Genomic DNA, 57,671 nt, shown 5'->3' with positions numbered 1-57,671 from the left:
GTGGAGATTGCCAAGGCGCTCTCCTATCGCTCGCAGGTGCTGATCATGGATGAGCCGACAGCCGCGCTGAACGACAAGGAAATCGCGGAGCTGTTCACCATCATCCGCCGTCTGAAGGCGGAAGGCGTGGGCATCATCTACATCAGCCACAAGATGGATGAGCTGAAACAGATCTCCGATCGCGTCACCGTCATGCGCGATGGCGAGTATGTGGGCACCGTTCCTGCCGCTGACACTCCGGTCAATGAGATCATCTCCATGATGGTTGGTCGTGAGGTGAAAGAGGAAGCCGTCGACGTGCCTGACCTTTCAGAGGCAGAGGTTGCGCTGGAAGTGAAAGGCCTGAACCGGGGCACTGAGATCCGCGATGTCAGCTTTGCGCTCAAGAAAGGCGAAATCCTCGGCTTTGCAGGGCTCATGGGGGCAGGGCGCACAGAAGTCGCCCGCGCGATCTTTGGCGCTGATCCGATGGACTCAGGCGAAGTCTGGGTGGATGGCAGCAAGTGCAAAATCAACAGCCCCTCGGATGCCGTGCAGGTTGGCATTGGCTATCTGTCAGAGGACCGCAAGCACTTCGGCTTGGCAACGGGTATGGATGTGCGTGCCAACGTGGCTATGGCCAGTATGGATCAGTTCTGCAATCGCCTTGGCGTGCTGAATGAAGCTGGCATGGCAGAGGCTGCCGCCAAGTACATCAAGCAACTGGAAATCAGAACGCCCTCTGATAAGCAGGAGCTTCAGTTCCTGTCTGGCGGCAACCAGCAAAAAGTGGTCATCGCAAAGTGGCTGTTGCGCGATTGCGACATCCTCATTTTTGATGAGCCCACACGCGGCATCGACGTCGGCGCGAAGTCTGAAATCTATAAGCTGTTGAACTCGCTGGCAGAGCAGGGTTGCGCGATCATCGTCATCTCCTCAGAGCTGCCAGAGGTTATGCGCCTCAGCCATCGCATCGCGGTGATGTGTGAAGGCCGCCTGACAGGCATTTTGCCGGGTGGCAGTTCAACATCGCAAGAAGACATTATGCGCCTCGCAACACAACGCGACCCAGCAGCGCAAATTGTGAGTGAAGTACAATGACAGACACCACCTTAACCCCGCAAAAGAACCTTATCGGTCGTTTCGTGAGTTCCGGGGCGCACCAGAAGCTGCTCGCCTTTGCCAGCTTGATTGTGTTGCTCATTGGCTTTGGTCTGGCCTCGCCAAACTTCATGCAAATGTCCAATATGATCGCCATTTTGCAGGCAACATCGGTCAACGGCGTTCTGGCCATTGCAGCAACGCTCATCATCATCACTGGCGGTATTGATCTGTCCATCGGCACCATGATGACCTTTTGCGCCGTGATTGCCGGTGTGGTGCTCACATATTGGGGCCTGCCCCTGCCGCTTGGTGTTGTCGCGGCCATTGGTGCTGGTGCACTCTGTGGTCTGTGTTCCGGCACATTCGTTGCCAAAATGAAGGTGCCACCCTTCATCGCAACGCTTGGCATGATGCTGATTTTGAAGGGCCTGTCCCTCGTCATCTCCGGCACACGTCCAATCTACTTCAACGACACGCCGGGGTTTGATCTCATTTCCCGCGGCTCCGTGATCGGTGCTGTCTTTCCGGGCTTTCAGATCCCCAATGGTGTGTTGATCCTGTTCCTTGTTGCGATTGCAGCTTCCTACGTTCTGGGAAGAACCGTTTTGGGCCGCTACACCTTCGCACTTGGCTCCAACGAGGAATCCGTGCGCCTGTCCGGCGTCAACACGGATGCCTGGAAAATGGGAATTTACGCGCTTGCAGGTGGGATCTGCGGCATCGCGGGAATTCTCATCGCGTCCCGCCTCAATTCCGCTCAGCCAGCGCTTGGTCTTGGGTATGAGCTGGAAGCAATCGCTGCTGTGGTGATTGGCGGAACGTCTCTGGCCGGCGGTCGCGGCACTATCATGGGAACGCTGATCGGGGCACTGATCATGGCCGTTCTGACCAACGGTCTGCGTGTGCTTTCCGTTGCTCAGGAATGGCAGACCGTGGTGACTGGCGCGATCATCATTCTGGCCGTCTATGCGGACATGGCCCGCAAGAAAAAAGCTCATGCATAAGTTTGGTTGGGGCGTCTTTGCCCCAGCATCTTTAGTGGAGCGAATTCTTATCGTTTGATTGAATCCAATCCAACGGAACACGCTCTAAATTATTTCATTGGGAGGAAATAGTTATGTTTACAAGACGTACTCTGATTGGCGCATTGGCCTCTGCAACATTGCTTGCAACCAGCTCGCTTTCATTCGCAGCGGATAAGGTTTACATCCCGCTGATCTCCAAGGGCTTCCAGCACCAGTTCTGGCAAGCCGTGAAGGCAGGTGCCGACAATGCAGCCGCTGAGCTGAACGTGGAAATCACCTTCGAAGGTCCGGACAGCGAAGCCATGGTAGATCGCCAGATCGACATGCTGGCCGCAGCACTGGCCAAGAACCCGGCAGCTATCGGCTTTGCTGCGCTGGACAGTCAGGCCGCTATTCCGCTGCTGCGTCAGGCCCAGTCTGCGGGCATTCCGATCATCGCCTTCGACAGCGGTGTAGAAAGCGAAATTCCGGTGGCTTTGGCCGCAACCGACAACGTGGCAGCAGCCAATCTCGCAGCTGACAAAATGGCAGAGCTGATCGGCAAGAGCGGTAAAGTGGCTGTGGTTGCACACGACCAGACCAGTCGCACCGGCATCGACCGCCGCGATGGCTTCCTCAACCAGATGAAGAACTATCCGGAGATTGAAGTTGTCACCGTTCAGTACGGTGGTGGTGACCAGCTCAAATCCACCGAGCTGACCAAAGCGATCCTGACCGCTAACCCAGACATCAAAGGCATCTTCGGCACCAACGAAGGTTCCGCCATCGGTGTAGCCAACGGTGTTCGTGAAATGGGCAGCAAAGATGTCGTGATCATCGGTTACGATTCTGGCCGCGCCCAGAAAGACGCTGTCCGCAGCGGCCTGATGGCAGGTGCGATCACCCAGAACCCGGTCGGCATCGGTTATGAAACCGTCAAGGCAGCCGTCATGGCCTCACAGGGCAAAGACGTCCCATCCAACATCGACACCGGCTTCTACTACTACGACGCCTCCAACATGGACTCCCCAGAAATCGCAGCAGTCCTCTACGACTAATCCCCGCTGCGTTTCCTTGGTAAACAGAGAAAGGCCTCTCATAACGAGAGGCCTTTTTTCGTGCGTGTAGAACGTGGAGGCGTCTTAAAACCAGCATGTTGCTCTCTTAGTTTCCAGCTTTGACAGGTTGAAAAACTCGGCTTTAGTATGCGTGGTGAGAGTTGATGGAGGGGTGTTGGAATGGTGGTGGATGATGTTGAAGGGCTTTGGGAGAGGCTTGAGGGGGAGGAACTTCGCGGGGTTTTTATTGGGCTGAACCGGGAACTGGTGGAGGAACTGGTTGTGGCCGCGCAAGTGCGTCGGGCTTCTGGTGAGAAGCTGAGCGCGATTGACGGGGAACTGGTTGCGATCAAAGGGAATATTGCGCTGAAGGGGCGGGGGACGACTGCCGGATCGGTGGCGTATTCCACTGAGGTTGAGGATGAGCATGCACTGGTGGTGCAGCGGGTGATTGAGGCGGGCGGCATTCCCATTGGCCCTGCTAACTTGGCTGAGTTTGCCTATACCGGCATCGGCCTCAATCCGCATTACGGCAATGCGCCCAATGGGTTGGATCGCGCACGTGTGCCGGGTGGATCGTCTTCCGGCAGTGCGGCGGCGATTTCTAACGGTGTTTGTGACTTAGCGATTGGCAGTGATACCTCCGGTTCAACGCGTGTGCCTGCTGCTTTTCAGGGCATTTGCGGGTATCGGGCGACCATGGGGCGCTATCCCATGGAGGGCGTTGTGCCGCTTGGGGCGAGCCTTGATGTGCTCGGCCCCATGGCGCGAACTGTTGAGGGCATCTGTGCGCTGGATGCGGTGATGTGCGGCAAGCATTCCTCTCATGATACGACGGCAGAAGAACGCGCGTTTCGCCTTGTTGTGCCGGATCTAGACGGGTTGGGCATCTCCGCTGAGATCATGGAGATGTTTGAGCACAGCATCGATACGCTCTCTGCTGCGGGCATCCAGATTGTGCGAAGAGATCTGCGGCCAATCCTCAAAGCACATTTGCTGTTTGCGGAGCATGGAACGCTGGTGAGCGTGGAAGCGCGGGAGCAGATTGCTCAGTTTGTGGATGTCAGCAAGGATAAGATTGATCCGCAGATCAAAGCCCGTCTGGAGCAAGCCTTGCCCATGACGCCGAAGAAGCTGGCGTATTTGCGGCGGCAGCGGGCGGTGCTTCAGTCTGAGATCGAGGTGCAGTTGAAAGGTGACTTGCTGTTGATGCCGACAGTGCCTGATGTACCGCCTCTTATCTCCGAAGTGGAGGAGAGCGTCGAGGCGTTTCAGGAAGCAAATGCACTGGCCTTGCGGCTGACCATGATCACCGCATTCCTCAACATGCCATCGCTGGCCCTGCCGGTTGATCTGAGCAAACCGTCCCACAGCATTTCCATCTGCGGGGCTGCGGCACAAGATGAGCAGGTGCTGGCGGCAGGACGTGCAGTAGAACGTGTGCTGAGGTAGCGACCAATCCATGCGCCTCCATGATCGAGCACTCTGCTTTCACATGGAGGCGGCGGTTTGGCTACACCGTTGCTGTCTGATCCGCGGAGGTCCAAACCTCAACCGGATGTTCTGACCCATCGGAGACTTCATAGAAGGTTTCCGTGATCTGCCCATCAAGGGTCAGCTTGATGAGGGCGAACCCGTTGCGAACCCGAGGTTCCTTATTTTTCAATGGTGTATGCGAGTAGTAATCTATGTTTGGTTTGCCATCCAGACCGGAGGGAGCTCCATTCGGGATCGCTGCATTTCCAGAGCATCTTACTTTCGCAAACCGTCCATCTGGGCCTTTCGCAGCTGGCAGTTGGTCGCCGTAGACAACACCCAGATGAACATGGCCCCAGTACCAATAGTCTGGCGTGCCGCCCAGGTCTGCAAGAGTTTCATCCCACAGTGGTTCTCTTGTAAGGCCATCAAAGCTGATCGGATTATGATGGGTCAGGAGAATGACATCCTTGCCTTTTCTATCTCCAACGACTTGCCGTAACCAGTCTTTCTGGACGCTCGATTTACTGCCGCCCAAGGTGCCGTCCATGAAGAGTGTTGAGGGGGACGAGTAGTAGGCGCTATCAAGGCCCAACATCATCCAGTCGCCAAACTTTAGCGCAAAGAAACTGGCTTTCTGTTGCTCGTTGAAAGGCGTGTTTGCAGGTGTCAAAGCGATCTTAAAGTAACCGTTCGCTCCATCATACATTTCGTGGTTGGAATTGAGTGTGAAGGATGTTCCGGCCATTTTGCCACCAGCAAAGCGGTCTGCGGGCCACATCTGGAGGAGGTTATCGTTCTCTTCACTGGATTCCGTGCCAGCGTAATAAACATCCCCGAGATGGATAATGTAGTCAGGATTATCAATCGTAGCGCTCTTGCTGATCGCGTCCATCACAGCTTTTGCGGGGCCGCCGTCGCTGGTGTAATCACCAGTCCCCCAATCTCCAAGGATCGCGATACTCACCTCGTTTTGAGAGGTCCCCGCCGCCAGATCTATGATGCCCGCTGGTGCGGTGTTGAAGGGCGCCTTTTTATTTGGGAAGAGACTGTAGTAAATCACATAGACGAGGCAGACGGCCCACCCAACATCGGCCATCTCATATTTACCGAAGCCCAAAATTGAGCCGTCTGACATGACAATACCGCCAAGGTCGATTTGCTGTTTGATGGTGCTGTAATCATCCAGCAGAGGTGCCTTTAGCTGTCCGCCTGTTTCCCACTCCAGAAACTCTTTTACGACTGCAAACACATCCTCGTAATCTTCGGGTGGATTGAAGGTCCAGAAGAGGGACAGGCCGAACTCAATGTTTCCGCCTTCCAGATCGATTTGTGGAGGCGAAGACTTCAAAACACCCTGCTTGCTGAGCTCGCCAAACAACATTCGCTCGCTGGCTTGCAAGGCTTGGTTCAGGCTAGGTCCCGCGACAGCTTTTGGCTTTGTATCAGTCGTTTTCAGATGTTGCAGTTGCTCTCTGATTTGGTTGATCTTGTTTTGCAGATCGGCGTTTGGCGTGTTCATATTGTCCCCCAACTGAAGCTGAAACGTGCAGCGATCTCGCGTCGAAACCGCTGCACATGAGCATCATTCCCGCAGGCATTAGGCGACCTATGTATAAAGGTTGCAATACCTGCATTCTCACAGCTCATGACCGCTTCTGGGGGATGAAGACAGTCTGAGGTGTGGGCTGGGTGCTCAGCTCATTGCCTCTGTGAAGAAGATGAGTTTGTTGTGGTCGAGATCTCTCACATAAGCTGAAATGTAAGGCCCCCGCTGGTTAGGATCACCCTCGTTGGTGCCGCCCAGGTCGATGGCAAGTTTGTGGAGCCTTTTGACCTCTTCGACAGTGTCGACGCCAAAGCCAACCATTGCACCATTTCCATGCGTTGCAGGCTTCCCATCAATGGGCAAGGCAGTCGCAAATGCAAAATTCTCATTTTGCCAATAGGTCAGCCTTTCATTGGCCGCAACTTGCTTCGGTCCGCCTTGCTCGAAGAGTGAGTCATAGAACTTGGCGGATGCTTCTCTGTTGTTTGTTCCGACAGTGAAATAGCCAATTTTCATTGTGTGATCTCCATGTGTTGAACTCGGGTCACCTCGGTTGTATTGACAAATAGGACATTTAATGTCCTATTTTTTCGATGGCGCGCACAAATTCAAATGGCAGATTAAGACGGATGGAATTGCTGGCTGTTCAGCTGAAGCAGGAAGAGCTTTGCACAGTCAAAGATCTGGCGCTTCAGCATGATGTCAGCGAACGCACAATCACTCGGGACCTTCAGCTGATGCGCGAGCAGGGCCTGCCTATTGATGCCGATCGCGGTCGAGGGGGCGGCGTTCGTCTGGACCGCAACTGGGGTGTTGGGCGCATGAATCTGGCGTACCCGGAAGCGGTCGATTTGCTGATCAGCATCGCGGTCTCAGAGCAAATGGACTCGCCTATGTTTCTGGCGAGCCTCGGTTCCGTTCGCCGACAACTGGTGGCTTCGTTTTCACCTGAAAAACGTCATAAGGTAAACCGCCTGAAGTCTCGTATCCTGATTGGGTCCACCGCCTCCACTTATGTGCAGCGGACGATCAATGCGCCTCCCAAAGATGTCGTGCAGGCGCTGCATCAGGCCTTCATCGACCAGGTGACGCTCACAATCGGATATAAGCGAGAGGACGGTGCAAGTTCCGAACGACGGATCGAGCCTCACTACCTCATGTTGAATTATCCTGTTTGGTACGTGATCGCATTTGACCATCTGCGCAATGCGCCGCGCACATTTCGGTGTGATCGAATTCTGACGGCGGAGATGACGGGAGATCATTTCCGGCTGTTACCGAAGGACGAGTTTCAGGAGACTTTAGACAAAAACGGCCTTCTGATATGATTGCGGTACAAACACTCATATGAACGCAGGCAAAACGCGAGTAACGCAGATTTCACGTAAAAAACGCAAAATCGCGCAAGCTGTTCGTTCTGTCATGCATTCATGAGAAAATTTCCGCCTCAGATCAGCGGTAAGCTGATCCCCCTACTTGAAACACCTCACATACTCGATAAAATCTCTCAGCAATTTTAAGTATTTGTCGTTCCAGAGGATGATCCATGAAACTATTACACTCATGCGTGGCTGCTGCAGCTCTTGTTGCGTTTTCGTTTAGCGCGCAGGCGGAAACCCGCGTCACTTATAAATCAGCGAAAACCTCATCCTCCTATTACCAGATGGCAGTACAGATTGCGGAAGCAATGAAGGAAGCCTCAGGTGGAGATATCATTGTAACCGTTGAAGAAAGTCAGGGTTCTGTTCAAAACGTGATGGAATCCGCTGTGCGCCCGGGCAACTACGTTTTCACCACACCGCCAGTGTTGGTGAAGCTCGCCAAAGGCGGCAAGGCGATGTTTGAAAAGCGGGCAAATCCTAAGTTCGGTGAAATCCGTGCACTGTTCCCAATCCCATCTTTGACCATGCACTTTGTTGTTGGTGAAGACAGCGGCATTGAGAGCTTTGCGGACATGAAGGGTAAGAAAATCCTCATCGGCAAAGGCTCCTTTGGTGCGCGCGAAGGTGCTAAGTATCTGAAACTGTTTGGCCTTGAAGGTGAAGTAGAACTGGCGGATGTGGAACTTTCCAACGCTGTGCCTGCGCTGAAGAATGGTCAGATTGATGGTTTCGTGACCGCCGGATCTTACCCAGCGCCAAACGTGATTGAGGCTGCTGCTGGTACCGGTGTAGATGTTCTGTCTCTTTCTGATGATCAGATCGCTCAGACCAAGCGCACCAAACTGGTGATCCCAGCTGGCACTTATGCAGGTCAAGACGCTGATATTACAACGACTTCTCTGCCAGTTGTGGCTTACACGACAACACAGATGGATGATGCAACCGCGTACGCGCTGACCAAAAGCTTCTGGGACCAGAAGGAAAAAATGGGCAAGGGCGCTGCATGGTGGAATGGCGTGAGCAAAGATCTGCTTGGCAACATCAGCGGCAAAATCCATCCGGGCGCACTGAAGTTTTATGATGAAGTTGGCTACACAATTACTGACGCTCAGCGTTAAGCCAACGATTTAACACACTTGCTTGGGCCCGGAGTGATCTTCGGGCCTTTCTCTTCCTAGGTTGTTTCATTGAATAGAATTCATCGTTCCATCTGGCTCGTTCTCGGTGCGGCCACTGTTCTGTTTCATCTTGGGCTGATCTTTTCTGGTCTGGTTCCCAATCTGGTCAGCCGTCCGCTGCACATGGCTCTCGCGCTGCCTTGGGCGCTCATCCTGATGGCGCGTAATCCCCTTGAGAATGTGACGGGTTATGTGCTCACAATCTTTGGCGTTTTCGCTGCTGGCTGGATTGCATGGAACCACTCAGACCTGTCGGATCAATACGGCTATCTTATTGATGATTTTCAGCTTTATCTGGCATTTGGTCTGCTGATCACGGTGCTGGAAATGGCGCGCAGGGCCATCGGTTGGCCGCTGCCGCTGGTGGCTTTGATTGCTCTGGCCTATGGCATGTTTGGGCAATATATCCCCGGTGAGTTCGGCTATGCAGGCGTTCCGCTGGAAAGTTTCCTCGGCACCATGACCATTGCTGAAGGGGGATTATGGGGCAAGCTGACGGGAGTATCTGTTGGTGTCGTCGCGATCTTCGTCATTTTCGGTGCATTTTTGAATGCCGGTGAAGCAGGTGCTGGTTTCATGAATGTGGCTGCCGCTGCCGCAGGTAAACTGAAAGGCGGAACGGCGAAAGTCTCAGTGATTTCATCGGCTTTGTTCGGTTCTATCTCTGGTTCTGCTTCCGCCAACGTAGCCTCTACCGGGGCGATTACGCTGCCCGCCATGACCAAACTGGGCTACCCGCGTGCACTTGCCGCCGCCGTGGAAGCTGTTGCCTCCTCGGGGGGACAAATCATGCCGCCGCTGATGGGAGCGGGCGCTTTTGTCATGGTGGAACTGACCGGCGTTCCCTACACCGGCATCATGGCTGCTGCGATTTTGCCTGCATTTCTGTACTTCTTCGCGGTCTGGATGGGCATCAACGCATTCGCGCGCCGCTATGAGCTGAAAGGATTGGCAACGGAGGATCAACCGGACACGCGTTCAGTTATCATCACATCGCTGTTCTTCCTCGTGCCGTTTACGGTGCTGCTCTGGGCGATGTTTGTGCTGGGTTATACCCCTCAGTTTGCGGCGTGTCTGGCGATTATGGCAGCGGTTGTGCTGTTGCTGATCGACAAGAACTTCAAGGTAGACCTGCGGAAAATCGGCGGGCGCTACGAGCAGGCGCTGATGAACTCCGGCAAACAGGTGGCAATGATCGCGTCGATTATCCTCTGTGCCTCCATCATCATCGGTACGCTTGGGGTGACAGGCCTTGGGGTGAAGATCACCTCACTTATCCTCTCCGGCTCCGGCGGCATGTTGTGGCCAGCTTTGCTGCTGACAGCTCTGGCTTGCATGGTTCTGGGCATGGAAGTGCCAACAACTGCGGCCTATGTGATCTGCGTTTCTGTTGCTGGGCCAGCGCTTATTGATATTGGGCTGGAGCCGCTTCAGGCGCACTTGTTCGTATTCTGGTTCGCACTGCTCTCCACCATTACTCCCCCTGTTTGCGGAGCGGTGTTTATCGCTGCGGGAATGGTCAGTGAGAACTGGTTGAAGGTGGCTTTGTTCGCTATGGCGCTGGGGATTGGCCTCTACCTTATCCCGTTGGGAATGATAGCAAATCCGACGCTGATCACGCTTGTGAGTTCGCCTGTTTGGTCGCTGTTGGCAACAGTAAAGGTGGGGCTTGCGCTCTCCGCTATTTCCTACGGAGTCATCGCACCGTTCTCACCACTTATCCGCGGTGGATTGATCGCGGGTGGCGGTGTTCTGCTCTTCATCTGAGTGCATAAAAAAAACAGGCGCTGCTCTGGGTGAACAGCGCCTGCAAGTATGATCTAACCCGTTGTCTACTCGGGAGACTAGGCAAACTGGGTTAGATTTGTGAGATCCAAAACCTCATCGAACACCTGCGGAGCAGCGCCCAAAACAGGATACGGGGCACTTGGGTTCTCAGCCATCGGAAATGGGAGAATTTTCCCGCCAGCTTCAGTGATAAGGCAGTATGCAGCCATGCAGTCCCAGGCAGACATGCGCGGCTCAACATAGCCAACCAAGCGCCCCGCAGCGACCCATGCCAACATCAATGCACCGGAGCCATAACGAGTGTAGCTCACGCCTGCGGACATCAGGTCTTCGAACATTTTACCGACCTGCGCAGGAGCAACGCGATCATTCGCGCCAACGCCCAGCATGCCGGTCTGCAGGTTAAATCGTTCGGTCACCCGAACAGGGGAACCGTTGAGTGTGGTGCCTTTACCGCGCAGGGCAGCAAAGCGTTCTGTGAGGACCGGAACATCAATGATACCGATGGCAGCACCGTCTTTGTCGGTTACGGCAATGCACACGCACCACCCTGGTAACCCATTGAGAAACGGGGCAGTTCCGTCAATTGGGTCAATGACCCAAGTGTAACCGGTTGTCCCTTCCACAAAGCCAAACTCCTCACCAAGCAACGCATCCTCAGGGAAGTGCTCGGCGATCAGGCTGCGGATTTTTTGCTCTACAGCCTTGTCGGCTTCAGAAACGACATCCTGCGGATGCCGTTTTGTGTCGATGTTCAAATCATCACGATTGGCGAAGTGCTCAAGAGCGAGCGCTGCCGCTTCATCGGCCATCTTTTGGGCCGCGTTGAAGCGTTGCTCTAACTCGGCAGCTTGGTCCAGAACTGTTTCGGTGGTCATTTTTTACCACCAATCAGTGCGAGACCGCGTGCGTCAAAGTCGATGCCAACAGAGGTTCCGTTTTCCAGCAGTTCATCAGTGTGGTTGTCGATGACGAACAGCAAGCCAAGGTCGCTCATCACTTCGTATTGGAAGTGATCTCCAAGATAAGCCGCGCTTTTGATCTTGCCGGCCGGTCCACCATTCACATCTCTACTGAGCTTGATGGAATTGGCACGCGCTGCCAATTTACCCTTACCAATGCTGTGGTTACGGCTGCGCAGGTCAAAGCCTTTGCCGCCCACCAGCACATTTGCGGTGTCCGCATTCACGCTGCTAATGTCACAGTCGAGGATGTTCGCTTCGCCGATAAAGTCCGCGATGAACTCGGAAGCTGGGCTCTCGTAAAGCTCGTAAGGCGTGCCATCCTGCTCGACAAGACCATCACGCATAACAACGATGCGGTCGGAAACAGCAAGCGCTTCTTCCTGATCGTGGGTGACGTAAACCGCTGTGAAATCAAGGCGCTGCTGAATTTCGCGGATTTCAGTACGCACCAAACGGCGCAGGCGGGCGTCGAGGTTTGAGAGCGGCTCGTCAAGCAGCAGAACCTGCGGCTCCAGAACCAACGCACGAGCAACAGCCACACGCTGCTGCTGACCACCGGACAGCTCGGAAGGAAGACGCGGTGCTTTTTCGCGCAGGCCCACAAGGTCGAGACCTTTCAGAGCCAGGTCTTCTGCGTCTTTGAAGCCGCTGGATTCCAAGCCGTATTTCACGTTCTCAAGCACGCTCATGTGCGGGAACAGGGCGTAGGACTGGAACACCATGGACACGTCACGCTCGTTCGGTGGAAGACGAGTTACGTCATCGCCACCAATCATGATGCGTCCAGATGTTGGGGTCTCCAACCCTGCAATCATACGCAGGGTTGTCGTCTTGCCACATCCGGATGGCCCCAGAAGGGTAACCAGCTGGCCCGGTTCGATCGTGAGGTTAAGATCCGGGATTGCAGTAAAGTCGCCGTAGTTTTTGCCGACATTTTCGAAGCGGACCTGACCAAATTTAGAATGTGTCATGCTGCGGCTTCCTTCAGTTTACCCTGAGCAGGAGATTTTTGAGTGTTTTCTGGACGACGGAGTTTTCGCTCACCAACCAGTAGTTGGAAGCCAAGAATGACGGTGATCATCACGAAGATGAGGACGGAGCTGTAGGCAATCGCCACACCGTATTCGCCGTTTTCAACCAAACCGACCACATAGGCCGTCGCCATATTGTACTTCGCGCTCACAAGGAAGATGACCGCAGAGATGGATGTGATTGCCCGCACGAAGCTGTAGACCAGCGCCGCCTGAATGGCTGGACGCAGCAGCGGCAGGATCACTTTCTTCAGTGTCCGCGCGCTGTTTGCACCGAGTGTCAGGGAAGCTTCATCCAGGTTCTTATCCAGCTGAGACATGGCCGCCACACCGCCGCGCACACCCACTGGCATGTTGCGGAACACGAAGCAGAAGATCAGGATCAATGCGGTACCCGTCATCTGCAATGGTGGCAGGTTGAACGCCAGAATGTAGCTGATGCCGATCACGGTGCCCGGAATTGCGAAGCTCATCATCAGGCCGAATTCAAAGGCAGATTTGCCCGGGAAGTCCTGACGAACGATGAGCCATGCGGACAGGATGCCAACTGCAGCAGTCAACGGAGCGGCAGCAAGGGCGATCCACATGGTGGTCCAGAAGCTGTTCCACGCAACACCGGTAAACGCAAAGCCATTCTCAAACGAGATGGAGAACGCGGTGATGTAGTGCGCCAGCGTCACGCTGTGGTCCAGACCCCAGACCTTCACGAAGCCGCCAAACAGGATCAAGCCGTAAACAGCAATGGTGAACAAGCTCCAGAGGGCAACAATGGTACCGACCGGGATTGCGATACGCCGTGGCAGTTTTGCGTAGCGGCCACCATCACCCTTACCGGTAACGGTTGCGAAGTTTCGCTTACCAAGCCACATACGCTGCGCAAAGAAGGCAGAGAGTGTGAAGCCGAGGAGGATGATTGCGAGCACGGCTGCGCGGGATGGATCACTTTGTGCACCAACGACCGCGAAGAAGATTTCGGTCGACAGCACGCCGCCATTACCACCCAGAACCATTGGGTTGCCGAAGTCAGCCATGGACTCGATGAAGCCGATCAGGAAGGCGTTTGCCAGACCCGGTGCCATCAGAGGCAATGATACTTTGCGGAAGGTTCTCCAGCGGCCAGAGCGCATGGTCTGGCTTGCTTCTTCCAGCGATGGGCTAATGCCCTCAACAACGCCAACCAGCACGAGGAAGGAGATTGGTGTGAAGCTGAGCATCTGTGCAATCCAGATCCCCGGCAGGCCGTAGATCCAGCGGCCCAGCTCAAGGCCTGTCGCAGCTTCAATCGCCTCGGTGACAAAGCCTGTACGGCCCAGCATCAAGGTCAGAGAAAGGCCAATCACGAAAGGAGGCGTAATGATTGGAAGGATGCTCAGAGTCCGCAGGCTTTTGCGGAATGGCATCTGCGTGCGGGTTACGATCAGCGCAAACGCAAGGCCCAGGAGGGTGGAACCAGCTGCTGTTGCAATCGCAAGGAACATGGTGCGCCATGCAATGCCGCAACTGCCGCCAACCAGACAGTTCAGTTTCCAGATCTGCGGATCGGTGATGTTCCGCATGACGCCTTCAGTGGTGAAGTTGCCGCGGAAATCCTGAAACGCGCCAGCGAACATGGATAGGATTGGGTAGAATACAAAGGTCGCTACAAGCAGGATCAAAAGCGAGACGGCGGTTAGTACAATCGCGTCGCCTTTGAGAGCGCCCTTTTCAGCCAGGCCAAATGAAATGAATGTGGTGAACGTGAGTGCGAGCAACACGGCACCGGCGCCAAACGCGGGCTGACCATCTACGCGGCCGAATGTTGCTTCCAGCAGGCTCCAGTTCCAGCCTCTTAGGCCAATGGAAAGGCCTTCCAGCACCATCCAGAACAGGCCAAGAGCACCGATAATAGCAATCAGTTTGCCACGATGACCCGGCTCAGACTTCAGGCGCAGATATCCGGCTGCACCCACAAGAGCAAACACGGGGAGCAGTTGCAGCTTTCCAAGGAAGAGCTGGAAAAAGCCCGGCCAATAACGCTCTTTGCTGAGCAGATCCAAGACCCATTCGCCGCCAAAAAAGCCGCTGCGAATGTGGAACCAAGGCAATATAAACAACCCAAGGACGCCGCATATGAGTGCGAGGTCCAGCCGACGATTTTCATTTTTCATTTGGAAAAACCAGGTTTTTTAGGGAAACGGGGCGAGCGTTAACTCGCCCCGATCTCAATCAGTTTGCAGCAGCGCCAACTTCCATGTCCCAGCGTGCCAGCAGGTTTCTGCGGCGGTCACTGCTTCCATATTCTGCGAAATCGTAGTCGATGAGACGTACGTTCTCGAGCTTAGGAGCAGCTTCTGGCTGGGTAGAACCCTTGTTGGATGGAATCTGGTAGGAACCAGTTTCCGCCATCAGGTTCTGTGCTTCTGGGGTTAGCACCCAATCGTAGAACACTTTTGCAGTGTCTGGGTTTGGCGCACCGTCAATGAGAGACATTGAACCGATTTCATAACCGGTGCCTTCACATGGAGCGACAACCTCGATTGGGAAGCCTGCTTCAGCCTGTTTCACTGCATCGTGCATGAACACGATACCGAGACCTGCTTCACCGCGGGCCGCTGCCTTAACAGGAGCGGAACCGGACTTGGTGTACTGCGATACGTTCTTGCCCAGAGCCAACAGGTATTTGAAGGCTTCTTCTTCACCCATCAACTGAACGAGAGTAGCAAGTGCGGTGTATGCGGTGCCTGAAGAGTTTGGATCTGCAATAGAGATTTCGCCCTTCAACGCAGGATTTAGCAGGTCAGACCAGCATTTAGGGCCTTCGATGCCCTTTTCCGCGAGGATCTCTTTGTTGTAGCCCCAGCCTAGTGCGCCAGAGTACACGCCTACAGTGCGGTAGTTGGAAGTTTCAGCCTGAGCAACAGCCCATGGCAGAAGTTCTTCCAGCATTGGCGACTTGTAAGCGACAGAGAGCTGATCGTTTGCTGCCTGCAGATGCGGATCTCCGGTTCCACCCCACCATACGTCCGTCTGCGGGTTGCGAGCTTCTGCACGGATCTTTGCATAAGCTTCGCCTGAAGAAAGGCGGATCATGCTGACGTCAGCACCCGACTTTTCTTCAAACTTTGCTGCGAGTTTTTCGCACAGAGCGTTGTCAGCGGAGCAGATGACATTGAGTTCATCTGCAGACGCCGCGCTTGCACCAGCACCCACAATGAGGGTTGCACCCAACAAAGCTGTCTTAATGGATTTCATGTTTACTCCTCCCAAACACGTTGTGTACACGTGTACATAATATAGTCGGCTAAATTTTTGCAATGTCAACTTTATTCCAAGAAAGACTAATTTATTTTCTGGATATTTCCTGATATGCAGATGCAAACGTGTACAATAATCAGCGAAATTTGATGTCGGAAAAAGTGTCTTCAAGAAAGCAGCAGGTCAGGGCTGAGGACGTCGCGCGCCACGCTGGCGTGTCCCGTGTTTCTGTCTCCAGAACCTTTACTCCGGGGGCCAGTGTTTCCGACGCGACGCGTGCTAAAGTATTGAAATCCGCAGAAATACTAGGGTACCGCGTCAACCGCCTTGCGAGCAGTCTCAACCGCTCTGAAAGTGGTATCGTGGCTCTGGTTGCTGCTGAGATTGATACGCCACACCGCTCTGCGATGATCGCTGAACTCTCTGACAGGTTACAGGCCGCTGGTAAGGTAACAATGCTTATCAACACCAGTGGATATGAGGAGCGTGTGAAGGATGCGTTGCTTCAGGCCATCAGTTTTCGCACAGAAGCGGCGATTATTTTGTCAGGTGCGCCGGACCCTTCTTTAGCCGACACATGTTTTAGCAATGGCATGAAGCTGGTTTTGATCAATCGTGAGGAAGATTTCCCGGGTTCTCTACAGATTGGGCCGGATAACAGGGCAGCAGGCAAGACCGCACTGAAGGCTCTTTTGCGTGCGGGATGCAAGCGAATCGCCCTCGCAAACTCCGCAAATGCCACCTGGAGCATTGTGGAGCGACAGAAGGGTTTCATAGCCGCTGCTGAAGAAGCCGGGGTTGATGTTTTGTGTGAGGTGGATGGTTTCACATCCTATCAGGCAGGTCTTGAACTGGGGACGGCACTGCTTGATCGTGAAGACCGCCCGGATGGCATTTTCTGCACCACAGACTTGATTGCGTGCGGCGTCATTGATGCGGCGCGCCAGAGGTTTGGTCTGCGCACACCGGATGATCTTTCAGTCATTGGTTTTGATAATATTCAGCAGGCCGAGTGGGAAGGATATGACCTGACCACCTTTGCGCAACCGACGGATCTGATCATCGATAAGTGCCTGGAATGGTGCACCACTGAGCAGCCGTCCAGTGAAACGGTGAAGCTGCCTGCCAAGTTTGTGTGGCGCAACAGCGTGCAAAAAGCGCGCGTACCGATGAGATAACTGAGGATCAGGCTTGAGGAACGAGCCTGACCTGCTCATAGGCCTCATAAAAATCGGCAAACATCTCTTGAATGCCTTGTATCGGAACGCCGAGACTGTCGCGCTTGCTGAAGTCAAAGCGCGTTGGCGGTTCCGGATCTCTGCCAAGTGGGGCCGGCAGCGCCTCCAACGGCACGTACTCGGCAATTTCCTGATAAATCCGACGCCAACTCCAACTGCCGCTCACAGCAAAATAGCGTCCGGAGGCCTCTGCCTGGTCCAATGCAGCCAGTGACATCTTTGCAAGATCCTGCGGGGAGGTGAGGGACATGGAACCGGCTGGAACAGTGCTGTGCCAACCCGTTTTGCCGTGCCGCAGTTTTGCAAGAAAGCTGAGGACGTGACCTTTCAAGTGCGAAGGTAGGAGGGGCGCACCGACCATCATGCTTGGCAAGAAGGTACAAAGCTTCATGCCATGTTGCGCGGTAAACTCTTCTGCCGCAGCTTCCATTACAGTCTTTTGTGCCTGCGCGTATTTCTTTTGCTGGATCTGCATCTCGGCATCTGAAATGTCCTTGTCCTCCTGCTTTTCAAAGGAGGGCGTGGCAGGTTCTGCGGAGGCCGTGCTGGAACAGAGCACTGCTGTTTTAACGCCTTGCCGATGCGCTGCTTTCAAGATGTTCAGGCAGGCTTGTTCTGCAGGTTGGATGATCTCTGTCAAGCCGCGCTCGCGATCCAGCTCCGCAGCAGGCGTCCCGTCTACGCCGTGTTTGGTCGTTGGAATGCAAGCGATGAACACAGCCTTCGCTTGTGTCATAGCCGCATCGAACCTTTCAGAGTTGGCTGTATCTGCTGAAAACAGATGCAGCCTTTCTGCCGCGCCGGGCAACCGCATCAAGCCACTGACTTTATCGAGCTGGGAAATGTCGCGCATGGTGCCGTTGACGCGATAGCCGCGCGCGAGGGCTTCTTTGACCATATAAGACCCGGCCAGCCCGCTGGCTCCTGCAACGCAAATGGTTTTGACTTCAGCACCCCTCATCAATCCCTCCAGTTCCAGCAGCCTGATGGCTTATCTGAATGGAACCATGCCAGCAGTACATTCTCATTGCACATCGGAAGTTCTGAGGCGGCCTATCAGCAAATCTGAGCCCTCGCCCTCAGCAAACCTGAGGAGAGCATTTCAAAGAAACAATTGGAATATGAGGCATGATTTGAGGTCATCTGGCGACCAGAAAAAGACACCGCGCGATGAGCTGGCCAAGGTGCACTCACCAACCTCCCCTAGGGTTCCGTAGCTCACCCAAAGGCGCCAATCGCGCGGCACCTCCATCATCTTGAAATGGATTTTACAGAGAGGATTTTTCCATGGTCACCAATGACACTCCTGACAAGGCCCGCATTCTGATTGGGGCGAGCGCATCTCTGGATGCGACGCTGCTGCCCAACTATCTGCGAGAGATCAAGAATTCGATTGATTGCACACTCACCGCCATGTTTACGCCTAATGCTATCAACTTCGTGAACATGGACAGCATCGCGTTGTTTGTGGATCGGGTGATCTGCGGAGATGATCCGAAAGACTGGTCCACGGACAAGCCGGGACGCATCGCAGCCGAGCACGATATTCTCGCCGTGATGCCAGCAACGGCCAACACGTTGTCTGGTGTTGCCAATGGTTCCTCACTCAACCGCCTGACCACGGTCATTCTTGCTGCTGAGTTTCCGGTGCTCTTCTTCCCGGTGATGGGCGGGCCCATGTGGAAGAAGCCCTCTGTAAAGCGCAATGTGGCGCAGATCCGCGAAGATGGTTACGAGGTGTGTGATCCGGTATGGCGTGAGAACTTTGACCCGCACATGGGTAAGATCCACGGTCACCAGTCACTGCCCGATCCTGAGGTGGTGGTGGAGCAGATCAAGAAGCATCTGCCTCAGTATCAGGTTCGCAGAGAGCTTGAGCTAAGCTAACTTCAACGGCTTTCCCGATCGACAAAAAGCCCGCCGCTCAGATGAACGGCGGGCTTTCTCGTGATCCTGAAACAATCAGGATGCGGAGGAAACCGGTGCTTCAATTGGTTTGAAGATCTTGGTCTGAACCCAAAGCGCTACATACATGCCCAGGCCGAATGAGAAGTGCGTCATGAGGCTTTTCAGGCGTGCGAAGTCTGGGTTTGGCCGGTTGGCAGCCATAACGCCTGCCCCAAGAGATGGCTGCATAACGAAGAATGGGAACACGATCATCACAACGCCAAACAAGATCGCAAGGATCAGAGATGGTTTTTGCAACTGGCGATTTCCGAAAATCATGACGAAAGCTGCAACGAAGATGATCCCGACCAGATAATGCACCGTCCAGCCAAGGGCTGCTTCTCCTGCGATAGGTGCAGCGCGGCGGATGCTTTCGTGGGTGAATTGTCCGTCCAGCATGTGCCCCAGCCAGCGACCCACCACTGAGAAATTGCTCTGCGGAATGCCAAAGAGGCTATCTGCTGCGATGGCCCAGATATCCATGAAGAGCGTTGCGCCAATGCCAACAAAGAGAATGCGGAGTGCTAAACCAGTTCGATTTTCCATAGTACCTGTTCCTTTAGACCTGCGGGTGCTTTGCCGGAAGTGGCGCTTGCAAGTGCTCCCTTTTCTGGGGTGATAAAAAAAGCAGGCCGCGAGGGGATTGGAGTGCGGCCTGCAAGTGCAAGCTAAGTCAGGAGGAGCTGACCTAGCGGCTGCCTGCACATTTCTTGATGTCGCTGATTTGCTTCAGAGGCTGCAAAGAGGTCTCTGCAACATAAGAGCCGATCTGGTAGCCCAACATGTCGCCAACAGCGTTGGAGCGGCGGTAGTGAACGCCGCCGAGAACACGGGATTCTGACTCTTCCTCGGCAAACTGCTGGAAACTGACATAGTCTTTGGAAAGACCGCCCTTGCCGTTGAAAGTGAAGGCCATTTTGCCGTCACCAAAGACGGATTCCATGATCTCCTGAGCCGCACTGCCGCTGGTGCAGTGCTGACATGGATATTCAGGATGCATTGGTGCAGGCACCAGAGAACTCCACTCCATATCGGCCTTGAGTGTTGGGTGCTTATAGGTCTTGCCCAAAGCTTCCATTGCGGTTTGCGGACGCCACAAAGCGTATTCATACTTTGCGTTGAAACCAGCAACCAATGCGTCTGTCAGTGCAATGTTGAGAAGCGCGAGCGTGCGAGCTTCTTCCAGCATGGACAGATCACAGGACGCACTGCTTTTGCGGGCGATCTGGTTCCATGCTCCGGAGCCAGAGCCAGCATGAAGCTTGGCGATGAAGACATTGTCCTCGTTAGTCTGTGTTTCCTTGCCGCCCATCTCAACGACTTCGCTCAGACCACGCTGGTATTGCATGCTCTCCAGTGCCGGAGGTGGCGGCACGCGGAAGTGGGTTGCGGAGGACAGGACAAATGGTTTCATCTCGCGAATTTTGGGGGCAACCATCTCGCGCTCGGAGGTTGGCTGATACACACCTGCTTCCGTCGGACCCGGTGTGTAATCTACTGAGAAGTTAGCATTGTCTGATGCGCGTGCTGCCAGAATTTGCTCTGCAACGGCTTGACCCAGGGCAATGCCAGACTGCGGGCTCTTCAGGTTTGCAAGGCGTTCCTTTGCAGCAATTTCCAACTCCGCTTTACGCTCTGGCATCAAGACTGACAGAACGTGCAGGGCGGCCTGATTAACGGCTGCTTGCGCAGATGCATCCGGATTGGTTGAGCCAGTGTACGCGTAAGGGGCGTAGGTACCTTCAACTGCGTTCGCGGCGTCGAACATTGCAGTATGCAAAATTGTCAGGGCGCGCTGGCGTTTGGCACCTGGCCATTTTTCAGCGTTGAAAAGGCCCATGGCGGTGTCTTGCCAGTCAGCAGCCAATTCTGCTTTGGCGGCTCCACCAGTAATCACAAGCGCCAAAGCGCCACTGTAAGCAATTGTCTTCAACCAAGTAAATCGGGTCGTCATACTAAAACCTCGCAATTTGAAAACGGCTATAGCTAGGGATGGAAATTCGCTTTGCACAAATCGAAAGAATGGAAGACGGGCCTCAGCATTTGTGTGGGCCCGTCTGAAGATGCTTAAAGAAATCCGAGCAGGTACCACCACAGCATGTCGATCGGGACAAGCAGGAACAGGCTGATCGCAAACAGGGTCAGACACAGTTTGATCACGGCTTTTGGTGGCAGGTTTCCAACCTGAATGGCGGCGACCAGTGGTGGAGCCTGAAACGGCAGGAACACATTGGAAAACGCCATGACCTGCGTCATCAAAACAGTCTGCAAGGGCAGGCCAGTGGCATCGGCCAAATCCCCGGCAACCGGTGTCATCACAGCTGGCACACCCGGCAGGTTTGTTGCCATGGCAACCAGCGTCGACAGGCCAGTGAGAACCGACAGGTTCCAGATTGGAGTGTCCTGCGAAAAACCAGCTTTGCCGCCAACAGCCTGAACCAAAGCTTCACCCAGTCCGGCAACTGAAATGACTGCACCCAGCCCCATAATGCCCGCGACGAACATCAGGGAGCCATAGCTCAGGTCCTGATTGATGCAGGTTTTGGAGGTCAGCTTGGCATTGGGCCAGAAGCACGCCAGAGCCGCCGCAAGGCCAACCCATGCCGGGCCAATCGGGTGTAGGCTATCCGTCAGCCAGAAGATGAGGCACAACGCCAGAATGATCATCAGGCGTCGTTCAGGAGCGCTGACGGGTGTGACTGCCTCAGTGGTCTCATGCGCGTCCTGAGGAAGCTTGTCCGGGAATAGGACCAGCGTCAGTCCGATAAGGATGAGTGACTTCAGGATGCCCAGAACCGGGAAGTTCAAACGCAAGTAATCCCAATAGGAAATGCTGAGGTCATAGAGGCTCTCGCTCATCCCGGCGAGGATCATGTTGGGGGCATTGGCAGGCAGAATGGTGAAGGCTGGAGCAAAGGTCGCAAAGGCCGCTGCACAAAGCATGCCCGTGCGCCCGTTGGAGCCGGGTTTGAAGCCGATCTGCGCAGCAAGGGCGGAGATCACCGGCAGCAAAATCATGATACGGCCAATGGATGAGGGCACCACAAACGCCAGCGCCACACTGAAGGCGACGATGCTGGAGACCAGCCCCGCATAGCTGTTGAGTGGCAAACGCATCAGCAGTACCGCAGCTCGTTTATCCAGTTTGGTGTGCTTGATGGAGGCGCCAAGCACGAGGCCTGCGAACAGCAGCCAGAAGGTTGAGGTCTGGAAGCCGGAGAACACCACATCCGGTGGGGCAATCCCTATTACGATGGCAACGAAGAAGAAGGCGAGCGCGGTCCAGTATTCCGGCACCACACCCGTTGCCCATAGGCCGAGACAACCAACGGATAAGACCGCAGCAACGGCCATGCCAGCAGGCAGATAAGCGGAGGCCAGAAGACCCGCGATGGTGGCGGCAACTGCAACACCAAGAAACTGCCAGGTCTGTTTGGTGTTAAACGAGGACTTTATTTTTTCGGGCGTGGGACTGAGGCCGGAGGCCGGGGCTGTTTCGTGCTGGGTGTGATCTGTCATAGCGACCTGTGATTCTGATTTTGAAATATGAGGTGCCAGAACTATGTTTTTTGCGCTTGCTAATAATCCAATCGATTTATCAGAGGCATAGCCTCAGCATTTTCGAACATGCTAATCAGAGAGACCTCAGAAAAACTGAGGTACCCCATTCGATAAATCGAATTTACTCGGATATCGTCTCCAAGTATCGATCTGTTGTTGAGGTAGGCTTTGGCTTTGGAGACGTTAAGTGTTTAATTTTGCAACCTATTACGGCTTCACAAATGAATAATCAGCAGGAAACCACGGTGTCTTCAGGCATCATCATGAACCCGATTGGCTTTGTGCGCTCAGGCTTCTCAGAAACGCGCGAATGCCCGAAGTCCAGTCGTCGCAACCCTGCCCAGAGCCAACTGGAAATTGCCTCTCCTTATGCGGATGCGCTTTTGAACATCACGATGGCCTCTCATCTTTGGGTGATGTACTGGCTGCACCACTCTGACGGAACCGCGCTTGTTCGGCGCGCCCGTGGAGAGGAAGCAGCGCGTGGTGTTTTTGCCAGCCGTTCACCCAACCGCCCGAACCCGATTGGTTTGAGCTCGGTTGAATTAATCAGACGGGACGGCAACGTTTTGACAGTGAGTGGATTGGATTGCATTGATGGCACGCCAATTCTGGATATCAAACCCTATGTCCCTATAGAAGACCACCAGCCAACTGCGCAAATTGCGTGGCAGCCATGATCCGGAACCTGAGGATGCGCATGTTGCCGTGCGTCCCGCTCAGAAAGTCTGAGACATGCACATCTTTCATCAACCCCTTGTGCGCGTTGCAATCGCAGCTGTCGCAGCTTTGCTGCTGACAATTGCTGCGGGGATTGCTGGTCCCAAAAACCAGCTTGTTATAACCGATGCCCGCGGAGACCGCGGGATGTTGGCGCCTTATGTTCATGGCAGAAACGGCATTGGATACCTCTACACCACATACGTTTTTGATAGTCTGTTGAGCCAGTCGAAAGACGGTGAGCTCGTTCCTGCGCTGGCCCGGCGCTGGACTGTGTCTAAAGACGGTTTGACCTGTGATGTCTACCTAGATCTGCGGGCGTCCTGGCATGATGGGCAGCAGGTTACTGCGGCGGATGCAGCTTTCACCTTCAGCTATATGAAGGAGCATCCTTACGTCTTCGTCTCAGTCGATAATGTGAGAGAAGCGGAGGTTGTCTCCCCTGATCACCTCAAGCTCTCTCTCAAAAAGCCTGATGCCGGGTTGCTGAACGGGCTTCTGCTTTCCATGCCCGTATTACCTAAACACGTCTATCAGGATGTTGCTGAACCACAGCGTTTTGCGGCACCCGAAGCTGTCATTGGCAGTGGGCCTTACCGCCTTGTGGAATACAGCAAGGCACAAGGACGCTATTTGCTGGAAGGGAATGCGGACTATTTTCTGGGTAAGCCGAAGTTCAAGCACATTGCGATTGTGAAAATGGCGACAGATGCGGCGTTGCGGGCGGCTCAAGCCGGAGACATCGACGTGATCTCCTATCTTCCTCCTGACCGATTGGAACAGGCCGAAGAGATTGGTCTGAATGTGGCCAAGGCGTTTAGCCATCACTCCGTTCGTCTTGGTTTCAATCATTCCGGGCGCTTCAAGGATAAATCGCTGCGCCACGCGATTGCTTATGCGATTGACCGACCAGCTATCATCAAAACAGTTTTTCAGGAAACTGCTGATGTTGCCGACACTGGTTTCTTTCAAGAGGAGTCTGTCTGGCACTCAAAGGAGCAACATCCGGCCTACGCTTTTGATCTTCAACGGGCTTCGGATCTCTTGATCTCCAACGGTTGGACCCGCGAAGAAGACGGAGTTTGGTACCGTGATGGAGAACAGGTTGCTTTACGCCTTCTTGCCAGCAGGCGCGAAAGCAAGACGGCGAAAGTTATCGCGGAGCAACTGGAGACATTTGGTATCGAGCTGGACGTTCGCATTTTAGAACGTGCGGCGCTTCAGGACAGCCTGACAGAGGGCAACTATGATCTTGCGCTTTATGCTTCCGGTACGCTTGGTGACCCAAATGGAATTATGCGTCGGGTTTTTGGAAGCAAATGGGCCAGTGACGATTATAGCGGCGAGGAGTTGAGATCGCTTGCGATTGCGCAGTCCGTTGCCACCACCTTGAAGGAGCGGCAGGAGATTTTGGGTGAGTTCCAAAATGTATATTCAGAAGAGTTGCCTGCCTATGCCATCGCAAATCCATACATGGTGACAGCCTATAACGACAAACTCTCATCCCTCAAGTTTATGCCGGGTGGTGTGGCGATAGGCGTGCCCTCAGCATTGCATAAATCCTATCTGGTTGATTGATCAGCTGGACACCCATTGCCAGCCGCCTCCGGGTGGCTGGCACTAGACAACCAACAACAGGCAGGCCGTTCTTGTGGTACCTCCGATTATTTTAAACATGCTGTCTGGTCTGGGCGTTCGCCTCCTGGTGTTTGCTCTGCTGGTTTTGCTGGTGTTCTTTTTACCGCGAATGCTTCCGGGGGACCCTGTTGAGGTGTTTCTTTCATCTGACCTTTCGCGCAACCTCACCGGCGCTGAGAGTGCTGAGCTTCGAGCTCAGTTCGGCTTGTCGGGGAATTGGCCGCAGCAGCTGGCGGTTTATCTTTGGGATCTTGTCAGAGGCGATCTGGGCTATTCGGTTCCGCATGCAGCACCAGTCTCGGATTTGCTAAAAGCGTCCATCCCATGGACCCTGCTGCTTATCGCCTGCGCTGCGCCTATCTTTCTGCTTGCGGGGGCTGCTGGTGGTATTGAAGCAGGCAAAGCGCCTGGTGCTTTTTTTGACAGGATCGCGACCGGTGTTGTGACGGTTATTGCCAGCATCCCGCCATTTACTTCTGCTGTTCTGTTGCTGCTTGCTTTTGGCATTTTGTGGCCCGTATTGCCATCTGGCGGATCGGAGCCTTTGTTTCCCAGCAGTAACCCGATACAGCGGGATTTTGATATTGCCCGCCACGCAGTGTTGCCCGTGCTGGCACTGTCCTTGCACGAAATCTCCCGGTTCTATTTTCTGGCACGGGGAGAGGCGATTACGCTGTCTCAGCGGCCTTTCATCCTCAACGCCTGCGGGCGTGGCATCAAAGGCTGGCGCTTGCGTACGGCTTATTACGGGAGAAGCCTGTTTCCTGTTTTTCTGGCGCGGATGAGTGATGCGCTGACAGGCTTGTTTGGTGCCGTCCTGTTCGTCGAGATTGTCTTCTCTTATCCTGGAACAGGGCATTTGATTTACAATGCGATTTTGGATCGTGATTACGTTTTGTTGCAGGGTGCCGTCATCGTTATGGCTGGTCTGGTTTTGCTGCTGAACTGGGTCATTGATGCTGTCGCAACAAGTCTGGCGCGTAGAGGGTGATCTTATGCTTGGTTATTGGTCACCAATCACACAAAGTGCTGGTTTCATTTCACGAGGAGCGATTGCTGCCTCAGCTGTGCTGGTTATGGCAGGCTTTGCACTGTCAGAAAGTTTGCCCTCTTACAAAACCAGCCCCGATGTCTTGCAGGCTCCGAGCATGGAGCACTGGCTTGGTACAAATGGGATTGGGCAGGATGTCTTTGTCGGCCTTGTAAGAGCTGCTCCCATCACGGTGTTTCTCGCACTCATTACGGCAACCGCAGCTCTTGTGCTGGCATTGGCTGCGTCTAGTCTGGCCGCGTTTGGCGGGCCGCGCATTCGTAGTGCAGTCTTGCGATTGGTGGATGTGCTGCAGGTGATCCCGTCTATCCTTTTGCTACTGTTGTTGGCGGCCTGGATACAGCCCGGCTTCCTTGGGCTTGTGGTGCTTCTGTCGCTGACTGGCTGGCACGAGGATGTGCGTGTTGCTCTGCCGATTTTGCTGCGGGAACTGACCCGCGAGAACGTGCATTTTGCACGGCGCATGGGGGCCAGTCGCAGATACTGCCTGCGCCATCACATCCTTCCCGCGATCTGGCCTGCGATTGTTGGTTTGTTTTTGCAAAATGTACGGCAGGCAGCCCTGAAAACAGCTGGTTTCGGTTTTTTGGGGCTGACTGATCCAAGGCTGCTGACCTGGGGCAGTATGATACAGGATTCAATGGACTATCTTTATACGGAGGCATGGCTCTGGCTCTTGCTTCCGCCTGCGGGAGCGCTTTCTCTGTTTCTCGTTGGTATTTTGATTATTGGTGAAGGCTACATGTCAAACGGCAATCTCAACGGAAAGGAACATCATGATCCGCGTTGAGCAGCTTAATCTTTACTACGGTCACCAGTCTTTGCTGGAGGACATCTCTTTTGAGATCCACAAAGGCCAAACTCTGGCGGTTATTGGAGAGCCTGGGGGTGGTAAAACGAGCCTCGCCCGTTCCCTGATGGGTCTTATTCAAGGATACAGGCTGGCAGAAAATGAGCAGCCATCGGCCTCCAACCATTTCAGCTGGAATGGAGAAGCTTGGCTGGGAGATATGAATGTCCTGCGTTCGTCCCGAGCACAATTGCAGGGAATGCGAGGATGTTCTGCAGGGTTGATCGTCCAAGCGCTGTCGGATGCATTGAACCCGCACCTGACGGTCCTGCAGCATGTGCAGGAGATGCTGAGAGCGCATGGACTTTATGAGCGTGATGCCCATGAGGAATGCGCCAGAGGGAATATCCCGGAACGTCTTTTGCATCGCTATCCCTCGGCTCTGAGCGGCGGGGAAATTCAGCGCGTTTTGACGGTGCTTGCACTGGCAAACTCGCCTGAGTTTCTCATTATGGACGAACCGACTGCAGCGCTGGATACCTTCAATCGGGAAATCGCCATTCGTTCGTTTCAGACTGGGAGTGAGGACCGTTGCCAGATGTTGATCACGCACGACATCGAACTGGCACGTCGTCTGGCAAGTCATGTGGCCGTACTGCGCAAAGGCAATTTAACTGAGATCGGAACAGCTGAAGAGGTGCTCGACAGGCCGCGCAGCATCTACACCCAGCAACTGCTGAAACTGAGGCGAAACGCGCATAACTCAGCCCCGATCCTAGCGAGTGGAGAAGGGGGGTATCCGGAGTTGGAGGCTCGTAGTGGTCATGGATTGACCCTTGATAAACTGCATCACAGCTTTGATGGAAGAGCCTTGCTCTCCAACATTTCTGCATTCGTGCCAGCTGGCCGGTGTCTTGCTATTTTGGGGGGAAGCGGAAGCGGCAAAACCACGCTTGCGCGATTGTTGAGCGGCTATGAAACCGTGCAGGATGGTTTCGTTTATTGGCAGAATGAGGAAGGGCGCGCCAAATCCGTGGTGGCGCTGATACCACAACACCCGCACCGCGCTATGGCCTGTCATTTTACGGTCTATGAGGTCCTTAAAGAGGCACTCATGCTGTCTGGTGGAGATCAGTCTGAACTCACGCGGCTGCTGGAGCGGGTTGGTTTGCCGACGGATTCAGATTTCCTGCACCGTAAGACCAGAAAGCTGTCTGGCGGTGAAGCGCAGCGGCTGGTGATTGCACGGGCACTGGCAACGCGGCCTCAATGTCTGGTGGCTGATGAGCCAACCTCTGCGTTGGACATGCAAGCCCGCAGTCAGGTGTTGGAAATATTGCGCAGTGTAATGCGGAACAAGAAGATGGCTCTGGTGCTCTTCACTCATGATCATGCCGCCGCCCGCTCGCTGGCAGACAAAGTCTGTCATTTGGAACAGGGCGAACTCATCTGCACCCAAGCGCCGGAAACGAACGCTGCAAGCTGAAACGAGGACCAGCACGTTTTGGCAACGTGCTGGTTTGCTTAGGCTGGGGCTGCTGCATCAGACCGTATCGAGCGCACGCGGTCTGAGAGCCAGTCCAGGTCCGGGTCTGCGATACCGAGCTCTGTCAGGTGATCTGCTGTGTTCCAGAGGTAGTCACAGTTCGGGCCGCGCTCGCCAGCAGCTGTCGCGATGATCTGAGCTTGTTCTTCGGCGTTAAACTGCCCGTATTGCTCATGCTCGCGGTTGACCACATAGGTGAGCGCCTCAACCTCGCGGCCATCCTGTAGTTTAAGCGTGGTGATGATTTCTCTATACGCCGGATTGAACAGCTCTCGTTTGCGTAAGTCTTCCAGCACCTTCTCTTGCCCATCACGGGGAATGCCCAAAGCAACGCCGCTGCAATACGCATCAGGTGCTGCATCCAGTGCCAAAACCAGACCGTGTTTGTCGAAGGTGCCACGGTAGCGCAGGGAGCACAGGCAGAACCGGCGTTTCCAGCCATCAAGACGGGCGGGCACTTGCTCAACGGGTTCAAAGCCGGGGTGCCAGATGAGCGAGCCGTAGCCAAAGACCCAAAGAATATCTTTCATTTCTTTTCCCTTTTCAGGAGAATATTGAAAAGCAAAAAGGGCACCGTGAAAGGCGCCCTTTGCGATCAAATCTCAGCTGATCAATCCATAATCAGTTGATAGGACGCCACGAGACTGGTGTAAGGCGGCAGGAAAACCGACTTTGGTTCGCCGTTCAGCATCACCGTGTCTTTTGCATCAAAATGCAGATGGATTGGTAGCGGTCCAAGCCAGTTGTTGGAGATCTTGCCAATGCGGTTGCCTCTGACGATCTTGTCCATTGGCTTCACCTGTAGTGTGCCCATGTCCAGATGCACATAGCGATACAGCGTGCCGGTGGCGCTCTGGATGGTCACACCAAAACGACCTACATGAGCAACAATGCCGTCTTCTGCTGCAACAGCCCAGTGCTTGCTGGCTTCGCATGATGCCGGACGAATATCCTGCCCCTGATGGCCGCCTGAGGCGCAAACTGGCAGATCGGCTCTACGGAACTCGCAGAAGTTATCGCGCCATGGGTAGGAGTAGTTCACAGGATCACACTCGGACCCGCCATCAGCTTTGAACCCGCCGGGCGCATAAGCGTGAGAGTTGGCATAGGCTGGGCCGGACTCCACCGGAAAGCGCATGTTTGGGAAAAAGATGGCATGGCTTGCAACACCCTTGCCGGTGTCTGCAATCAGGTCACCCGGCTGCATAAAGCGGGAGGCGTCTTCCGCCTGTGCGGAGAAACCAAAGGTCAGGGCCAGACAGAGATAGATAAATCGCATCATTGGTTTGCTCCATTCACAACAAGGAGGGTCTGAACGACGCTTTGAAGAAAATCAGGCTTACGGCAGCGCGTGTCTTTGATCGGGTTATCGCAAGTCAGGCGGATTGTGTAATGCGCCCCGTAGCGGTTCAGATTGTAGTCTGCCCCGTTGCCGATGGACTCATGCGCTGTTGCCTTATGATGCTCGGTGAGATCTTCTGTTCCGGTCAGCACACTGTGAGAACCGAGAATGCTGATCTGCGCACCTTCCAGAGTGTAAAACGCAGCATAGGATGAGTTCTGGCTTCCGAACTGCGGTGTCTCCATCTTCGCATCACTGCCGAAAATCAAGACTGGCAGTTCAATGTAGCTGAGCTTGCCGTTGGTGGCTGCGACGAACTTCTCCACGGCGGCCGGATCCCGTGCGAGTGACCGCTTTGCAGCGGTTTTGGCTGCTTGCCAATCGATCTTGGTTGGCACACGCTCAACACCATTCTTTGCCAGAGTGGGAGCGGCGGTTGTTGCTGCCAGAAGAGTGGCCGCTAATGCGACTTTGGCGAATTCCATAAAAGTCTCCTGTAAATGCAAAAGAGTGCAAAGCCCCGGCAATATCGGGGCCTGCATCAAATCATGCGGTTTCAAGCAAGCGTTCTTCGCGCACGGGTGCTGCTTCTTTTGCAGCCTTTGCTTCCAGCCGTTTCATCTGACTGATGATATTGCGGCGGTGCATTTCCTCAGTGCCACCCACGGCGCAAAACGCCAGTGCATCACGAAGGAAGGTCGAAACCTCACCCTGATGATAGCCTTTGGTGCCGTACAGCTTGAGCAGGTCAATAGCGCCGCTGGTGATTGCTTCAGCCCCAACTAGCTTGGCAATAGAGCAGGTCATACCTGCTTCCGGAGCACCGGACAGAAGTTGCTGGAGCGCGCCATAAGCAGTCCACTTGGCGGATTCTGCGGAGATACGCATGTCAGTCAGCTTTTTCTGCACGTACTGGAACTCCAGGACCGGCACTTCGAAGGTCTGACGCTCCTGAGCGTAGCGCATCGCTTCCTTCAGCATCGGCTCAATCATCCATGCAGAAACCAGACCGTAATACAGCCTGCCGAGGGAAACGAAGGTGATCAGGTTCCGCAGGCCCTTGCCGGGAATGCCAAGCAAGTCACCGTAATGCAGCGGGATATTGGTGAACTTCATCGGCCCTGTTGGCAAATCCAGATTGCCGAGCTTCTGGTCGTAGTCGCCAACTTCCAGGCCCTTGGTGCCTGCATCCAGCAGGATGAGCGAGATGCCATCACGAGCGTGGCCATCCAGCTTACACACGACAAGTGTGAAATCCGCCACGGGCGCATGGGCGATGTTGTATTTGGCACCATTGAGCATGAAAGTCTCATTTGGTCCCGGTGTCAGTACAGAAGAGGTGGAGCGTACATCGGTGCCCGTGTCAGGGTCCGCAATTGCAGTCGCGCTCAGCTTTCCTTTGAGGATACGGCCAAGATAATCCTTCTTCTGCGCTTCCGTGCCGAACAGGTTGAGTGCATGAACCATGCCTGCCTGTGCTATGACAGAAAGCAGAATACCCGGCGTACGTACGGAACATGCAAGACCTTCCAGAGCAGCGGTAAAGTCCCACCAGTCTGTGCCTGCGCCGCCATATTCTGCCGGGACGATGATCTTCCAGAGACCGGCTTCTAAAAGCCGGTCCCATGTGTCCTGATCAAATGCCTGCTTGCCAGCATGAAGCTCTGAGTGGTCAATCTGGCTGCCAATTTGAGCATACTTTGCTCGCAGAGCCTGTTGACGTTCATTCCATTGTAGATCCATCAGAGATCTCCAGATTTCAAAAGTGACGGATCTTAAGCTGGCTCGTGCATTGCGACAGGTTCTTGCAGAGCTGCAACCGCAGTCTTGAACTCATCCGGCACCGGATAGGTCGCCTGCTTTTCGTAATCAAACATCACGTGAGTGGAAGCTGCATTGGCAACCACACGGCCATCTGCATCACCAAGACGCATTTCATGCTGCATCTCAAAGCTCTTGCCGCCAAACTTTGTCACGCGGCTCAGCACAACCAGATGGTCGCCATAAAGAGCCTGAGAAACGTAGTCACAAGAGGTCTTCACCATGATGTGCGGCAGCTTTTCAGATTTAGGCAGCTTGAGCAGGTCATGCATGTATTCCAGGTAAGCGGACTGCATGTAATCATAGTAGATCGGGCTGCTCACATGGCCCATTGAATCTGTATCGCGGTAGCGGATATCGATTGGTGTTTCATAAGCTTTCTGTGTCATGAAATTCCCTCCTGTTGGGGTTTTGAAAATCATTGGTGAATGAAGGCTGGGTATGTGTTGCGGCCTGCAATGGGCCGTGAATGGTGAAGCCCATAGGCACGGGGCCGTGCTTTGTCAGGACAGTCAGTGAAAACTCGTTGGCGGAGCACAGCGTGGTGATGCAGCCATCAGCCTCCCCTTTGGCGCACACAGCTGCGGCTTGCGCATTGCTGGTTACGTATTTGCGCTCAATAGATGCCGGGATCAGTTTTTCCGGCGCCGGATGTGTTGCGCAAAGGGCGGGCGTTTTGCCGGTAGATGAGGCCAGCACCATGTTGTCGGTGTTCATGATGAACACGTCCATCAATTTCAGTTGGCCGATGTGCTCATAAATTATCGAATGAAGATGTGGGTAGGCGACGACACTCAACAGAACGGATTTGCGGCATTTGGCAACGGCTTCCGCTGCAATTTCCATGGTTGGGTGAAGAAAGACCTCGGCGTTCTGGCAATGGCGCTTGACCCAGGTCAGAGCTGCCCTTTCGCAGTTCGTTCCAGTCGGCCCCAAGGTGTGAACTTGCCGGACCCAATCAAAGGACAGTGGGGCTGTTCCTTTGGCCAAATAGTCCGAAGCTTCGAGATGTGCATCCATAAATTCTCTGATCCTTCACTTGGGAAGAAAGACTGAAAAATGCCGATGCAGGATTTGCGCGAGGCGCACCCCCTGACAAACTGCGTGGCTTGTCGTTGTTCTTATGCATGGCAGAGCGGTAGCACGCGCAGACTCGAATGAATCTCCGTTTGCCCTGCCGGGTTTGAGGTGAATTTTAGTTCCTCGCGTCCAGTAATATTTTTTCGTGTGACCCTATGGAGCCGGAAAGGTTTGCTTTGAACAAGCTGAAAAAACTGATGGCTTCCCTCAGGATAGATGAGGAATGCCTCCACGGAAGTTATTGCTTGTAAATTATTGATAATACAGGGGCTTGCATAAAAAGAAGGCACCGCAAAAATTTGCGATGCCTTCTGAAGGGGTTAGTTATTTGGAGTTGTGTGAAATATCTGTGGTGCTAGGCAGCGACAGCTTCGCTCACAGCTTTGCGACCCATATAATCATGAAGATCCAACATGCGTTCGAACCACAAATTGACGGGGTCACTCGGAGCAAGAATTGGATCTGGACAGCACACTTTGCACCACTGCAAGGTCCCGAACAGAACATAATCTGCATGCATCGCTTTCTCACCACCGAACCAATCCTGGTTGGTGAGCAGGTCGCGCACGGGGTTCAACTTCTCCGGCAATGTGCTCAGTTCGGCGTCTCGCCCTGCGTAGACATCTTCGAGCGATTTTCCGAACCGTTTTTCGCGGGCAGGCCGGAAGTAGGCGCGGTCGGCATCGCTCATGATGTTGTACATATCCATCACAGCAATCACCGCCAATGTCGGGTGGAGCACGGTTTTGCAGTAGCTTTCCACAAAGTGGGAAAGTTGGAGACCTCCAGGGCCATCAAAAAGGCTAGGCGCATCCTGATAGGTCTCTTCCAAATATTCGGCGATCTCAAAACTGTCGCCTAAAAGAGTGCCTTGATCGTTGAGAACCGGAACGCTGGTGAAGGATCCATCTTCAATTTTAGAAATGTCGCCAAAGGAAACGGGCTTCAGTTCAAAATCGAGCCCTTTGTGCTTCAGGGACATCATAATTTTCCAGACATGCGGGGAGTAGTGCTGCCCTGAGGCTCCGCTGAGGCTGTAAAGAAGTCTTTGCATATGGCTTCTCCCGATGAGAATAAAACAATGGGTTTGTGCTAAAAAGTTCCTCAGTATTCCGGATTGTTTTTGTCTTTAACGCCAACTGGACAGAGCAGCCATCCGCCCAACTGGAAAGCAGGATGCAGCGGACTCCAGCTCATGGCTGAGCTGGAGTCTTGCAAATCTGGTTCTTTTGAAAGTGTCAGGATGCGATCAGCGCCGCCCCAAGTGTTCGGTCGTCTTCAAACGAGAGGCTCGTGCAGTTGTCTGTCGCCAAAATGGAGCGAACTGCTGCAATCACCGGGTCTTCTATCCGACAGGACAGGTGCGCAAACAACACGCGGGCTGATTTTTGCACCTGAGAGAGCAAGACGATATCACCCTGGTTCTCTTGAGGGTTGGTCGAATTGGCATGAACGAGCCCGATACCGACACCGCTGGCAATTAAGGCCCGTGTAACGCCCTCGTCATCTACATTGATCACCCGTTTGGGTCTGATGCCGTGCGTGTCCAGAAGATCTCTTGCCACTCGACCACAACAGGAGTTGCCACTTGGATAGATCCACGGCACGTTTTCAAGCGCCTTCCAGTTCACTTCGGCAGCGACGGGCACCATGTCCGCAGGTGCTGCGAGATAAACGCAGAAATTGGAGATTTCCAACGTGGACAGTCCGGCATCGTCCTCGCCCGTTTCCGTATAGAATCCGGCGTCCAGGCTACCATTGCGAATGCCTTCCAGTACCCTCACAGATGGGCGATGCTGCAGCTCAACTTCAACCTCAGGAAATTCCTGAGACATGGCAGCAAGCAGATTGCTTACAACGCCTGTGCTTGAGTTGCGACCAGCGCCGAGGGTCAAGTTACCAGCAAGGCTTCCGCGTAAGCGGGATGCTTCCTCCAGAAATTTCTGATGCCGATCCAGCAATTGGTGTGCTTCCGTCAGGAGGCGTTGCCCGTCGGGTGTAACAGCCATTCCGCGCGGTGTGCGTTGGAAGAGCGTTAATCCCAATGTCTCTTCCATGTTCTTGATATGCGCACTGACAGCGGGCTGGCTGCGAAAGAGCAATTCTGAAGCTTTGGTTATGCTGCCTTCGCGCGCCACCGTCACGAAGGTTTTGAGTTGATGAATGTCCATCCTTTTCCTTCCAATAAGAAAAGAGTTTCTTGAACGTATTCGGCTCTGAAAAGGACAATAACTATGCTCAGCCGTTGGCTTTGGGCTAGTGTGCTGGCACCCGCTTAACGGGTATGCCCTGCTATCACCCTACGATAACTCTGCAGTCAGACCAAGCCTACTTTTGAATGCCTGTTCTTCTGCGAAATGCATTTCCGGCCTTATTGCCGGGCCGGATGCTGAGCTCCTGAATTCCTTGTGATAGCGACGTTTGATTCCGCCGCGATAAGTAAATTATTTTGAGGCTTCGATGAATAATTTGATTGCTCGTCATCATATAAGTAGTTTTTTCCGTAGTTTGGTTTAGTGATTTTAATTTTGTTGTATTTATTGCTGTGAGAATTTGTATTTATGAATATAGGAATTATATTTATTTAATATGACAATACATAACCAATGAATATTGTATAGTGCTAAAGTGAATTATTGATAATCACTTAGAGATTGAATTTTGTTTGCTTGACGATGTATTAGGCAGATGGGGTGAAAGGTGATTACTTCCTCGGCACATTGACGGGAACCATGAAGGGGGAGCTGACAATGTGTCGGGAGCATGTGGGTTTGTCTGAGGAGCTTATCCAGATAGTTTTTGATGCAAGAGGCTTAGCGAATTTGCATCTGCGTCATCTCGTTGCTCAGCCAGTTGATGAAGTCCCACACTGGGGCTGAGGGGATAGATGTTTCTGGCAAGACAAACTGGAAGGCGCGCTGGCATGGAAGTGTCTCAGCGAAGGGCTCTACGAGCGTGCCTGCATTCAATGCATCAATGACATAGAGGTCTCTGAGAATGGCAAAGCCCCGTCCGGCAATCGCGCTTTGCAAGATAAGGTCAGTGTTGTTGAACGTGAGCTGCTGCACCATCTGGCCGGAAAAGTCTGGCCAACTGGCCTCCAGATACTTCTGCCAATGGAAGGCCTCGTCTTCATGGATAAAATCGGCATTGGCGAACAGCTCAACCGGAGCTGAATGCGGCGCCAGCTGCTCTCCCGCAATCGCCTCCAGATAGCTTGGTGAACACACCACGCGCATACGTTCCTGCGGCAGGGGAATAAGCGGAGATGCGCCGAGGTCGCCTTCAGGCTTGGGCAGTAGACGCAGTGCCACATCGAGCTTTTCTTCTGCAAAATCAACAAAGCGATTGGCTGCACTGATCCGGATCGCCACATGCGGGTGCAAAGCGGAGAACTGGGCCAAACGCGGGACCAGCATAATGGAGGCAAGAGACGGCGCAATGCCGATTGTAAGCTGTTTTCGTGCTGTCTGACTGGCGAGTAGGTATGAGAGGTTCTCTATACCATTGTTGATTGCAGAGACCTCCGAAAGAATATCCTGAACCAGCTCCGTCTGCTCCAGATTTCGTCCGTTCATGCGGAACAGTTTGACGTCCCAACGCTCTTCTAACTGCTTGATATGATAGGATACTGTTGGTTGTGAGACGTTCAGTTCCCGCGCGGCGGCGGAGATGGATTTGTGCCGTGCGACTGCTGCCAGCGCGCGTAATTCCTGAAGGGTGGGGACGAAACGTCGAGATATAGCCATGAATGAGGTATAGAGTTTTTCTATACATAGATCAATCAGACTGATTTGCCTTGCTTTGACCCGCACTTATAAACTGCCCAAAACTATGAGAAATATCCGTCATAATGACGAATTTGGGGGTTGGGATGTTTAAAAATACCGGAAAAGCCATTTTAGGGGCTGCATTGTTTGTCTCTGTAAGCGTTGTTGGCATGAGCGCACAGGCTGGAGAGGCTCTGGACGCGATCATGAAGAGCAAGACGTTGCTCGTGGGCTCTAACTCAGATTACCGCCCGAATGCCTTTATGGGAGACGACAACCAGCTGCAGGGCTTTGATATTGACGTTTCCAAAGAGATCGCAAAGCGCCTCGGCGTTGATGTGCAGTTTGTCACTCCGGGCTGGGAAATCATGACTGCAGGGCGCTGGTCTGGCAGATGGCATATGGTTGTAGGCTCCATGACCCCAACCAAAGCTCGGGCGCAGGTACTGGATTTCCCTGCCGTGTACTACTACACCCCGGCGGCCTTTGCGGTTCATAAAAACTCCAAGGCAACATCGCTTAAGGATCTAGACGGCAAGGTGATTGGCGTTGTGGGTTCGTCCACCTACCACAAGTATCTGGAGCACAAGCTTGAGATTGATGCGGTTGGCGCACCAGCTTTCGAATATGCTGTAACGCCGGGCGAGATCAAACTTTATAGCGATATCAATGAGTTTGACGAGCTGTCTCTTGGCGATGGTGTACGCCTTGACGCATTGGCGCAGTCCGTTCCTGTCATTCAGCAGGCGATGAAGAAAGGCCTGCCGATCAAGCAGTTGGGCGATCCAATCTTCTATGAGCCGCTGGCGATTGCAATCGACAAGGGCGACAAGGAACTGAGCGACAAGCTGGCTTCCATTGTTGAAGACATGAAGAGTGACGGCACTTTGACCAAGCTCTCCGTGAAATGGCACGGTGCGGATCTCGTGAGCGTTAAGTAAGATCATGGTCACACTCACCAATGGTGCTTTCAGGCAGGGTCCAGCCCGCCTGAAAGCTGCAGCAACGCTTGGTTCACTTGCCTTCGTGCTCGCGTTCTTTCTCGCGTTCAATCAAGGCCTGATCGGGTCATTCCTTCGCCCTGCGATGAGTGAGGAAACACTTGCCGGCTGGTGGGGGCGTTTTTCTGTATCCATGGTGATTTTCCTGCTGGTGTCAGGACTGGGGTTTCTCGTCCTCAGCCTGTCCCGGCGGGCTCAGCTGATAACCGTGTGGCTTTTACTTGCTGCCGGAGCTCTCGGGTTCTTTTTGAGCTTTGAGCTGAGTTTTGAGTTTATCGGTCGCAAACTGCCATTCCTGATCACAACAGGGGCGTTCACCACGCTCTATGTCTCTGCCATTGCGATCACACTGGCCTTCATATTTGCTTTGCTGGGGGCCACGGCCAAGCTCTCGGGCATTGGTGTTGTTGAGGGTGTTGGCGCCTTTTACACCTCGTACTTTCGCGGTGTGCCACTGCTGGTGCAGCTCTTTTTGATCTACCTCGGCCTACCGCAAATTGGCTATGTCATCTCGCCCGTTCCTGCAGCAATCATCGCCCTGTCGCTGGTGTACGGGGCGTATATGACCGAGATTTTCCGCTCTGGCATCCAGTCGATCTCACTTGGGCAATGGGAAGCTGCGGATGCGTTGGGCTTGCCGCGTTTGTTGACGTTTCGAAAAGTCATCCTGCCCCAAGCCATGCGGGTTATCGTGCCGCCAACGGGCAACCAGTTCATCGCGATGCTCAAGGATTCCTCGCTGGTTTCAGTTGTGGGCGTTTGGGACATCATGTTCATTGCACGAACGCAGGGGCGATCCGACTTCAAGATTCTGGAGATGCTGATCACCGCCTCCATCATCTATTGGGTCATGTCCGTTATGCTGGAATTTGTGCAACAGCGAATTGAGACACATTACGCAAAATCGCTGAAGCGATAATTATTCTTCCATTGATTTTGAGCGCATAGGTGCGCCACGAGTTTTCGTGCCCTGAAGGGATACGCTTATGACAAGCAATACTGGCAAAACCACGCCGCAGAGCGTGGCTGCTGATAAAAGAACCATTGTCGGAATTTTGGCGAATTCCTCGCAAGAAGCTGGTCTTGGAACGCAAACCATTGATGATAAGTACCTGACAGCCGCATTGCAGGCTGTTGGAGCAATCCCTCTCATCATTCCGACACTTCTGAAGGAAGCCGAACTGGCTCATGTGCTGTCTTTGGTTGACGGGCTTATTTTGACAGGCGATGCCTCCAACATTCAGCCAGCCTATTACAATAATGATGGCACCTCTGAGAGCCATGGCCCTTTTGATGATAAACGCGACACTGCCGCGTTTGCATTGATCCGTGCCGCTTTTGAAAAAGACCTGCCGCTGCTGGGAATCTGCCGCGGCATGCAGGAAATGAACGTGGCTTTTGGCGGCACAATCCGAAACGACTTATATGCGAACCATGAGTTTTCGCTGCACCACCCCATCGACTACAAACTGCCACCAATACAAAGATACGGGGCAGCCCATCAACTCATCCTTGAAGAGAATGGACTATTGACCACTATCCTTGGCGAAGGCGTCCATCAGGTAAATTCTCTGCACGAACAAGCGGTTGAGAGGCTTGGTGAAGGGCTTGTGCTTGACGCCCTTTCTGAGGATGACGTGATTGAAGCCTTTCACCACCCAGACAAAGCGTTCTTCCTTGGCGTTCAGTGGCATGCGGAGTTTGAAGCGGTGAGCAACCCTGTCTCCACTCGCATTTTTGCAGCCTTCTGTGCGGCAATGCAAAGCTATGAGAATGTGAAGGTGTCTCTGTAATTCCTCACAATTCAAAGAGCATTGCAGCTATTTACCTAGGAAAATTCGAACCAATCTCAACTAAGTGTCCTCTGATTATTCAATGGTTCCGCTGTATGGTTGAGACAAGGTTGTATCATTGTGAAAAGGTTCATTGATCAATGGAGAGGCTATTTTGGCGACTTACCGCCTTATAGCCATTATCTCCGTGAGGCGTTGCCGGAGCGCTGGGTCAGGTTTCATGCTTTGCCGGAGGCGAAGCGATATGCAGAGACACCAGAAGAAGAAGCCGTGATTTTTCATCGCGCGCGGATTTTAGGGAACCGGATTTTGAAGGAGGGGCAAAAATGCCTCTTCGTGGAGTACTTTCCAAATTTTGATGAGTATCCATTACCGTACAGCCACAAACTCCTCGATCAGTTTCGACTGAAATACTGGTTTAAATGGAAGTACAAGGAAGATCCCTTTGGGGAACAGGAAACCTTGGGGTTTTACGGGAATGAAGTCCGCTGGTTTCCGGAAGTATGTCGCGAGGCCCTCAAAGACGCAGCGCAGGATGAAGAGCGGTTCCTACTCATGAACCGGGAAACCTCCCGGATCGTCGCTCCTTACGATGGTGGATTTGATTGCTTTTTGCTGAACGGAGAAGAGGTTGCACGCCTTAAGAATGACTATAAGGATTGGCTTTCTCCCAGTGACTCTGGTCTATAATGTTTGAAAGGCTAGAGCGCGATATAGGGGACTGGACATATGAAGTTTATTGAAGCCGGGGTACTGAACATCGCCTACATGGATGTTGGGCCAAAGTCAGGTGTTCCAGCGGTTCTGCTTCATGGCTTTCCTTATGACGTGCACAGCTATGACGAGGTTTCCGTCATTCTCGCCAATCGTGGTTTTCGGTGCATCATTCCTTACTTACGCGGCTACGGGCCAACCCAATATCTGTCTCCTCAAACCCCGCGCTCCGGTCAGCAAGGCGCCCTGGCCTTTGATCTGCGGTCTCTGATGGTAGCCCTTGAGTTGCCGCAGGCGATTGTTGCGGGCTACGATTGGGGTGGTCGCGCCGCTTGCATCGCCGCTGCTCTTTGGCCAGAAAAGGTGAGGGGGCTCGTAAGTGCCGGTGTTGCCTACAATATCCAGAACATTCCAGCAGCCTACCGGCCTGCCTCTCCTGAGGAAGAGCAGCTCTGGTGGTATCAGTATTACTTCCACAGTGAGCGTGGCCGGAATGGTTTGACAGAAAACCGGGAAGACCTGACCAGACTGCTCTGGCAGCAATGGTCACCCACCTGGGATTTCTCCCGCCGCACCTTCCGTGAGACCGCCGAGAGCTTTGATAACCCTGACTTTGTGGAGACCGTTATTCACTCCTACAGGCATCGTTTTGGGTTGGTAGAAGGAGATCCCGCCTTTGAGAAGATTGAGGTGCTGCTGACAGCTCAGCCAAAAATCAATGTGCCCGCAATTACATTGCTTGGTGCCAATGATGGTGTCAGCCCACCACGACATAGCAAAGGGCATGAGACGAACTTCAACGGACATTATGAGGCGCGTGTTGTTGAGGGCGCAGGGCATAACCTGCCGCAAGAAAGCCCTGAGGCCTTTGCCGCTGCAATTGTCGAAATAGCTGACAAAACAGAATCGTAAGCCTCATTCAAGAGGTGGGGAGAGAGGGAAGGGCCCCTCTCCAATCGCTGGACTACAGCGTTTCTCCGAAAAGTGGGAACCGGTTTTCGGATAAAGATACGCAAAAACATAGGCTAAAGCAGTTCAGGTGTTTCAACCTAAATGCGAACGGCTTTAAGCTGCTGACAAGGTCAGCGCATCCAGCTCTTCAAATGGCAAACCAACATATTCTTCTGCCAAGGCCCGCTGTTGGGTCTCATTTTGCAGCAGCAGCTCGTAGCTGTTTTGCTGGATTTTCGCATCAAACCCGTTCATCTCCGGAAACACATGCAACAGCTGCGTCATCCGCCAGGAGAAGTTCTCAGAGCTCCACACTCGGCGCAAAGCCAGTTCGGAGTAACGCTCCAGATGAGCGGAGTGATTGCTCTTGATCTGCTCAATTAACCCGCGTGAAAGATAGAACACATCGGAGGCAGCCAGGTTGAGCCCCTTCGCTCCTGTGGGCGGCACAATGTGGGCAGCATCGCCCGCAAGGAACATGCGCCCGTACTGCATCGGCTCAGCGACAAAGCTGCGGAGCGGAGCAATGGATTTTTCAATAGATGGTCCGGTAACGATATCTGACGCCACATCCGCAGGAAAACGACTGATCAACTCTTCCCAGAACCGCTCATCCGACCAATCCATGACGCTGTCTGTCAACGGGCACTGAATGTAATAGCGGCTCAGCAGCCGGTTTCGCTGTGAGGCAAGTGCAAACCCACGCTCATGATAGGCATAGACCAAATCCGGCAGGGGTGGCACTTCCGCCATGATGCCAAGCCAGCCGAACGGGTAAGCACGCTCATAGGTGCGCAAAATATCGTCAGGAATAGTTTTGCGGCTGACACCATGGAATCCGTCACAACCAGCAATGTAGTCGCAGTCCAGATGACAGGTCTGGCCGTCCTTCACGTAGGTCACAGAAGGTTTGTCAGAGGTCACATCATGAAGGGTCACGTCAGTCGCTTCGTTGATGATGTTGCCGCCAGCGCGTTCGCGGGCGTCATACAGATCTTCGGTGATGTCGGTCTGACCGTAGACCATCATCTCCTTGCCAGTCCATTTGTGCGTATCAATGAAGTGACTTTCAAACCCCTGCCGCGTAATCCATGAGCCTTTTTTGCTCTTCCCGTTCTTGTCCATGCGTTCTGCAAGGCCATAGTCGCGCAGCAGCTGCACAGTTCCGGTTTCTAAAAGACCAGCACGGATGCGAGAGAGAACATAAACCTTGGTGCGCTGTTCCAGCACAACGCTGTCCACGCCGTTTTCGCTCAGGATGTGAGAGAGTAATAAACCAGCAGGACCGCCGCCGATAATCGCAACCTGAGTACGATCTCTATGGTGGGTCATGAAAAATTCCTTAGGTTCAAAACATCTGGCAGATCGCGGCAATTGGGGTATGCGCTAAGTCAGAAGTAAAATGGATTGCGAATACACGTTTGAATGATGTTCAGTGTTGCTGTTTATGATTGATATGTAAAATTGAATTATAGGCAGAAATTATAGCAAAATTGCTATTAGAGCGCTTTGATCCATTCGGTTGTCTCAGCAATCAGTCCTGCCAAGACAACCTGTTGTTTTGCGTTTAGGAAAGCACTCTGGGTAGCCAAAGGGTTAGCGCTGGGAAGCTCACCAGAATGGCGACACGCACCAGCTCGGCGCCAAAGAATGGTGCAACACCCTTGAAGGTCTGGATCATTGGCGTGTCTTTTGCCAAGGCTGAAATCACGAAGACATTCATGCCCACTGGCGGCGTAATCAGCCCAAGCTCGACGACAATCAGCGCCAGAATACCGAACCAGATCTTCAGGTCTTCGGTGCTCATGCCATACCCGGCACCATCTGCTCCCTGATACATGCCGCCGTTCAGTTCCATAAGTACAGGCCAGAAGAACGGGATGACCAGCAACATCATGGACATACTATCCATCAGGCAGCCAAGTGCGATCAGAGCCAGCAGGATCAGCAGCATCACGGTCATCGGTTCCAAACCGGAGCCTGCAATCCATGCCGCTGTCTCCTGCGGCAAGCCAATGCGGGACATGAAGATCTTGAGCAGCTCCGCACCCAGCAGGATCAGGTAGATCATGCCGGAAGTCGCTGCTGTTTCCTTCAGCGCCTCGATCATATCGCTGAGGGACAGATTGCGCTGGAGCAGTCCAAACATCATGACGAGAAACACACCCACAGCAGCTGCTGGTGTTGGATTGTAGAAGCCGAAATAAATGCCGCCGATGACAAGTCCGAAAACGGTCAGTACAGGCAGCACGCCGAGAGAGGCTGCGAGGAACTCTTCTCGCGTTCCAGCGCCACCTGCAGGGCCAGATGAGGGACTGACGAAAACGTAGAGCGCGATCACCGCGAGGAACAAAAGAACGGCCAAAATACCCGGAATAAACGCAGCAACGAACATAGTAACGATGTTCGCCTCCACGATCACTGCATAGATGATCAAAACGACGCTTGGAGGGATGAGAATTCCCAGAACTCCGCCAGCCGCGAGTGTTCCAGTCGCCAAAGCACCTGAGTAATTGTAACGCTTCAACTCCGGAAGGGCGACTTTTCCCATGGTTGAGGCGGTCGCAAGCGATGAACCACAGACCGCGCCAAACCCGGCGCAGGAGGCGATCGCGGCCATCGCTGTGCCGCCCTTCATCCAGCCAAGCCATGCGTTAGCTGCTCTGAAGAGAGATTGGCTCAAACCGGTTTTCGAGGCGAGCGCACCCATCAGAATAAACAGCGGAATGACGGAGAGGTCGTAAACGGCGAACTGGCCATACGCCAATGTTTTCAACTGACTAAGCAGTAACATCGGGCCGTTGATGAGCGCAATCCCAACGCCGCCAACAAGGATCATCGCATAAGCAATTGGGATACGGATAACAATGAGGAACACCAGAATGGCGAGGGCTCCAAAGCCCATGAAAAGACTTGCCGCCATCAGGTTCTCCGAGCCAGATCTCTGGTGTTTTCACTCAGCGTAATAACCGCGCCAATACTCAGCAGCAAAAGCGAAATCAAAACAGGTACATACGCATACCAAACAGGGATCTGCAAAATTGCGGTGGTGTAATCGTATTCTTTCTGATCAGACATACCATGGTACATCCGCCACAACAGCAACAACCCAAACCCAAACGCAATGAGCGATGCGATCAACGCCAGAAACGCTTTCAAACGAGGACCAGCCTTACTGGTAAATATGTCCGCTGTGACATTGGCATCAGTGATCTGACAGAAGGGCAAGAAGGAAAAGACTGCAATAGCAACGCCGATCTCAGTGAGCTCGAAATCCCCGGGAAAGGGAGCTGCCCATATGTTGCCAAGGGTGGAGTAGATGTTTATCGCGACCACCGCTAGCAGAACAACGCCGCCGGTAAGTGCCCATGCTACAATAAGTTTTTCGAATGCACCGGCAATGCCGGTGCGTCCGAGTTTTTGAAAGGCGCCCATAGCTACTCGCTGTGCTTGGAAATCAATGCCTGTGCTTTTGCAACAATCGCGTTGCCATCAATGCCTTTTTTGGCGACTTCTGAGGTCCATTTATCAACGACCGGAGCCAGAGCTTCTCTAAAGACAGCTGTTTCTTCTTCAGAAAGAGTGATGTGTTTGTTGCCTGACTTTACAGCGAGGCCGATGCCAAAGTCATCTGTCGCACGCCAAACTTCACCAACCTTTGCCCACCACTCAGGACCAGATGCATCACGAAAAGCCTTCTGAATGTCTTCAGGCAAACCTTCCCAACGCTCTTTGTTCATGGAAACCTGGAAGACAGAAGTCCCAAAGCGCGCTTTGCCAGCACCCTCGATCTGATACTCAGTCTGTTCCTGAATTTTCAGCGGTGGAATGATTTCCCAAGGAATAAACGCCGCATCAATCACGCCTTTTTGCAGAGCTGTTGGCAGCTCAGGGACCGGCATTGCTGCAGGAGACGCGCCAAGGGCTTCAATCACCCATGCACCGGTACGCGATGGCGTACGAATGCGCATACCAGCCATATCAGCCGGACTGCGGACTTCCTTATCACGTGTGTGAAGGCCAGCACCTGCATGTACGTGCAGGAACATGACTTCCAAGCCTTTGTATTCAACCTCAAGATCGCTCTTGAACATGTCGTAAAGTGCAAGGTTTGCTGCGCGCGGATCATCAAGGAAAACAAAAGGAAGTTCCATCACTTCCGTGCGCGGAAACAGGCCTGGTGTGTAGCCATTCAGGGTCCAGACAAGATCAACCACACCATCACGAACCTGGTTCACCAGCTCTGGCGGGCGACCACCAAGCGACATGGATGGATAGATCTCGATTTTGACCTGGCCGCCGGAATTTTCTTCAACGGCCTTCGCCCATGGTTCCAGCATCTTGGTCTGCGCTGGCGCTTTAGGGCTTAGAAAGTGGTGGAGCTTAAATGTGTATTCTGCTGCGCCTGCCATGGAAACACTGGCAAGCAAAAGTGCTGTAGAAGCGCAGAAGCCTTTGAAATTACCAAACATAAGTATGTGACCCTCCTGAAGAATGGTCGAAACCAAACAAGCCTTCCTGATCCTGCTACTTGGGGCAGTCTCATCTCCCTAAGGCCGTCAAATTCTTAATCACGATCCGGATGATCCGCCAAGGGAATTCTTAGGAATCACCACTGTGAAATCGGAGAATTACATATACTTTTCAAAATGAATAATGAAAAATACCGTGCTTTTCATGCCGTATTGGGTATCAATATGCATCCCGAATTCGCGCAGGCTCAGTGAACTGATGCGCGTGCTTCTTCCTTCTCACTCAGTCCCATAAGGATCTCGGCAAAGCATTGAGCTGCCGTATCCAGCGTTTCGCCTGCGCGCATGTTGAGGCCAACAGAACCAACCGTCGCACGGGTATCAATCGGCAATTCCACGAACTGGCCGCATTCAATCTCGCGGGCAATGACACCCCGTGAAATGATCCAGATCGCGTTGTATTCCTGTGTGAAGGCCCTGCCAAACGAGTCCGAGACGGTCTCAATTGCTTGCTCTGGTTCCGGAATACCGTGTTCAATGAAAAGTCGATCGACGAACGGGCGAATAATTGAGGCCGCAGAAGGGATTAGCACCGGGTAAGCATCCAGTTCGCTTACGCTGATCTGGGGTTTGTCTGCAAGTGGATGGTTTTTATCGACGGCAAAAACGACACGTTCGCGATAATGAGGTTCGAACACCAATCCCTGCATATTTTCGGGTGCAGGCAATCGGCCCATAACCAGATCCAGCTCACCGTTTCTGAGTTGATCAAGCAGGACGTGATTTTCACCTGTTACGATGTGCAGCCGGTTTCGCAGCCCTGTATCAAGGAAGGCTTTGACCGCTTGCGGTATGAGTGATGCAGCTACTGTTGGCAGCGCACCAATGCGGACCATCGGGCCGTCGCTATAGTTGAGCTGAGATAATGCATTGATGCCGTTACGGGCAGCGGCCAGACTGGTACCCGCATGACGCAGGAACACCTCCCCGTAATGGGTGATGCGGATTCCGCGCCCGTCTTTTTCAATCAGAGGCTGCCCGCATATTTCTTCCAATTCGCGAATAGTACGGGTGACAGCTGGTTGTGTGAGATGAAGCACCTCCGCAGCGCGGCTCACGCTGTTTTGGCGAGACACTTCAACAAATGCTTCTAAATGCCTGAGCTTTAATCTGCGCAAGTTATTCATAACAATCTCAATATGATTAATCTGGATAATATCATTATTCATTTTGAAACAGACATGCAATTGATCCGTTTAGGGGGATGCGCATGCACTTCATAGAATTAAACTCTACTACGCTTCACTTCAGTAAGACCAATTCAGAGTCAGCAGCACCAGCGCTTGTTCTGATTAATTCATTGGGAACAGACTTTCGCATTTGGGATGAATTTCTGATTCATCTCGGGCATCAAGGCGTAGTTCTAACCTATGATAAACGTGGGCATGGTCTGTCTGGTGTTGGCAATGAGCGGTATTCGATTGACTTGCATATGCGTGACCTCGCAGCGCTCATGGACAGCCAGTCCATCAAGAATGCAGTGATTTGCGGTGTATCTGTAGGGGGAATGATCGCAATGGCGCTGCAGGCCGCCCGGCCTGATCTGGTGAGTGGGCTGATCCTGTGTGATACCGCACCGCGCATCGGTGACGCACAGACGTGGCAAGAGCGTATCAACGCAATTGAGACCAACGGGATGGAGGGGATCGCTGATGCAGTGATGTCTCGTTGGTTCTCAGCGGGCTTTCAGGCAGATTTGCCAGAAGCAGTTGCAGGATATTGCAATCTTTTGTGCCGAACGCCATTGGACGGATACATCGGCACATGTGCAGCTATTCGGGACGCGGACCTGACCTGTCAGGCGGCCCAGATCGACGTGCCTGTTCTATGCGTTGCTGGTGAAGACGACCAGTCCACACCGCCGGAACTGGTTGAGGAGATGGCGAACCTCATTCCGAACGCTAAGTATGAGCGGGTGGGAAACTGCGGACATCTGCCAAGCCTGGAGCAACCTGAGTATCTGGCGCATCTGGTTCGGCAGGCAATTTCTCGATGGCCGAACAGGATTGATCAGCGAGAGCTGCGACAAAGCGAAATTTACAAACAAGGCATGCAGACACGGCGCAGGGTGTTGGGCGACACCCACGTGAATGCTGCTGAGGTTCAAAAGAACAGTTTTGACGCGCCTTTTCAGGAGCTTATCACTGAAGCGGCTTGGGGGCACGTGTGGTCGCGGCACAACTGGACATTGCGAGAGCGGTCCATTGTAACTATTGCGCTTCTCGCTGCGTTAGGGCACCTAGATGAGGTAGCCATGCATGTGCGGGCCGCAAGAAACACCGGGGCAACACGGGAAGATATAAGCGAAGCTCTGCTGCACACCGCAATTTATGCCGGTGTACCAGCCGCAAACAGCGCCATCAAAGTCGTCAAAAATGTTTTCGCGCAGCTTGATGCGTCAGGGGAGTGAGATGAGCAAGCCAACGACCAATGCTGGTCCGTTCTTTCCACGAGACCGGAACTGGCATCCACCGGCATTGTCGCCCAACTACAAAACTAGTGTGTTGCGGTCTCCGCAAAAGGCACTTCTGTCTCTCGGAAATACAATCAGCGAAACCACCGGACCAGTCTTCGGCCACAACATGCTGGGTGAGCTGGATCACGATTTGGTGCAGAACTATGCCAAACCGGGTGAATGTGCGCAGGGAGAGCGCATCATTGTCCATGGCCACGTTCTGGATGAAGAAGCCAAACCAGTTCCGAATGCGCTGGTAGAAGTCTGGCAGGCCAACGCTGGTGGGCGCTACCGCCACAAAAAAGATGGCTATCTTGCGCCGCTTGATCCGAATTTTGGCGGGTGTGGCCGAGTGATAACCGATGAGAATGGATATTACGCTTTTCGAACTGTGAGACCAGGCCCGTATCCGTGGCCAAATGGCGTGAATGACTGGCGTCCGTCACACATCCATTTTTCTCTCTTTGGTTCCGGCTTCGCGCAACGCCTGATCACGCAGATGTATTTCGAGGGCGATCCTCACATTCCGCTGTGTCCGATTGTGAGGACAATCAATGATCCGGCTGCGATTGAGATGCTGGTTGCCAAACTGGACATGAACCATTCTGTGCCAATGGACGCCCGCGCTTACCGCTTTGATATCGTCCTGCGTGGCCGCCGCTCAACCATGTTTGAGAACCGTATGGAGGGCAATTGATATGACAAAGCTGGAGTATCTGAAAGAAAGCCCAAGCCAGACGGCAGGTCCGTACGTTCATATCGGCTGTACACCGAACTTCATCGGCAACACCGGGATCTTCAAGGAAGACCTTGGCGCACGCATGGTGAATGAACAAACCAAAGGCCAGCGCATCACGATCAAAGGCCGTGTGTTTGATGGAACCGGAACATCTTTGAAAGACGCCATGCTGGAAATCTGGCAGGCGGATAGCGAAGGTCTGTTCAACAGTCCGTCGGAGACGCGTGGCGAAACTGACCCCAATTTCACCGGATGGGGACGCCAGCCGGTCAATCTAGATAGTGGCGAGTTCTGCTTTGAAACTGTGAAGCCGGGTTCTGTTCCGTTTCCGGATGGCAGGCCGCAAGCGCCACATATCAACTTCTGGATCGTTGCGCGTGGGATCAACCTTGGTCTGAATACGCGCATGTACTTCCCGGAAGAGGAAGAAGCCAATGCAGCTGATCCAGTGCTTGGTCGTGTTGAACATCGCGTGCGCGTTTCAACGCTGATCGCGAAGCAATCCGGCGATACCTACACCTTTGACATTTACATTCAGGGTGATAACGAAACCGTCTTCTTTGATATCTGATTGATAAATATGGCTGAATTTCTGTCTTTGAAAGATGCGGTCAAGAAATACCTCAAAAGCGGCGATACTGCCGCTTTTGAGGGTTTTACGCATCTCATTCCCCACGCCGCTGCCCATGAAGTCATTAGGCAAGGCATTGATGAACTCACTGTCATCCGCATGACGCCTGATCTTATTTATGATCAGCTCATCGGCATGGGGTTGGTCAGGAAATTGATTTTCTCCTATGCGGGCAATCCGGGTGTTGGGTTGTTGCGGCGCGTTCGTGACTCAATCGAAAACAGCTGGCCGCGGTCCATCGAGATTGAAGAGCATTCCCATGCCGCTCTTGCCAATGCTTATGAAGCAGGGGCTGCTGGCCTGCCATGCGCTGTGTTTCGCGGTTATATGGGCACAGAACTTCAGCGCGTAAATCCGAATATCAAGAAAATCAATTGTCCCTTTACGGGGGAAGAACTGGCCGCTGTTCCATCCATTCGGCCCGACGTGGCTTTCATCCACGCTCTTAAAGCAGACCGCAAAGGCAATGTGCTGATCGAAGGAATTGTGGGTGTTCAGAAGGAGGCTGTGCTGGCCGCCAAGCATTCCATCGTGACGGTTGAGGAAGTGGTTGATGAGCTGGATACGCATATGAACGCGTGCATCCTGCCACACTGGACCGTCTCCGCTATTTGCGAAGTGCGCGGGGGCGCTCATCCATCTTATGCGCAGGGCTACTACGGCAGAGACAATAAGACGTATATTGACTGGGATCCGATCGCAGCAGATCGTGAGGCGTTTCAGGCATGGATGGAAGAACACGTGCTGAAACAGGGACCAGAGGTGTTTGCTGACCGCATCAAAGGGTTGGAAGTAACATCATGACAACACGAGATTTTACCCCGGATGAGATGATGGCAATTGCCGCATCCCGTGCTTTGAGCAACACGGATGTCTGCTTCGTGGGCATTGGTCCGCCATCAGCAGCCTGCAATATAGCACGATTGACCCACGCGCCTGATATCACGCTGATTTATGAGAGTGGAACGATCGGCACAGCGCCGGACGTTCTGCCGCTTTCCATTGGTGATGGCGAACTCTGTGATACAGCGCTCACGACAGTCTCAGTAACCGAGATGTTCCGCTATTGGCTACAAGGCGGCAAGATCACTGTCGGTTTTCTGGGGGCAGCGCAGATTGATCGTTTCGCCAACATCAACACCACTGTTGTGGGAGATTATGACAATCCAACGGTAAGATTGCCGGGTGGTGGTGGAGCGCCTGAGATCTGTTCGTCCTCTCAGGAAATTTACATCACCATGAAGCAAAGCAAGCGTGGTTTTGTAGAGAAACTGGACTTTTTCACCTCCTTTGGACACGGAGAAGGAGGAGACCATCGCAGTCGCATGGGCATCACCACAAAAGGCCCGACCCTGCTGATTACGGACCTTGCTATCTGGAAACCTGATCCTGTTACCAAAGAGATGACGGTGGTCTCGCTTCATCCGGGTACGACCAAAGAACGGGTGCAACAAACCGTGTCTTGGGCTGTACGTTTCAGTGATGATTTGCAGGAGACCCCTGCGCCGACTGAGGAGGAACTGTCTGTTCTGCGCGCATTAAAAGCGCGAACAGCGGCGGCGCATGCGGGTAACAGAGTGGAGACGGCCTGATGTCTGAGGCATATATTTGCGATTATATTAGAACACCGATCGGTCGTTATGGGGGCGCGCTGTCTTCTGTTCGGGCGGACGATCTTGGCGCATTACCAATTAAAGCGTTGATGGAGCGGAACCCTTCAGTTGATTGGGAAGCCGTTGATGAAGTGTATTACGGCTGTGCCAATCAGGCTGGTGAAGACAACCGCAACGTGGCTCGCATGGTCGCGCTGCTGGCAGGTTTGCCTGAGGCTGTGCCTGGGACAACGCTGAACCGTTTGTGCGGTTCTGGTATGGATGCTGTCATTGCGGCCTCTCGTGCCATCAAGACAGGTGAATGCGACCTTGTGATTGCTGGCGGCGTGGAATCCATGTCCCGTGCACCCTTCGTGATGCCAAAGGCGACCTCACCGTTTTCTCGCGCTAACGAAGTGTTCGACACCACCATTGGCTGGCGCTTTGTGAACCCTAAGATGAAGAAGCAGTTCGGCATCGACAGTATGCCTGAGACTGGCGAAAACGTTGCTGAAGACTTTGGCGTTTCTCGCGCAGATCAGGATGCTTTTGCCGCGGGCTCACAGGCAAAGGCAGCTGCTGCGCAAGAAAATGGCCGCCTCGCCAAGGAGATCATCGAAGTTGTAATCCCGCAGCGCAAAGGCGACCCGATCATTGTGTCCGCTGATGAGCATCCACGAGCAGGGACGACAGCTGAGAAACTTGCAAAGTTACCGACACCATTCCGTGAAAATGGCAGCGTAACTGCTGGCAATGCCTCAGGTGTGAACGACGGCGCTGCAGCGCTGATTGTTGCGTCTGCTGAAGCGGTCAAGAAATATGGTCTGACCCCGATTGCGCGCGTGCTTGGCGGTGCCACCGCTGGTGTTGCGCCGCGGATTATGGGCATTGGCCCTGCACCTGCAGCGCAAAAACTTTGCACGCGCTTAAACTTGCAACCTTCTGATTTTGACGTCATTGAGCTCAATGAAGCCTTTGCAAGTCAGGGGATTGCAGTTCTGCGCGAACTGGGGTTGGATGCAGGTGCAGCTCATATCAACCCGAATGGCGGCGCGATTGCATTGGGTCACCCATTGGGCATGTCTGGCGCACGCATCACCGGAACGGCCGCGTTGGAACTGAGCCTGCAAGGCAAAAAGCGTGCACTGGCCACCATGTGTATTGGTGTCGGTCAGGGTATCGCGATCGCGCTGGAAAGGGACTAATGTGAGTGTGAGCCTCTTCACCAACCCTATGTGGAATGGATTGTTTGGAGATGAGGACGTGCAACGCGCCTTTTCTCTTGAAACAACTCTGGATCACTATCTGGCGTATGAAGTGGCTCTCACCAAGGCCTTGTTTGCACATTCTCTTGTTTCTGCAGAAGCAAAAGACGCTGTGCTTTGTGGCTGTAAAGGGTTTGCGCCCGATATCACGCGGATCAAGGCGGGTGTCGCAAAAGATGGCCTGCCAATTCCGGCTTTCATTAAGCAACTGCGTATGCGCGTTGGCGAGCCATATGCTGCTGAGTGCCACAAGACATCCACTAGTCAGGATGTGATGGACACTGCGCTGGCGTTAGCGCTGCGAAAAACCTCGCAGATTTTACAAAAGCGCTTGTCTGCGGTCATCGCTGCACTTGAAACCGTGAAATCAGCCAATGCTGATTATCCGCTGATGGGCAGAACACGCATGCAAGCCGCGCTGCCAATAACTGCAGGCGACCGCATTTCCACATGGATTGAACCACTCAAACGGCACTATCAACGGCTAAACGATGTTGCGGCTGAGGTTGCTGTCCTTCAGTTTGGTGGGCCGGTAGGAACAAGCCATGCTCAGGGAGAGCATGCAGTTGCCATCGCCGCGCATATGGCTGCAGAGCTGGACCTCAGGGTTCCTGAGCACTCATGGCACACGCAGCGAGATAACATGGTGGACTACGCAAACGTTCTCTCCATGATCTCCGGTAGCCTTGGTAAGATTGGCACAGACATCACCTTGATGGCACAGCAGGGCCTTGAAGAAATTAAGCTTTCCGGTGGTGGTCGGTCCTCTGCCATGGCTCACAAACACAACCCAATCAATGCTGAGCTGTTGGTGACGCTTGCGCGTTACAATAGTACCCAGGTCTCTGCAATGCACAGTGCACTGGTGCATGAGCAGGAACGCTCAGGTGCGGCTTGGGCGTTGGAGTGGATGATCCTGCCCGGCATGTGTATTGCAACGGGTGCCGGTCTTCAGAGTGCATTAAAGCTGCTGAAACAAACAGAGTGGATTGGAACCCCCTTAAGTGATTAACTGCCCCCACCTAGTCTGAAAGGGAGAATGAGAATGTCCAGTCGCAATGAAGCCATCCAACGGGCGGAAACATACTTCGACAGCGGCGCATTCCTCACTGACCTGGCCCGATTAATCGCAATTCCGACGGAAAGCCAGGAACCCTACCAAAAACACCAATTGATGCGTTACCTCAAAGAGGAGATGCGACCTCTTCTCGAACGTCTTGGTTTCAAAACACACATCTTCGACAATCCGAACCCGATTGGTGGTCCTTTCCTGTTCGGTGAACGCATCGAAGATCCCAGTTTCCCGACAGTTCTGACGTACGGCCACGGAGATGTCGTGCGCGGACAGGCCGGTAGCTGGATGGGTGGAAGAGATCCATTCATTCTGGAAGAAGACGGCGAACGCATTTACGGGCGCGGCACAGCCGACAATAAGTGTCAGCACCTCATCAACCTTCAGGCCTTGGGGTGCCTTTTGCAGGAGAAGAAGCAACTTGGCTTCAATTGCAAGGTGATCATCGAGACCTCTGAGGAAACTGGCTCTGCTGGCCTGCAAGAGTTTTTTGATGAACATAAAAAGATGCTTGCCGCAGATGTGCTCATAGCTTCTGATGGGCCGCGCTTGCAATGGGATACGCCAACAGTCTTCACAGGCGCACGTGGGGCGCAAACGTTCACCCTGCAAGTGAACCTGCGCGATGGCGCAAACCACTCGGGCAACTGGGGCGGGCTGCTTGCCGATCCCGCCATTATTCTCGCCAACGCTATCTCCTGCATTGCGGACAAACGCGGCCAGATCCAGATTCCGAGCTGGCGACCAACCAGCCTGACACCAGACATTAGGGAAGCTCTGAGAGATCTTCCTGTTGGTGATAGTCAAGGCCCGGCCATAAACGAGAATTGGGGAGAGGAGGGCCTCACCCCCGCCGAGCGTGTGTTTGGCTGGAACTCCTTTGCCGTGCTTGCAATGAAGAGCGGCGTGCCAGAAGCACCAGTAAACGCGATTGATGGTTATGCCTTCGCGGTTTGCCAGCTGCGCTACGTGGTGGGAACAGATGTGCAGGGTCTATTACCATCTTTGCGCGTGCATCTGGATGCTAATGGATTTGATAATGTCGAGATAAGACAAGAAGATCGTGGCTTCTTTCATGCAACGAGACTTTCGCCAGATAACGCTTGGGTGCGCATGGTGATGGCTTCCTTGGAAGAAACGAGCGGGAAGACACCCCACCTTTTGCCAAACCTCGCTGGCTCACTGCCTAATGAATGCTTTGCAGAAACACTGGGCCTGCCAACTGTGTGGGTTCCGCACTCTTATGCTGGATGTTCACAACACGCGCCCAATGAACATATTCTCAAACCGGTTGCCCGCGATGCCATGCGGAATATGGTGGCGCTGTTTTGGGATATTTCGGAAAAAGGGGCGCCTATCTGATAAATTCCGAGCCTTAGTGAGGTTCAGGCTGAGACAAAACTCTCATGATTTAAGGCGCTTAAGAGAAAATGTTGAGCAGGCAGTGGAGAAAACAGATTTCTTTGTAAAAAATGCATTTGCCCGCTGGACAGAAGAAATCTGGCACCCTATAAGACGCTCACCTTCGCAGGACGGGAAACAAACCGCCCTAGCAGAATGTGCCCGGATAGCTCAGTTGGTAGAGCAGCGGATTGAAAATCCGCGTGTCGGTGGTTCGAATCCGCCTCCGGGCACCACTTATCTCCTTGAAATTACTAATTAATAAACTGAGCATTCGCTCAGCTTTCTCAAGGTTTGACACTTTTTTCGGCATGGTTTGACATTTTTGCTTCAACCGTTTGCTGAACTCTTCCCCGCGCAAAGTGATTTCCTTCTCAAATCGGACAGCAATGTCCGACATGCTTTTGCGCAAATCAGCTCCTTTTGCATAAAGCCGTGCCATAGCTTCTGTCTCATGTCCAAGCGCAGCGGCAAGGTCTCTGTCGTTCAGCCCAATCTCCCGCAAAATGGTCGCCACTGTATGCCGCAGACCATAAAGGGTAAGACCCGGCTTAATCAGGTTTTTATCCTCTAATTGGATGCGCAGCTTTCTCCACGATGCTCTGAACCCCGAAACAGTCCATGGTTGCCCTCTGGAGTTTGCACAAAGTGTTGGAGCTGAGTGGGGAGGGGCTTCATCAAGAGCTGCTTTCAAAGGTGCAATGACAGGCCAAAAGACCGGAGCTCCAGTTTTGGCTCGCCGTGTTGAGATGAAACCATTTTGGTATTGCTGCTTGGAAAGCGTTAGAGCGTCTTGTGGACCAAGTCCCGTATACATCATCAAGGTGAGGGCAGGGATCATTTGAGCCGGGGCGTGTTTTAAAACGATCCTGCGCTCGTCATCTGTCCAGGGCCTGTTGGCGATTGGAGCATTCTTAGGTTTGCGGATGGATTTAACCCCAAGGGCAGGGTTTTCTTTGACGAACCCACGTTCCTTGCCCCATGAAAACAAAACAGAGAGCACTTGTTTTACATAGTTAGCAAAACGCCGCTTACGCTGTTCCTCTGCTCTATCTCTGAGTTTGACTATGAAGGGTGAGGTAAAGCGGGTGAGGGGTGTGTTGTTGATTGGCGCCAGATAATCAAAGACCTTCTGGTAGTCCGACTTGGTGCGATCGGCTAGTTCAAGAAAGGCAGAGCTGGCGCGATACTTGTCAATCAGATTGCCGAGCGTGCCCGGCCTGCTGGTATCTGCCACTGACATTAAGCTAGTCAGTCGCTCACATTCTGCCAGAAAGGCAGCACTGCCGATTGGCGCTTTTTCCAGATTGATTGGTTCACCAGTCTTGCGATGATAACACCGCAGCTTGCCATGCTGGTCATTGAAGATCTTAAAGCCTTTGACCCGGATTATCGTCATATCAGGCTCCTAGCTGATTGAGGAGATCATCATCAGATGGCTGGCTGTTTTCTTTCAGGCCTTCAATCCAGCGATCCAGATCCTTGACGTCCCAGACCTTGCGCCCTCCGGGAAGAAGAACAGCGGGAACCGGGCAATTGGCCAGGAAGCTGGTTGCACTTAGACCACAATAGGAAGCCGCATCAGCTCTCTTCAGCATGCGATACGGCTGGATACTCAAGTTCAACTGCGCTCTTGCCATATCGATCCCCTATTGATCTTGGTCTGCAGCAAGTGAATTGTCTTGGATTTAATGTTGGGATCTATTGCCCAACTCAATTGAGTCAGAACTAAGTGGTTTGCTCTTTGTGGAGCTTGTCATAGGCGTCTAGCATTTGGACAATCAATGCCGTGCAGTCGACGACATGGAAAGCGGGTTGCCGCTCTGCCGTATGAATAAAGTCAGCTATTGCATTCTGAACAGCATCCAAGCCGTGATACAACTGGATGGATAAGTTCTTATCATCTGCTGACATATTGCAAATGCAGAACACACCTTCTTCTACGTCGAGAAGCTGCGGCCAGTTTCTCTCCACTCTAATAGAAATGGTGCCTGCGATCATTTCCGCCATTGCATTCGTACAGTGGGCACGCACAAGTGTGTTGTAGGTCGCAACGACCATGAGATCGCCGAAGGTGTATCGTGTCCAACCTTCGCGCTCTCCCTCCAGCACAAACTGCTTCCTCCTTCGCCATACACGCAAAGTTTCAATGTTCATGCCGATGAGATTGGCGACTTCAGATGCAGTGAAAGTTCGACTGAATATGTCTGTTGTAGGTTCCATAGCCGACTCGTTTCTGTTAATGGGACAAACGTACCATTTTATGGAAATGGGTCAAGTAGAACATTTTTAAGTCGAGGTTCCTGCAGGTGGGTTTGGTACTTACTTGTGCTTTTGGCAGGGGGAATAACTCAATAGTTTCATCCCCTTGGTTAGTAAAACCAAGGGGATGAAATGCTTTCTATTAGACAAATTGGAAATCATCAGAATGGAGATCTGATTTTGATATATTGCTCAAAGTGACTGAGTTGTCATCATCAAGCGCGATAATAACATTGCTTCCGTTATCGCTTGCTGCAGCAAGTACGGCACCAAAGTCAGTTAAAACGTCGCTATCGAAACGGATGATATCTTCAGAACCCGCCCCGGCAACAAAGTCAGTGATTACATCTGTGCCGATGTTGAGACCTGCGAAGATGAAAGTATCAGAGCCTGTACTACCACTGATGGTTTCAGAGCGTGATCCGCTAAAGATCACATCATCGTCTTCCGTTCCTACCAGTCCCAATTGGCCATCATTATGTAATTTGACCTCACTCAAGCTAGTTCCATCGGCGAACTCAAAGCGTTCAATTTCAGCTTCTTCTTGTATTAAAAGAGCAGCTTCCCCGGCCCAGTTGAAATGCCAAGCTCCATTCCATTTGCTTGTTGGATCTGCACTCGCGAGCCCAATGCTCAATTCTGCCAGAGTTAGGTCAATAAATCGAACTGTATCCGTTCCCATTCCCACTTCTTCTGCAAAGCCGGTAATTCGAACGTCACCACTGTTCTTGCTGATGACATAAGTGTCATTGCCTTGACGCCCATAAAGATGTTGACTGCCACTGTCAGTAACCCCGACTGGCAATGTAGCTTTAGCGGCGATCAGTGTGTCATCGCCTTTTTCACCATACAGTCTGAGGGCTTTATAGCCGTCTGCTCGAATACCTGTGACGATGTCGTCACTGTCAGTGCCGTAGTAATTATCAGCACCATCAACATCTAGCTCAATGGCTCCAAGTCTGACACCATCAGCGAACTCAAAGCGTTCAATTTCAGCTTCTTCTTGTATTA

The 57,671-nt window shown here is 53.2% G+C and carries 53 protein-coding genes, 1 tRNA gene and 2 pseudogenes (1 of these 56 running past the window's edge); 28 read left to right on the top strand and 28 right to left on the bottom strand.

All coding sequences use genetic code 11. The features are described from left to right. The 4 genes from BM231_RS22675 to BM231_RS22660 form a co-directional block, all read left to right on the top strand. Positions 1-1,080: the 3' portion of a sugar ABC transporter ATP-binding protein gene (locus BM231_RS22675; RefSeq protein ID WP_093523124.1), read on the top strand. The gene continues 447 nt to the left of window position 1, outside the view; 1,080 of the gene's 1,527 nt are visible here — the last part of the coding sequence; its start codon lies beyond the left edge, outside the window; its stop codon occupies positions 1,078-1,080. Further along, positions 1,077-2,087: an ABC transporter permease gene (locus tag BM231_RS22670; RefSeq protein WP_063288001.1), complete on the top strand. Its 1,011-nt coding sequence runs from the start codon at positions 1,077-1,079 to the stop codon at positions 2,085-2,087. Before BM231_RS22675 ends, BM231_RS22670 begins: the two co-directional genes overlap by 4 nt. Positions 2,088-2,200: 113 nt before the next feature. Further along, positions 2,201-3,145: an ABC transporter substrate-binding protein gene (locus BM231_RS22665; protein WP_093523122.1), complete on the top strand. Its 945-nt coding sequence runs from the start codon at positions 2,201-2,203 to the stop codon at positions 3,143-3,145. Between the two features lie 180 nt (positions 3,146-3,325). Next, positions 3,326-4,597 carry an amidase family protein gene (locus BM231_RS22660; protein ID WP_093523120.1) on the top strand — a complete coding sequence of 424 codons (1,272 nt, stop codon included), beginning with the start codon at positions 3,326-3,328 and terminating at the stop codon, positions 4,595-4,597. 61 nt (positions 4,598-4,658) lie between these two features. On the opposite strand, the gene BM231_RS22655 is transcribed toward BM231_RS22660, so the two are convergent. Together BM231_RS22655 and BM231_RS22650 are read right to left on the bottom strand one after the other, a co-directional pair. Beyond that, positions 4,659-6,143 (bottom strand): metallophosphoesterase, encoded by a 1,485-nt coding sequence (locus tag BM231_RS22655; RefSeq protein WP_093523118.1) that lies wholly within the window; start codon positions 6,141-6,143, stop codon positions 4,659-4,661. Between the two features lie 174 nt (positions 6,144-6,317). Beyond that, complete coding sequence (locus BM231_RS22650) at positions 6,318-6,686, bottom strand: VOC family protein (RefSeq protein WP_063288009.1); 369 nt, start codon at positions 6,684-6,686, stop codon at positions 6,318-6,320. A gap of 113 nt (positions 6,687-6,799) precedes the next feature. On the opposite strand from BM231_RS22650, the gene BM231_RS22645 reads away from it, so the two are divergent. The 3 genes from BM231_RS22645 (at position 6,800) to BM231_RS22635 (ending at position 10,497) form a co-directional block, all read left to right on the top strand. Continuing rightward, positions 6,800-7,498, top strand: coding sequence for a helix-turn-helix transcriptional regulator (locus BM231_RS22645; protein ID WP_093523108.1), 699 nt, complete (start codon positions 6,800-6,802; stop codon positions 7,496-7,498). A gap of 218 nt (positions 7,499-7,716) precedes the next feature. Continuing rightward, complete coding sequence (locus tag BM231_RS22640) at positions 7,717-8,670, top strand: TAXI family TRAP transporter solute-binding subunit (protein ID WP_063301964.1); 954 nt, start codon at positions 7,717-7,719, stop codon at positions 8,668-8,670. Positions 8,671-8,739: 69 nt separating this feature from the next. Beyond that, entirely contained in the window at positions 8,740-10,497 is a 1,758-nt protein-coding gene (locus BM231_RS22635) for a TRAP transporter permease (RefSeq protein WP_093523107.1), read from the top strand. Between the two features lie 77 nt (positions 10,498-10,574). On the opposite strand, the gene BM231_RS22630 is transcribed toward BM231_RS22635, so the two are convergent. The 4 genes from BM231_RS22630 to BM231_RS22615 are packed head-to-tail and all read right to left on the bottom strand — an operon-like array spanning position 10,575 to position 15,745. After that, entirely contained in the window at positions 10,575-11,396 is an 822-nt protein-coding gene (locus BM231_RS22630; RefSeq protein WP_093523106.1) for an inositol monophosphatase family protein, read from the bottom strand. Further along, positions 11,393-12,454, bottom strand: coding sequence for an ABC transporter ATP-binding protein (locus BM231_RS22625; RefSeq protein ID WP_093523105.1), 1,062 nt, complete (start codon positions 12,452-12,454; stop codon positions 11,393-11,395). Before BM231_RS22625 ends, BM231_RS22630 begins: the two co-directional genes overlap by 4 nt. After that, positions 12,451-14,661 (bottom strand): ABC transporter permease, encoded by a 2,211-nt coding sequence (locus tag BM231_RS22620; RefSeq protein WP_181951972.1) that lies wholly within the window; start codon positions 14,659-14,661, stop codon positions 12,451-12,453. Before BM231_RS22620 ends, BM231_RS22625 begins: the two co-directional genes overlap by 4 nt. Before the next feature lie 58 nt (positions 14,662-14,719). Next, complete coding sequence (locus BM231_RS22615; protein ID WP_093523104.1) at positions 14,720-15,745, bottom strand: ABC transporter substrate-binding protein; 1,026 nt, start codon at positions 15,743-15,745, stop codon at positions 14,720-14,722. 152 nt (positions 15,746-15,897) lie between these two features. Between BM231_RS22615 and BM231_RS22610 the strand changes: the two genes are divergently transcribed. Continuing rightward, positions 15,898-16,926, top strand: coding sequence for a LacI family DNA-binding transcriptional regulator (locus BM231_RS22610; RefSeq protein WP_093523098.1), 1,029 nt, complete (start codon positions 15,898-15,900; stop codon positions 16,924-16,926). Between the two features lie 7 nt (positions 16,927-16,933). Here the strand turns inward: BM231_RS22610 and BM231_RS22605 are convergent, their stop codons facing one another. Beyond that, complete coding sequence (locus BM231_RS22605; protein ID WP_208860584.1) at positions 16,934-17,947, bottom strand: NAD-dependent epimerase/dehydratase family protein; 1,014 nt, start codon at positions 17,945-17,947, stop codon at positions 16,934-16,936. A gap of 326 nt (positions 17,948-18,273) precedes the next feature. Here BM231_RS22605 and BM231_RS22600 point away from each other — a divergent pair, with 326 nt between their 5' ends. Then, complete coding sequence (locus tag BM231_RS22600; protein WP_057461513.1) at positions 18,274-18,873, top strand: flavoprotein; 600 nt, start codon at positions 18,274-18,276, stop codon at positions 18,871-18,873. 75 nt (positions 18,874-18,948) lie between these two features. On the opposite strand, the gene BM231_RS22595 is transcribed toward BM231_RS22600, so the two are convergent. From BM231_RS22595 to BM231_RS22585, 3 genes are all read right to left on the bottom strand, one after another. After that, positions 18,949-19,479 (bottom strand): DUF2938 domain-containing protein, encoded by a 531-nt coding sequence (locus tag BM231_RS22595; RefSeq protein WP_063310381.1) that lies wholly within the window; start codon positions 19,477-19,479, stop codon positions 18,949-18,951. A 142-nt stretch (positions 19,480-19,621) separates the two neighbouring features. Next, positions 19,622-20,887: a vanadium-dependent haloperoxidase gene (locus BM231_RS22590; protein WP_093523096.1), complete on the bottom strand. Its 1,266-nt coding sequence runs from the start codon at positions 20,885-20,887 to the stop codon at positions 19,622-19,624. Between the two features lie 113 nt (positions 20,888-21,000). After that, entirely contained in the window at positions 21,001-22,452 is a 1,452-nt protein-coding gene (locus BM231_RS22585; RefSeq protein WP_093523094.1) for an SLC13 family permease, read from the bottom strand. 263 nt (positions 22,453-22,715) lie between these two features. Between BM231_RS22585 and tsaA the strand changes: the two genes are divergently transcribed. The 5 genes from tsaA (at position 22,716) to BM231_RS22560 (ending at position 28,179) form a co-directional block, all read left to right on the top strand. Continuing rightward, positions 22,716-23,174, top strand: coding sequence for a tRNA (N6-threonylcarbamoyladenosine(37)-N6)-methyltransferase TrmO (gene tsaA / locus BM231_RS22580; RefSeq protein ID WP_093523092.1), 459 nt, complete (start codon positions 22,716-22,718; stop codon positions 23,172-23,174). A gap of 55 nt (positions 23,175-23,229) precedes the next feature. Further along, a complete protein-coding gene (locus tag BM231_RS22575; protein ID WP_093523090.1) occupies positions 23,230-24,792 on the top strand; it encodes an ABC transporter substrate-binding protein in 1,563 nt (520 codons plus the stop codon). A 73-nt stretch (positions 24,793-24,865) separates the two neighbouring features. Then, positions 24,866-25,843 (top strand): ABC transporter permease, encoded by a 978-nt coding sequence (locus tag BM231_RS22570; protein WP_244527207.1) that lies wholly within the window; start codon positions 24,866-24,868, stop codon positions 25,841-25,843. Next, positions 25,809-26,693: an ABC transporter permease gene (locus tag BM231_RS22565; RefSeq protein WP_244310517.1), complete on the top strand. Its 885-nt coding sequence runs from the start codon at positions 25,809-25,811 to the stop codon at positions 26,691-26,693. The genes BM231_RS22570 and BM231_RS22565 overlap by 35 nt, the downstream gene beginning before the upstream one ends. Next, positions 26,680-28,179, top strand: a complete 1,500-nt coding sequence (locus tag BM231_RS22560) for an ABC transporter ATP-binding protein (protein ID WP_093523084.1) — start codon at positions 26,680-26,682, stop codon at positions 28,177-28,179. The genes BM231_RS22565 and BM231_RS22560 overlap by 14 nt, the downstream gene beginning before the upstream one ends. 38 nt (positions 28,180-28,217) lie before the next feature. On the opposite strand, the gene BM231_RS22555 is transcribed toward BM231_RS22560, so the two are convergent. From BM231_RS22555 to BM231_RS22515, 9 genes are all read right to left on the bottom strand, one after another. Then, a complete protein-coding gene (locus tag BM231_RS22555) occupies positions 28,218-28,769 on the bottom strand; it encodes a gamma-glutamylcyclotransferase (protein WP_093523270.1) in 552 nt (183 codons plus the stop codon). An 80-nt stretch (positions 28,770-28,849) separates the two neighbouring features. After that, positions 28,850-29,521, bottom strand: a complete 672-nt coding sequence (locus BM231_RS22550; protein ID WP_093523082.1) for a M23 family metallopeptidase — start codon at positions 29,519-29,521, stop codon at positions 28,850-28,852. Continuing rightward, complete coding sequence (locus tag BM231_RS22545) at positions 29,518-30,066, bottom strand: hypothetical protein (RefSeq protein WP_093523080.1); 549 nt, start codon at positions 30,064-30,066, stop codon at positions 29,518-29,520. The genes BM231_RS22550 and BM231_RS22545 overlap by 4 nt, the downstream gene beginning before the upstream one ends. Before the next feature lie 61 nt (positions 30,067-30,127). Further along, positions 30,128-31,324 (bottom strand): acyl-CoA dehydrogenase family protein, encoded by a 1,197-nt coding sequence (locus BM231_RS22540; RefSeq protein WP_063301977.1) that lies wholly within the window; start codon positions 31,322-31,324, stop codon positions 30,128-30,130. A 32-nt stretch (positions 31,325-31,356) separates the two neighbouring features. Further along, complete coding sequence (locus BM231_RS22535) at positions 31,357-31,791, bottom strand: acyl-CoA thioesterase (protein WP_063306863.1); 435 nt, start codon at positions 31,789-31,791, stop codon at positions 31,357-31,359. After that, positions 31,772-32,422 (bottom strand): prephenate dehydratase, encoded by a 651-nt coding sequence (locus tag BM231_RS22530; RefSeq protein WP_093523078.1) that lies wholly within the window; start codon positions 32,420-32,422, stop codon positions 31,772-31,774. The genes BM231_RS22535 and BM231_RS22530 overlap by 20 nt, the downstream gene beginning before the upstream one ends. A 415-nt stretch (positions 32,423-32,837) precedes the next feature. Next, on the bottom strand, positions 32,838-33,536 hold the full coding sequence (locus BM231_RS22525) for a glutathione S-transferase family protein (protein WP_093523076.1): 699 nt from the start codon (positions 33,534-33,536) through the stop codon (positions 32,838-32,840). Between the two features lie 184 nt (positions 33,537-33,720). Beyond that, on the bottom strand, positions 33,721-34,653 hold the full coding sequence (locus tag BM231_RS22520) for a LysR family transcriptional regulator (RefSeq protein WP_093523074.1): 933 nt from the start codon (positions 34,651-34,653) through the stop codon (positions 33,721-33,723). Between the two features lie 642 nt (positions 34,654-35,295). Continuing rightward, positions 35,296-36,231 carry a LysR substrate-binding domain-containing protein gene (locus tag BM231_RS22515; protein ID WP_093523072.1) on the bottom strand — a complete coding sequence of 312 codons (936 nt, stop codon included), beginning with the start codon at positions 36,229-36,231 and terminating at the stop codon, positions 35,296-35,298. A 125-nt stretch (positions 36,232-36,356) separates the two neighbouring features. On the opposite strand from BM231_RS22515, the gene BM231_RS22510 reads away from it, so the two are divergent. The 5 genes from BM231_RS22510 (at position 36,357) to BM231_RS22490 (ending at position 40,672) form a co-directional block, all read left to right on the top strand. Continuing rightward, positions 36,357-37,193, top strand: coding sequence for a transporter substrate-binding domain-containing protein (locus tag BM231_RS22510; RefSeq protein ID WP_093523070.1), 837 nt, complete (start codon positions 36,357-36,359; stop codon positions 37,191-37,193). Between the two features lie 4 nt (positions 37,194-37,197). After that, positions 37,198-38,172: an amino acid ABC transporter permease gene (locus BM231_RS22505; protein WP_063292855.1), complete on the top strand. Its 975-nt coding sequence runs from the start codon at positions 37,198-37,200 to the stop codon at positions 38,170-38,172. 67 nt (positions 38,173-38,239) lie between these two features. Beyond that, positions 38,240-39,046: a gamma-glutamyl-gamma-aminobutyrate hydrolase family protein gene (locus BM231_RS22500; protein WP_093523068.1), complete on the top strand. Its 807-nt coding sequence runs from the start codon at positions 38,240-38,242 to the stop codon at positions 39,044-39,046. Between the two features lie 120 nt (positions 39,047-39,166). Continuing rightward, complete coding sequence (locus tag BM231_RS22495; protein WP_208860583.1) at positions 39,167-39,736, top strand: DUF3885 domain-containing protein; 570 nt, start codon at positions 39,167-39,169, stop codon at positions 39,734-39,736. Between the two features lie 39 nt (positions 39,737-39,775). Continuing rightward, on the top strand, positions 39,776-40,672 hold the full coding sequence (locus BM231_RS22490) for an alpha/beta fold hydrolase (RefSeq protein ID WP_093523066.1): 897 nt from the start codon (positions 39,776-39,778) through the stop codon (positions 40,670-40,672). A 153-nt stretch (positions 40,673-40,825) separates the two neighbouring features. Here BM231_RS22490 and pobA read toward each other — a convergent pair whose 3' ends face one another. The 5 genes from pobA to pcaQ all read right to left on the bottom strand — a co-directional run bounded on the left by pobA (position 40,826) and on the right by pcaQ (position 46,370). Next, positions 40,826-42,043 (bottom strand): 4-hydroxybenzoate 3-monooxygenase, encoded by a 1,218-nt coding sequence (gene pobA / locus BM231_RS22485; RefSeq protein ID WP_093523064.1) that lies wholly within the window; start codon positions 42,041-42,043, stop codon positions 40,826-40,828. Positions 42,044-42,278: 235 nt separating this feature from the next. After that, a complete protein-coding gene (locus BM231_RS22480) occupies positions 42,279-43,634 on the bottom strand; it encodes a TRAP transporter large permease (protein ID WP_093523062.1) in 1,356 nt (451 codons plus the stop codon). Beyond that, positions 43,634-44,146, bottom strand: a complete 513-nt coding sequence (locus BM231_RS22475) for a TRAP transporter small permease (protein WP_093523060.1) — start codon at positions 44,144-44,146, stop codon at positions 43,634-43,636. The genes BM231_RS22480 and BM231_RS22475 overlap by 1 nt, the downstream gene beginning before the upstream one ends. A gap of 2 nt (positions 44,147-44,148) precedes the next feature. Then, a complete protein-coding gene (locus BM231_RS22470; RefSeq protein WP_063292848.1) occupies positions 44,149-45,183 on the bottom strand; it encodes a TRAP transporter substrate-binding protein in 1,035 nt (344 codons plus the stop codon). Between the two features lie 248 nt (positions 45,184-45,431). Beyond that, a complete protein-coding gene (pcaQ, locus tag BM231_RS22465; protein ID WP_208860582.1) occupies positions 45,432-46,370 on the bottom strand; it encodes a pca operon transcription factor PcaQ in 939 nt (312 codons plus the stop codon). A gap of 83 nt (positions 46,371-46,453) precedes the next feature. Here pcaQ and pcaDC point away from each other — a divergent pair, with 83 nt between their 5' ends. From pcaDC to BM231_RS22420, 9 genes are all read left to right on the top strand, one after another. Then, on the top strand, positions 46,454-47,653 hold the full coding sequence (gene pcaDC / locus BM231_RS27505; RefSeq protein WP_093523258.1) for a bifunctional 3-oxoadipate enol-lactonase/4-carboxymuconolactone decarboxylase PcaDC: 1,200 nt from the start codon (positions 46,454-46,456) through the stop codon (positions 47,651-47,653). Next, the gene (gene pcaH, locus BM231_RS22455) at positions 47,637-48,395 is read left to right on the top strand and encodes a protocatechuate 3,4-dioxygenase subunit beta (RefSeq protein WP_093523260.1); all 759 of its coding nucleotides are present in this window, start codon (positions 47,637-47,639) and stop codon (positions 48,393-48,395) included. Before pcaDC ends, pcaH begins: the two co-directional genes overlap by 17 nt. 1 nt (position 48,396) lies before the next feature. Then, positions 48,397-49,008 (top strand): protocatechuate 3,4-dioxygenase subunit alpha, encoded by a 612-nt coding sequence (pcaG, locus tag BM231_RS22450; RefSeq protein ID WP_093523056.1) that lies wholly within the window; start codon positions 48,397-48,399, stop codon positions 49,006-49,008. A gap of 9 nt (positions 49,009-49,017) precedes the next feature. After that, positions 49,018-49,872, top strand: coding sequence for a CoA transferase subunit A (locus BM231_RS22445; RefSeq protein WP_093523256.1), 855 nt, complete (start codon positions 49,018-49,020; stop codon positions 49,870-49,872). Next, positions 49,869-50,660 (top strand): CoA-transferase subunit beta, encoded by a 792-nt coding sequence (locus BM231_RS22440; RefSeq protein WP_093523054.1) that lies wholly within the window; start codon positions 49,869-49,871, stop codon positions 50,658-50,660. Before BM231_RS22445 ends, BM231_RS22440 begins: the two co-directional genes overlap by 4 nt. Further along, complete coding sequence (gene pcaF / locus BM231_RS22435; RefSeq protein ID WP_093523052.1) at positions 50,660-51,865, top strand: 3-oxoadipyl-CoA thiolase; 1,206 nt, start codon at positions 50,660-50,662, stop codon at positions 51,863-51,865. Before BM231_RS22440 ends, pcaF begins: the two co-directional genes overlap by 1 nt. A gap of 1 nt (position 51,866) precedes the next feature. After that, the gene (locus BM231_RS22430; protein ID WP_093523050.1) at positions 51,867-52,937 is read left to right on the top strand and encodes a 3-carboxy-cis,cis-muconate cycloisomerase; all 1,071 of its coding nucleotides are present in this window, start codon (positions 51,867-51,869) and stop codon (positions 52,935-52,937) included. A gap of 33 nt (positions 52,938-52,970) precedes the next feature. Continuing rightward, on the top strand, positions 52,971-54,359 hold the full coding sequence (locus BM231_RS22425) for a M20 family metallopeptidase (RefSeq protein WP_093523048.1): 1,389 nt from the start codon (positions 52,971-52,973) through the stop codon (positions 54,357-54,359). 199 nt (positions 54,360-54,558) lie between these two features. Then, positions 54,559-54,634: transfer RNA gene (locus BM231_RS22420), tRNA-Phe, on the top strand. Positions 54,635-54,828: 194 nt separating this feature from the next. Here the strand turns inward: BM231_RS22420 and BM231_RS27560 are convergent. The 4 genes and pseudogenes from BM231_RS27560 to BM231_RS22400 all read right to left on the bottom strand — a co-directional run. Continuing rightward, a pseudogene (locus BM231_RS27560) lies at positions 54,829-55,218 on the bottom strand (tyrosine-type recombinase/integrase); the annotation flags it as partial. A gap of 580 nt (positions 55,219-55,798) precedes the next feature. Further along, positions 55,799-56,038: a hypothetical protein gene (locus tag BM231_RS22410; RefSeq protein WP_208860581.1), complete on the bottom strand. Its 240-nt coding sequence runs from the start codon at positions 56,036-56,038 to the stop codon at positions 55,799-55,801. Between the two features lie 88 nt (positions 56,039-56,126). After that, positions 56,127-56,621 carry a MerR family transcriptional regulator gene (locus tag BM231_RS22405; protein WP_093523046.1) on the bottom strand — a complete coding sequence of 165 codons (495 nt, stop codon included), beginning with the start codon at positions 56,619-56,621 and terminating at the stop codon, positions 56,127-56,129. A 181-nt stretch (positions 56,622-56,802) separates the two neighbouring features. Further along, positions 56,803-57,671 (bottom strand): annotated as a pseudogene (locus tag BM231_RS22400) (hypothetical protein); the annotation flags it as partial.

The organism is Pseudovibrio ascidiaceicola (genome assembly GCF_900114245.1).
GTDB lineage: Bacteria > Pseudomonadota > Alphaproteobacteria > Rhizobiales > Stappiaceae > Pseudovibrio > Pseudovibrio ascidiaceicola.
The sequence above is the reverse complement of the archived record's forward strand: the minus strand, read 5'-3'. Positions and strand labels throughout refer to the sequence as shown.

Coding starts and splice junctions, on each gene's coding strand:
- BM231_RS22670 (WP_063288001.1), top strand. CDS start 1,077: ATGACAGACACCACCTTAACCCCGCAAAAGAACCTTATCGGTCGTTTC.
- BM231_RS22665 (WP_093523122.1), top strand. CDS start 2,201: ATGTTTACAAGACGTACTCTGATTGGCGCATTGGCCTCTGCAACATTG.
- BM231_RS22660 (WP_093523120.1), top strand. CDS start 3,326: ATGGTGGTGGATGATGTTGAAGGGCTTTGGGAGAGGCTTGAGGGGGAG.
- BM231_RS22655 (WP_093523118.1), bottom strand. CDS start 6,143: ATGAACACGCCAAACGCCGATCTGCAAAACAAGATCAACCAAATCAGA.
- BM231_RS22650 (WP_063288009.1), bottom strand. CDS start 6,686: ATGAAAATTGGCTATTTCACTGTCGGAACAAACAACAGAGAAGCATCC.
- BM231_RS22645 (WP_093523108.1), top strand. CDS start 6,800: ATGGAATTGCTGGCTGTTCAGCTGAAGCAGGAAGAGCTTTGCACAGTC.
- BM231_RS22640 (WP_063301964.1), top strand. CDS start 7,717: ATGAAACTATTACACTCATGCGTGGCTGCTGCAGCTCTTGTTGCGTTT.
- BM231_RS22630 (WP_093523106.1), bottom strand. CDS start 11,396: ATGACCACCGAAACAGTTCTGGACCAAGCTGCCGAGTTAGAGCAACGC.
- BM231_RS22625 (WP_093523105.1), bottom strand. CDS start 12,454: ATGACACATTCTAAATTTGGTCAGGTCCGCTTCGAAAATGTCGGCAAA.
- BM231_RS22620 (WP_181951972.1), bottom strand. CDS start 14,661: ATGAAAAATGAAAATCGTCGGCTGGACCTCGCACTCATATGCGGCGTC.
- BM231_RS22615 (WP_093523104.1), bottom strand. CDS start 15,745: ATGAAATCCATTAAGACAGCTTTGTTGGGTGCAACCCTCATTGTGGGT.
- BM231_RS22610 (WP_093523098.1), top strand. CDS start 15,898: ATGTCGGAAAAAGTGTCTTCAAGAAAGCAGCAGGTCAGGGCTGAGGAC.
- BM231_RS22605 (WP_208860584.1), bottom strand. CDS start 17,947: ATGAGGGGTGCTGAAGTCAAAACCATTTGCGTTGCAGGAGCCAGCGGG.
- BM231_RS22600 (WP_057461513.1), top strand. CDS start 18,274: ATGGTCACCAATGACACTCCTGACAAGGCCCGCATTCTGATTGGGGCG.
- BM231_RS22595 (WP_063310381.1), bottom strand. CDS start 19,479: ATGGAAAATCGAACTGGTTTAGCACTCCGCATTCTCTTTGTTGGCATT.
- BM231_RS22590 (WP_093523096.1), bottom strand. CDS start 20,887: ATGACGACCCGATTTACTTGGTTGAAGACAATTGCTTACAGTGGCGCT.
- BM231_RS22585 (WP_093523094.1), bottom strand. CDS start 22,452: ATGACAGATCACACCCAGCACGAAACAGCCCCGGCCTCCGGCCTCAGT.
- tsaA (WP_093523092.1), top strand. CDS start 22,716: ATGAATAATCAGCAGGAAACCACGGTGTCTTCAGGCATCATCATGAAC.
- BM231_RS22575 (WP_093523090.1), top strand. CDS start 23,230: ATGCACATCTTTCATCAACCCCTTGTGCGCGTTGCAATCGCAGCTGTC.
- BM231_RS22565 (WP_244310517.1), top strand. CDS start 25,809: ATGCTGTCGCAACAAGTCTGGCGCGTAGAGGGTGATCTTATGCTTGGT.
- BM231_RS22560 (WP_093523084.1), top strand. CDS start 26,680: ATGATCCGCGTTGAGCAGCTTAATCTTTACTACGGTCACCAGTCTTTG.
- BM231_RS22555 (WP_093523270.1), bottom strand. CDS start 28,769: ATGAAAGATATTCTTTGGGTCTTTGGCTACGGCTCGCTCATCTGGCAC.
- BM231_RS22550 (WP_093523082.1), bottom strand. CDS start 29,521: ATGATGCGATTTATCTATCTCTGTCTGGCCCTGACCTTTGGTTTCTCC.
- BM231_RS22545 (WP_093523080.1), bottom strand. CDS start 30,066: ATGGAATTCGCCAAAGTCGCATTAGCGGCCACTCTTCTGGCAGCAACA.
- BM231_RS22540 (WP_063301977.1), bottom strand. CDS start 31,324: ATGGATCTACAATGGAATGAACGTCAACAGGCTCTGCGAGCAAAGTAT.
- BM231_RS22535 (WP_063306863.1), bottom strand. CDS start 31,791: ATGACACAGAAAGCTTATGAAACACCAATCGATATCCGCTACCGCGAT.
- BM231_RS22530 (WP_093523078.1), bottom strand. CDS start 32,422: ATGGATGCACATCTCGAAGCTTCGGACTATTTGGCCAAAGGAACAGCC.
- BM231_RS22525 (WP_093523076.1), bottom strand. CDS start 33,536: ATGCAAAGACTTCTTTACAGCCTCAGCGGAGCCTCAGGGCAGCACTAC.
- BM231_RS22520 (WP_093523074.1), bottom strand. CDS start 34,653: ATGGACATTCATCAACTCAAAACCTTCGTGACGGTGGCGCGCGAAGGC.
- BM231_RS22515 (WP_093523072.1), bottom strand. CDS start 36,231: ATGGCTATATCTCGACGTTTCGTCCCCACCCTTCAGGAATTACGCGCG.
- BM231_RS22510 (WP_093523070.1), top strand. CDS start 36,357: ATGTTTAAAAATACCGGAAAAGCCATTTTAGGGGCTGCATTGTTTGTC.
- BM231_RS22505 (WP_063292855.1), top strand. CDS start 37,198: ATGGTCACACTCACCAATGGTGCTTTCAGGCAGGGTCCAGCCCGCCTG.
- BM231_RS22500 (WP_093523068.1), top strand. CDS start 38,240: ATGACAAGCAATACTGGCAAAACCACGCCGCAGAGCGTGGCTGCTGAT.
- BM231_RS22490 (WP_093523066.1), top strand. CDS start 39,776: ATGAAGTTTATTGAAGCCGGGGTACTGAACATCGCCTACATGGATGTT.
- pobA (WP_093523064.1), bottom strand. CDS start 42,043: ATGACCCACCATAGAGATCGTACTCAGGTTGCGATTATCGGCGGCGGT.
- BM231_RS22480 (WP_093523062.1), bottom strand. CDS start 43,634: ATGGCGGCAAGTCTTTTCATGGGCTTTGGAGCCCTCGCCATTCTGGTG.
- BM231_RS22475 (WP_093523060.1), bottom strand. CDS start 44,146: ATGGGCGCCTTTCAAAAACTCGGACGCACCGGCATTGCCGGTGCATTC.
- BM231_RS22470 (WP_063292848.1), bottom strand. CDS start 45,183: ATGTTTGGTAATTTCAAAGGCTTCTGCGCTTCTACAGCACTTTTGCTT.
- pcaQ (WP_208860582.1), bottom strand. CDS start 46,370: ATGAATAACTTGCGCAGATTAAAGCTCAGGCATTTAGAAGCATTTGTT.
- pcaDC (WP_093523258.1), top strand. CDS start 46,454: ATGCACTTCATAGAATTAAACTCTACTACGCTTCACTTCAGTAAGACC.
- pcaH (WP_093523260.1), top strand. CDS start 47,637: ATGCGTCAGGGGAGTGAGATGAGCAAGCCAACGACCAATGCTGGTCCG.
- pcaG (WP_093523056.1), top strand. CDS start 48,397: ATGACAAAGCTGGAGTATCTGAAAGAAAGCCCAAGCCAGACGGCAGGT.
- BM231_RS22445 (WP_093523256.1), top strand. CDS start 49,018: ATGGCTGAATTTCTGTCTTTGAAAGATGCGGTCAAGAAATACCTCAAA.
- BM231_RS22440 (WP_093523054.1), top strand. CDS start 49,869: ATGACAACACGAGATTTTACCCCGGATGAGATGATGGCAATTGCCGCA.
- pcaF (WP_093523052.1), top strand. CDS start 50,660: ATGTCTGAGGCATATATTTGCGATTATATTAGAACACCGATCGGTCGT.
- BM231_RS22425 (WP_093523048.1), top strand. CDS start 52,971: ATGTCCAGTCGCAATGAAGCCATCCAACGGGCGGAAACATACTTCGAC.
- BM231_RS22410 (WP_208860581.1), bottom strand. CDS start 56,038: ATGGCAAGAGCGCAGTTGAACTTGAGTATCCAGCCGTATCGCATGCTG.
- BM231_RS22405 (WP_093523046.1), bottom strand. CDS start 56,621: ATGGAACCTACAACAGACATATTCAGTCGAACTTTCACTGCATCTGAA.